The organism is Pseudomonas sp. LS_2, assembly GCF_042709235.1.
Taxonomy (GTDB): Bacteria; Pseudomonadota; Gammaproteobacteria; order Pseudomonadales; family Pseudomonadaceae; genus Aquipseudomonas.
Genome location: NZ_JAVAYC010000031.1, coordinates 1 through 55,038 on the forward strand (window position 1 = coordinate 1; position 55,038 = coordinate 55,038).

At 64.1% G+C, this 55,038-nt stretch carries 44 protein-coding genes and 2 pseudogenes; 25 read left to right on the plus strand and 21 right to left on the minus strand.

Translation table 11 applies throughout. The annotated features are described in order from the left end of the window. Window positions 1–99 precede the first annotated feature (99 nt). From recC to RAC97_RS21260, 6 genes are all read left to right on the plus strand, one after another. Window positions 100–3,582, plus strand: a complete 3,483-nt coding sequence (gene recC, locus RAC97_RS21235; protein ID WP_375101626.1) for an exodeoxyribonuclease V subunit gamma — start codon at window positions 100–102, stop codon at window positions 3,580–3,582. Beyond that, on the plus strand, window positions 3,579–7,250 hold the full coding sequence (gene recB / locus RAC97_RS21240) for an exodeoxyribonuclease V subunit beta (protein WP_375101625.1): 3,672 nt from the start codon (window positions 3,579–3,581) through the stop codon (window positions 7,248–7,250). The genes recC and recB overlap by 4 nt, the downstream gene beginning before the upstream one ends. Continuing rightward, window positions 7,247–9,322 (plus strand): exodeoxyribonuclease V subunit alpha, encoded by a 2,076-nt coding sequence (gene recD, locus RAC97_RS21245; RefSeq protein ID WP_375101624.1) that lies wholly within the window; start codon window positions 7,247–7,249, stop codon window positions 9,320–9,322. Before recB ends, recD begins: the two co-directional genes overlap by 4 nt. Before the next feature lie 76 nt (window positions 9,323–9,398). Then, complete coding sequence (locus RAC97_RS21250) at window positions 9,399–9,974, plus strand: YfiR family protein (RefSeq protein WP_375101623.1); 576 nt, start codon at window positions 9,399–9,401, stop codon at window positions 9,972–9,974. After that, complete coding sequence (locus RAC97_RS21255; protein WP_375101622.1) at window positions 9,971–11,248, plus strand: diguanylate cyclase domain-containing protein; 1,278 nt, start codon at window positions 9,971–9,973, stop codon at window positions 11,246–11,248. Before RAC97_RS21250 ends, RAC97_RS21255 begins: the two co-directional genes overlap by 4 nt. Window positions 11,249–11,298: 50 nt before the next feature. Then, a complete protein-coding gene (locus RAC97_RS21260) occupies window positions 11,299–11,745 on the plus strand; it encodes an OmpA family protein (protein WP_375101632.1) in 447 nt (148 codons plus the stop codon). Between the two features lie 36 nt (window positions 11,746–11,781). Here the strand turns inward: RAC97_RS21260 and RAC97_RS21265 are convergent, their stop codons facing one another. Beyond that, the gene (locus tag RAC97_RS21265) at window positions 11,782–12,732 is read right to left on the minus strand and encodes a LysR family transcriptional regulator (RefSeq protein ID WP_375101621.1); all 951 of its coding nucleotides are present in this window, start codon (window positions 12,730–12,732) and stop codon (window positions 11,782–11,784) included. A 120-nt stretch (window positions 12,733–12,852) separates the two neighbouring features. Here RAC97_RS21265 and RAC97_RS21270 point away from each other — a divergent pair, with 120 nt between their 5' ends. Both RAC97_RS21270 and mmsB read left to right on the plus strand, forming a co-directional pair. After that, window positions 12,853–14,379, plus strand: coding sequence for a CoA-acylating methylmalonate-semialdehyde dehydrogenase (locus RAC97_RS21270; RefSeq protein ID WP_375101620.1), 1,527 nt, complete (start codon window positions 12,853–12,855; stop codon window positions 14,377–14,379). Between the two features lie 10 nt (window positions 14,380–14,389). Continuing rightward, window positions 14,390–15,280, plus strand: a complete 891-nt coding sequence (gene mmsB, locus RAC97_RS21275; RefSeq protein ID WP_375101619.1) for a 3-hydroxyisobutyrate dehydrogenase — start codon at window positions 14,390–14,392, stop codon at window positions 15,278–15,280. A 140-nt stretch (window positions 15,281–15,420) separates the two neighbouring features. Here mmsB and RAC97_RS21280 read toward each other — a convergent pair whose 3' ends face one another. Next, the gene (locus RAC97_RS21280) at window positions 15,421–15,765 is read right to left on the minus strand and encodes a cupin domain-containing protein (protein ID WP_063542660.1); all 345 of its coding nucleotides are present in this window, start codon (window positions 15,763–15,765) and stop codon (window positions 15,421–15,423) included. A gap of 173 nt (window positions 15,766–15,938) precedes the next feature. Between RAC97_RS21280 and RAC97_RS21285 the strand changes: the two genes are divergently transcribed. Further along, window positions 15,939–16,577: a TetR/AcrR family transcriptional regulator gene (locus tag RAC97_RS21285; RefSeq protein WP_375101618.1), complete on the plus strand. Its 639-nt coding sequence runs from the start codon at window positions 15,939–15,941 to the stop codon at window positions 16,575–16,577. Between the two features lie 3 nt (window positions 16,578–16,580). Here RAC97_RS21285 and RAC97_RS21290 read toward each other — a convergent pair whose 3' ends face one another. The 4 genes from RAC97_RS21290 to RAC97_RS21305 form a co-directional block, all read right to left on the minus strand. Then, window positions 16,581–20,138 carry a molybdopterin cofactor-binding domain-containing protein gene (locus tag RAC97_RS21290; RefSeq protein WP_375101617.1) on the minus strand — a complete coding sequence of 1,186 codons (3,558 nt, stop codon included), beginning with the start codon at window positions 20,136–20,138 and terminating at the stop codon, window positions 16,581–16,583. A gap of 15 nt (window positions 20,139–20,153) precedes the next feature. Beyond that, window positions 20,154–20,621: a (2Fe-2S)-binding protein gene (locus tag RAC97_RS21295; protein WP_375101616.1), complete on the minus strand. Its 468-nt coding sequence runs from the start codon at window positions 20,619–20,621 to the stop codon at window positions 20,154–20,156. 324 nt (window positions 20,622–20,945) lie between these two features. After that, window positions 20,946–21,416 (minus strand): MarR family winged helix-turn-helix transcriptional regulator, encoded by a 471-nt coding sequence (locus tag RAC97_RS21300; RefSeq protein WP_375101615.1) that lies wholly within the window; start codon window positions 21,414–21,416, stop codon window positions 20,946–20,948. Window positions 21,417–21,500: 84 nt separating this feature from the next. After that, window positions 21,501–22,553, minus strand: a complete 1,053-nt coding sequence (locus RAC97_RS21305) for a 2,5-dihydroxypyridine 5,6-dioxygenase (protein WP_375101614.1) — start codon at window positions 22,551–22,553, stop codon at window positions 21,501–21,503. 310 nt (window positions 22,554–22,863) lie between these two features. On the opposite strand from RAC97_RS21305, the gene RAC97_RS21310 reads away from it, so the two are divergent. The 6 genes from RAC97_RS21310 to RAC97_RS21335 all read left to right on the plus strand — a co-directional run bounded on the left by RAC97_RS21310 (window position 22,864) and on the right by RAC97_RS21335 (window position 29,191). Then, entirely contained in the window at window positions 22,864–24,012 is a 1,149-nt protein-coding gene (locus RAC97_RS21310) for an FAD-dependent monooxygenase (protein ID WP_375101613.1), read from the plus strand. Then, the gene (nicD, locus tag RAC97_RS21315; RefSeq protein WP_375101612.1) at window positions 24,009–24,815 is read left to right on the plus strand and encodes an N-formylmaleamate deformylase; all 807 of its coding nucleotides are present in this window, start codon (window positions 24,009–24,011) and stop codon (window positions 24,813–24,815) included. The genes RAC97_RS21310 and nicD overlap by 4 nt, the downstream gene beginning before the upstream one ends. A gap of 11 nt (window positions 24,816–24,826) precedes the next feature. After that, window positions 24,827–25,579 (plus strand): Asp/Glu racemase, encoded by a 753-nt coding sequence (locus RAC97_RS21320; RefSeq protein WP_375101611.1) that lies wholly within the window; start codon window positions 24,827–24,829, stop codon window positions 25,577–25,579. Between the two features lie 14 nt (window positions 25,580–25,593). Next, a complete protein-coding gene (locus tag RAC97_RS21325) occupies window positions 25,594–26,235 on the plus strand; it encodes an N-carbamoylsarcosine amidohydrolase (protein WP_375101610.1) in 642 nt (213 codons plus the stop codon). Window positions 26,236–26,446: 211 nt separating this feature from the next. Then, a complete protein-coding gene (locus RAC97_RS21330; RefSeq protein ID WP_375101609.1) occupies window positions 26,447–27,760 on the plus strand; it encodes an MFS transporter in 1,314 nt (437 codons plus the stop codon). Window positions 27,761–27,901: 141 nt separating this feature from the next. Further along, entirely contained in the window at window positions 27,902–29,191 is a 1,290-nt protein-coding gene (locus RAC97_RS21335) for an OprD family porin (protein ID WP_375101608.1), read from the plus strand. A 106-nt stretch (window positions 29,192–29,297) separates the two neighbouring features. Here the strand turns inward: RAC97_RS21335 and RAC97_RS21340 are convergent, their stop codons facing one another. Continuing rightward, on the minus strand, window positions 29,298–30,182 hold the full coding sequence (locus tag RAC97_RS21340) for a LysR family transcriptional regulator (RefSeq protein WP_375101607.1): 885 nt from the start codon (window positions 30,180–30,182) through the stop codon (window positions 29,298–29,300). 77 nt (window positions 30,183–30,259) lie between these two features. Between RAC97_RS21340 and RAC97_RS21345 the strand changes: the two genes are divergently transcribed. The 4 genes from RAC97_RS21345 to ggt all read left to right on the plus strand — a co-directional run bounded on the left by RAC97_RS21345 (window position 30,260) and on the right by ggt (window position 34,500). Beyond that, window positions 30,260–31,024 carry a sulfite exporter TauE/SafE family protein gene (locus RAC97_RS21345; protein WP_375101606.1) on the plus strand — a complete coding sequence of 255 codons (765 nt, stop codon included), beginning with the start codon at window positions 30,260–30,262 and terminating at the stop codon, window positions 31,022–31,024. A 160-nt stretch (window positions 31,025–31,184) separates the two neighbouring features. Further along, window positions 31,185–31,775, plus strand: a complete 591-nt coding sequence (locus RAC97_RS21350) for an NAD(P)H-dependent oxidoreductase (protein WP_375101605.1) — start codon at window positions 31,185–31,187, stop codon at window positions 31,773–31,775. Window positions 31,776–31,818: 43 nt separating this feature from the next. After that, complete coding sequence (locus RAC97_RS21355; protein ID WP_375101604.1) at window positions 31,819–32,715, plus strand: LysR family transcriptional regulator; 897 nt, start codon at window positions 31,819–31,821, stop codon at window positions 32,713–32,715. A 117-nt stretch (window positions 32,716–32,832) separates the two neighbouring features. Beyond that, window positions 32,833–34,500: a gamma-glutamyltransferase gene (gene ggt, locus RAC97_RS21360; RefSeq protein WP_375101603.1), complete on the plus strand. Its 1,668-nt coding sequence runs from the start codon at window positions 32,833–32,835 to the stop codon at window positions 34,498–34,500. 165 nt (window positions 34,501–34,665) lie between these two features. Here the strand turns inward: ggt and RAC97_RS21365 are convergent, their stop codons facing one another. The 9 genes and pseudogenes from RAC97_RS21365 to RAC97_RS21405 all read right to left on the minus strand — a co-directional run bounded on the left by RAC97_RS21365 (window position 34,666) and on the right by RAC97_RS21405 (window position 44,370). Then, window positions 34,666–35,529: a methyl-accepting chemotaxis protein gene (locus tag RAC97_RS21365; protein ID WP_375101631.1), complete on the minus strand. Its 864-nt coding sequence runs from the start codon at window positions 35,527–35,529 to the stop codon at window positions 34,666–34,668. Next, window positions 35,521–36,783, minus strand: a pseudogene (locus RAC97_RS21370) (methyl-accepting chemotaxis protein); the annotation flags it as partial. The pseudogene RAC97_RS21370 and the gene RAC97_RS21365, both read right to left, overlap by 9 nt. Window positions 36,784–36,846: 63 nt before the next feature. After that, complete coding sequence (locus RAC97_RS21375; RefSeq protein ID WP_379671506.1) at window positions 36,847–37,710, minus strand: methyl-accepting chemotaxis protein; 864 nt, start codon at window positions 37,708–37,710, stop codon at window positions 36,847–36,849. Window positions 37,711–37,749: 39 nt separating this feature from the next. Then, window positions 37,750–38,628, minus strand: a pseudogene (locus RAC97_RS21380) (methyl-accepting chemotaxis protein); the annotation flags it as partial. Between the two features lie 389 nt (window positions 38,629–39,017). Then, the gene (locus tag RAC97_RS21385; RefSeq protein ID WP_375101602.1) at window positions 39,018–39,902 is read right to left on the minus strand and encodes a neutral zinc metallopeptidase; all 885 of its coding nucleotides are present in this window, start codon (window positions 39,900–39,902) and stop codon (window positions 39,018–39,020) included. 138 nt (window positions 39,903–40,040) lie between these two features. Beyond that, the gene (locus tag RAC97_RS21390) at window positions 40,041–40,424 is read right to left on the minus strand and encodes a cupin domain-containing protein (RefSeq protein ID WP_375101629.1); all 384 of its coding nucleotides are present in this window, start codon (window positions 40,422–40,424) and stop codon (window positions 40,041–40,043) included. A gap of 187 nt (window positions 40,425–40,611) precedes the next feature. Further along, window positions 40,612–41,697 carry a tRNA (uridine(54)-C5)-methyltransferase TrmA gene (gene trmA, locus RAC97_RS21395; protein ID WP_375101601.1) on the minus strand — a complete coding sequence of 362 codons (1,086 nt, stop codon included), beginning with the start codon at window positions 41,695–41,697 and terminating at the stop codon, window positions 40,612–40,614. Continuing rightward, window positions 41,694–42,989 carry an NCS2 family permease gene (locus RAC97_RS21400; protein ID WP_375101600.1) on the minus strand — a complete coding sequence of 432 codons (1,296 nt, stop codon included), beginning with the start codon at window positions 42,987–42,989 and terminating at the stop codon, window positions 41,694–41,696. Before RAC97_RS21400 ends, trmA begins: the two co-directional genes overlap by 4 nt. Window positions 42,990–43,149: 160 nt before the next feature. Beyond that, window positions 43,150–44,370, minus strand: coding sequence for an MFS transporter (locus RAC97_RS21405; protein WP_375101599.1), 1,221 nt, complete (start codon window positions 44,368–44,370; stop codon window positions 43,150–43,152). 348 nt (window positions 44,371–44,718) lie between these two features. On the opposite strand from RAC97_RS21405, the gene RAC97_RS21410 reads away from it, so the two are divergent. From RAC97_RS21410 to RAC97_RS21420, 3 genes are read left to right on the plus strand one after another with little or no spacing between them, the layout of a single operon-like run. Continuing rightward, window positions 44,719–46,155 (plus strand): cytochrome ubiquinol oxidase subunit I, encoded by a 1,437-nt coding sequence (locus RAC97_RS21410; protein WP_375101598.1) that lies wholly within the window; start codon window positions 44,719–44,721, stop codon window positions 46,153–46,155. Window positions 46,156–46,158: 3 nt separating this feature from the next. Next, complete coding sequence (gene cydB / locus RAC97_RS21415) at window positions 46,159–47,166, plus strand: cytochrome d ubiquinol oxidase subunit II (RefSeq protein WP_375101597.1); 1,008 nt, start codon at window positions 46,159–46,161, stop codon at window positions 47,164–47,166. A gap of 12 nt (window positions 47,167–47,178) precedes the next feature. After that, window positions 47,179–47,319: a DUF2474 domain-containing protein gene (locus tag RAC97_RS21420; protein ID WP_375101596.1), complete on the plus strand. Its 141-nt coding sequence runs from the start codon at window positions 47,179–47,181 to the stop codon at window positions 47,317–47,319. 30 nt (window positions 47,320–47,349) lie between these two features. Here the strand turns inward: RAC97_RS21420 and RAC97_RS21425 are convergent, their stop codons facing one another. Both RAC97_RS21425 and RAC97_RS21430 read right to left on the minus strand, forming a co-directional pair. Then, window positions 47,350–48,474 (minus strand): methyltransferase, encoded by a 1,125-nt coding sequence (locus RAC97_RS21425; protein WP_375101595.1) that lies wholly within the window; start codon window positions 48,472–48,474, stop codon window positions 47,350–47,352. A gap of 95 nt (window positions 48,475–48,569) precedes the next feature. Continuing rightward, window positions 48,570–49,274, minus strand: coding sequence for an autoinducer binding domain-containing protein (locus tag RAC97_RS21430; RefSeq protein ID WP_375101594.1), 705 nt, complete (start codon window positions 49,272–49,274; stop codon window positions 48,570–48,572). Between the two features lie 238 nt (window positions 49,275–49,512). Between RAC97_RS21430 and RAC97_RS21435 the strand changes: the two genes are divergently transcribed. Beyond that, complete coding sequence (locus RAC97_RS21435; protein WP_375101628.1) at window positions 49,513–50,289, plus strand: ferredoxin--NADP reductase; 777 nt, start codon at window positions 49,513–49,515, stop codon at window positions 50,287–50,289. A gap of 36 nt (window positions 50,290–50,325) precedes the next feature. Here RAC97_RS21435 and mscL read toward each other — a convergent pair whose 3' ends face one another. After that, window positions 50,326–50,739, minus strand: a complete 414-nt coding sequence (gene mscL / locus RAC97_RS21440; RefSeq protein ID WP_375101593.1) for a large-conductance mechanosensitive channel protein MscL — start codon at window positions 50,737–50,739, stop codon at window positions 50,326–50,328. Between the two features lie 175 nt (window positions 50,740–50,914). On the opposite strand from mscL, the gene radA reads away from it, so the two are divergent. After that, window positions 50,915–52,282 (plus strand): DNA repair protein RadA, encoded by a 1,368-nt coding sequence (gene radA, locus RAC97_RS21445; protein ID WP_375101592.1) that lies wholly within the window; start codon window positions 50,915–50,917, stop codon window positions 52,280–52,282. 158 nt (window positions 52,283–52,440) lie between these two features. On the opposite strand, the gene RAC97_RS21450 is transcribed toward radA, so the two are convergent. Together RAC97_RS21450 and RAC97_RS21455 are read right to left on the minus strand one after the other, a co-directional pair. Further along, the gene (locus tag RAC97_RS21450) at window positions 52,441–53,958 is read right to left on the minus strand and encodes a nucleobase:cation symporter-2 family protein (protein WP_375101591.1); all 1,518 of its coding nucleotides are present in this window, start codon (window positions 53,956–53,958) and stop codon (window positions 52,441–52,443) included. 261 nt (window positions 53,959–54,219) lie between these two features. Next, complete coding sequence (locus RAC97_RS21455; protein WP_375101590.1) at window positions 54,220–54,588, minus strand: PilZ domain-containing protein; 369 nt, start codon at window positions 54,586–54,588, stop codon at window positions 54,220–54,222. Between the two features lie 300 nt (window positions 54,589–54,888). Between RAC97_RS21455 and RAC97_RS21460 the strand changes: the two genes are divergently transcribed. Next, the coding region (locus RAC97_RS21460) for a hypothetical protein (RefSeq protein WP_375101627.1) at window positions 54,889–55,038 on the plus strand (150 nt) is incomplete at its 3' end.

Below are 55,038 nucleotides of genomic sequence, written 5' to 3' on the forward strand. Positions count from 1 at the left end.
CAGGAGAATGCGCTGGGTCGCACAACACCTGGCCCTGCTGCCACGCAGTCCCCGTGATATGTTTCCCTCTCAGACCCGACCGCCTTCAGAGAGCGCGCAATGGCTTACAGCACTTCACTGCACCCCGGCTTCATGATCGTCCATGGCAACCGCCTGGATGACCTGCGCGGCCTGGTGGTGAGCTGGATGCGACGCTATCCACTGGCGCCTCTGGAAAATGAAATTGCCCTTGTACAGAGCAACGGTATCGCTCAGTGGCTGAAGCTGGCCCTGGCCGAGGACCCGCAGAGTGACGACCAGGGCGGTTGTGGTATCGCTGCCGCCATCGATGTGCAGCTGCCTGGCAGCTTTCTTTGGCAGCTTTACCGACGTGTGCTGGGGCGTGAGGAAATTCCCGAGGTCTCTCTGCTCGACAAGACTCCGCTGACCTGGCGCTTGATGCGACTGTTGCCTGAGCTGATTGATCGACCGCACTTCCAGCCCTTGAAACGTTTCCTCACCGACGACAGTGACCTGCGCAAGCGCTATCAGCTCGCGGAGCGTCTGGCCGACCTGTTCGACCAATATCAGGTTTACCGCGCCGATTGGCTCAAGGACTGGGCGGCTGGTGAACATGTGCTCAACACGGCCCGTGGTGACCGCAAAGCGATGGCGCCTGGTGACTGCTGGCAGGCCGAATTGTGGAAGGCACTGCTCGAAGATGTAGGTGAAGCTGGCATGGCGCAAAGTCGTGCAGGTGTGCACCAGCGCTTCGTCGCACGCATCGCTACCCTCGATCAGGCCCCGCCAGGGCTACCCTCTCGGGTCATCGTTTTCGGCATCTCCTCACTGCCAGCGCAAGCCCTGGAGGCTCTGGCCGGTCTGGCCCGCTTCAGCCAAGTCCTGCTGTGCGTGCACAACCCCTGCCGCCACCACTGGGCAGACATCGTCGCCGACAAGGACCTGCTGCGTCACCAGTACAAACGCCAGCAGCGTAAACACGGCATGCCTTTGCAGCTGGACGACGAAGCGCTGCACCAGCACGCCCATCCATTGCTTGCGGCCTGGGGTAAGCAGGGTCGCGACTATATCAACCTGCTCGACAGCTACGACGACCCGGGCAGCTACAGTGGCGTTTTCAGTGACGGTCGCATCGATTATTTCAACGCCGAAACCCCGGGGACCCTGCTCGGCCAATTACAGGATGACATCCTCGAGCTGCGTCCTCTGGCTGAAACCCGCGAACAATGGCCGCCGGTCGATCCGACCAAGGACCGTTCCGTACGCTTCCACATCGCCCACAGCCCTCAGCGCGAGGTGGAGATTCTCCACGACCAGTTGTTGGCTCGCTTCAGCGCCGATCCGACCCTGCGTCCAAGGGATGTCATCGTCATGCTCCCGGCGATCGACGACTACGCCCCCCATATCCGTGCAGTGTTTGGGCAACTGGAGCGCAGTGACCCGCGCTACATCCCCTTCACCCTTACCGACCAGGGCCAGCGCGGCCGCGACCCGCTGCTGATCGCTCTGGAACATCTGCTCAAGCTGCCTGATAGCCGCTTTGCTGTCAGTGAAGTGCTCGACTTGCTCGACGTTCCCGCCATACGCGCCCGCTTCGCGATTCAGGAAAGCGACCTGCCAACCCTGCATCGCTGGATCGAGGGGGCAGGCATTCGCTGGGGGCTCAGTGCCGAGCAGCGCGCCAGCCTGGGCTTGCCCGAGGGGCTTGAGCAGAACAGTTGGCGCTTCGGTGTGCGACGCATGCTGCTCGGCTATGCCGTGGGCGTTGGGGAGGGTTACGACGGTATAGAGCCCTACGACGAAATCGGCGGTCTTGATGCTGCCCTGATCGGCCCGCTGGTTGCGCTGCTCGACGCGTTGGACGTCGCCTGCCAGACGCTTGTACAACCGGCCAGCGCCGTAGAGTGGGGCGCACGCTTGCACGCGTTGCTACAGGTATTTTTCCTGGCCGAAAGCGAGCACGACGAACTCATCCTGGTGCAGTTGCAGGACCTGCGTGACACCTGGCTCGAAACCTGTGACACCGTTGGCCTGCATGAGCCGTTGCCGCTCACCGTGGTACGCGAGGCTTGGCTTTCGGGGCTGGACCAGGGCTCGTTGTCCCAACGCTTCCTGGCAGGTTCGGTCAACTTCTGTACCCTGATGCCCATGCGTGCCATTCCCTTCCGCGTGGTATGTCTGCTAGGCATGAACGATGGCGATTACCCGCGCGCGCAGCCACCGCTGGACTTCGACCTGATGGCCAGCGACTACCGTCCCGGCGATCGATCACGACGCGAGGACGACCGCTACCTGTTGCTTGAAGCCCTGCTGTCGGCCCGCGACCAGCTTTATGTGAGCTGGGTTGGGCGGAGCATTCGCGATAACAGCGAAAGACCGGCCTCAGTGCTGATCGGCCAGTTGCGTGATCATCTGGCGAGTGGCTGGAAACTGCTGGAAGCCAAGGAAGGGCAACGCGAGGAGGCAGGCCTGCAACTGCTCCATGCATTGACCCAGGAGCACCCCCTGCAACCGTTCAGTCCGCGGTACTTCAAAAAGGGGAGCGCGTTGTTCAGTTACGCCCACGAATGGCAGGTGCTGCACATGCCCACCGAGACAGCGCATGCTGCTGTGGAAAGCCTGGGGCCGTATAGCAGCGATGAGCCCCTGAGCCTGACCCAGTTGCAGGACTTCCTGCGTAACCCGGTAAGGCATTTCTTCACCCACCGCTTGAAGGTGTTTTTCGAAGCCCTGGAGGCTCCCACGCCCGACGAAGAACCCTTCGTGCTCGATGCGCTGCAACGCTACAGCCTGAGCGAGCATCTGCTCAGCGCCGCCCTGGCCGAACCGGACAACGCCGAGCAAGCCTTGGTAGGACAGGCTCGCCGACTCCAGGCAAGTGGCCTGCTGCCGCTGGCAGGTTTTGGCGAGAGCCTGCAGGTTGAACTGATCCAGCCTCTGCCCGACCTTGTGCAACGCCATCGCCAATTGCTGGCCTGCTGGCCCGACGTTGTCGAAGGGGCTTTGCCGATACATTTCGAGCGCGGCACCTTGTGCCTCGATGGCTGGCTGGGCCGGGTCCACCAAGGCGAAGGCCAGGGGCTGTTGAGTGTAACCACGGTGCCTAACAGCCTTGGCGTCGGGCGCAATGGCATCAAGTGGCACCGCCTGATCCCGGCATGGGTGGTGCATCTGGCGGGCTGTGCCGCAGGTTATCCACTGCACAGCGCATTGGTAGCAAGCGACCTGACGTTGCTGCTCGAGCCACTGCCTCAAGGCCACGCGCAAGAGTTGTTGGGCGATCTGCTGGTGGCCCGCCAGGCCGCCATGCACTCGCCATTATCGGTAGCCCCCAAGACAGCGTTTGCCTGGCTGGCACAGCAAGATTCGGAAAAGGCGCAGGCGGCGGCCCAGCGCGCCTACGAAGGCGACGGGCAGAACAGTTTCGGTGAGCGCAGCGAAAGCCAGGCCCTGGCTCGACAATTTGCCGACTTCGCCGCCCTGGTGGCCGACGAAACCTTCGAAGGCTGGTGTGAAACCCTGTACCGCCCGTTATTCGCCGCACCGTGGCGAACGCTCGGCAACCCGGAGAGTGCCCAATGACCCAGGCCCGCCCCTTGGCGTTGAGCTTTCCCCTGCGTGGCAGTCAGCTGATCGAGGCCAGTGCCGGTACTGGCAAGACCTTCACCATCTCCGCCCTGTACCTGCGCCTGGTTCTTGGCCATGGCGGTGAGCAAGGCTTTGCCCGCGAACTGTTGCCGCCACAGATATTGGTGGTGACCTTCACCGATGCGGCCACCAAGGAGTTGCGCGAGCGCATCCGTGCACGTCTCGCCGAAGCTGCTCGGTTCTTCCGTGGCGAACTGGACGGGGCCGATCCACTGTTGCACCAGCTGCGCGACGATTACCCGGCCGACCAGTGGGGGCGATGTGCAAGCCGCCTGGAAGTTGCGGTGCAGTGGATGGACGAGGCCGCAGTGTCGACCATCCACGGCTGGTGCCAGCGCATGCTGCGCGAGCACGCTTTCGACAGCGGCAGCTTGTTCACCCAGACCCTGGAGACGGACCACAGCGAATTGCTGGGTCAGGTCATGCGCGACTACTGGCGGCGCTTTTGCTACAGCATGCATGGCGAGGCCTTGGCTTGGGTGCGTAGCCACTGGGTAAGCCCCAGCGCATTGTTGCCGAGGATCCGGCCGTTGTTTGGTCGTGCAGATGCCGCTCAGGAGGTTTCGCCCCATGCCCTGATCGATGAGGCTTTGCAGCAGCGTGCTGCGAAGCTTGTGGAGCTCAAGGCGCCATGGAGCCGGTGGGCCGAAGAGCTGCAGGACATCTGCCACACTGCCGTGGCCGCGAAACAGGCTGATGGCCGCAAGCTGCAGGCCCGCTATTTCGAGCCATGGTTCGACAAGTTGCGCGCATGGGCTGGCGATGAGCAGGCCGTGGAACTGGACCTGGGCACGGGCTTCACGCGGCTGACGCCCACGGGTCTGGCCGAGGCCTGGAAGGTCGGGGAACCACCGGATCACCCCGCCTTGCACGCCATGCAAATGTTGCCGACGCAACTGAAAAACCTGCCAGGGCCCGATGCGCAAGTGCTCGAACACGCCGCCGCCTGGGTGTCGGCGCGCTTCGAGGTGGAGAAGCGCCGGCGTGCCGAGATGGGCTTCGATGACATGCTGCTGCGGTTGGAATACGCATTGTCTGGCGAGGCAGGCGAGCGACTGGCGGGGCTGATACGTGAGCAGTTCCCGGTGGCCTTGATCGACGAGTTTCAGGATACCGACCCCGTCCAGTACGGGATCTTCCAGCGCATCTACAAGATCAACGAAAACAACCCGGAAACCGGGCTATTCATGATTGGCGACCCCAAGCAGGCGATCTACGCCTTCCGCGGCGCCGATATCTTCACCTATCTGGCGGCACGCCGTGCTACCGCCGGGCGCTTGCACAGCCTGGACACCAACTATCGTTCCAGCCAAGCCATGGTCGAGGCCGTCAACCGGGTGTTCCTGCAAGCCGAGGCGCGTGCCGAAGGCCGGGGGGCTTTCCTGTTTCGGGAGGCCGATGACAACCCGTTGCCTTTCGTCGACGTGCGGGCCAAGGGGCGAAGCGAGCAACTGCTGATCGACGGCCAGCCATGCGTGGCCTTGCAGTGCTGGCAGTTGCATAGCGACGAACCGGTTTCCAGTGCCCACTACCGCCAGCAGATGGCCGCCAGTTGCGCCAGCCATATCGTGGCCTTGCTCAATGGCGGGCAGCGCCAGGTCACGGGTTTCAGTCGCGATGGCGTGATCACCCCGTGCCTGCCTTCGGACATTGCCATTCTCGTGCGCGATGGTCGCGAAGCCCAACTGGTTCGTGCCGAACTCGCCATGCGCAGTGTGCGTAGCGTCTACCTGTCGGATAAGGACTCGGTATTCGCCGCCCAGGAAGCCCACGACCTGCTGGCCTGGCTCAAGGCCTGCGCCGAGCCCGACAGTGAGCGCTTGCTCAAGGCTGCGCTGGCCAGCTTGACTCTCGACCTGCCTTTGCTTGAACTGGAGCGGCTGAACCAGGACGAACGGGTCTGGGAGGCTTGGGTCATGCGGTTCCGTCTGTACCGTGAGACCTGGCAGCGCCAGGGCGTGCTGCCGATGCTGCGGCGCCTGCTGCACGACTTCCAGCTACCGCGTACGTTGATAGGCCGCAGCGATGGCGAGCGGGTACTGACCAACCTGCTGCACTTGGCCGAGCTGTTGCAGCAAGCTGCCGGTGAGCTGGATGGCGAGCAGGCGTTGATCCGCCACCTGGCCGAACAGCTGGCTGGCTCGGGGCACGCGGGGGAGGAGCAGATCCTGCGTCTGGAAAGTGACGAGCAGTTGGTCAAGGTGGTGACCATCCACAAGTCCAAGGGCCTGGAGTATCCGCTGGTCTACCTGCCATTCATCTGTACCAGCAAACCGGTGGATGGTCAGCGCCTGCCGCTCGCCTGGCATGACAGCGAAGGCAATGCGCATTTGACCCTTACTCCGGGTGATGAGGAAATCGCTCGTGCCGACGACGAGCGTCTGGCCGAAGACCTGCGTTTGCTCTACGTCGCCCTGACTCGTGCCCAGCATGCCTGCTGGCTGGGTGTTGCCGACCTCAAGCGCGGAAGTCAGAAAGTATCGCAACTTCACCGCAGCGCGCTGGGCTACCTGCTCGGTGGCGGTGAGTCGCTGGCGACATCCGGGCAACTGACACTGTGGTTGCAACGCTTGTGTGGTGACTACGCCAGCATTGCGCACATGGCTCCGCCGGAGGCCAATACGCAGCGCTACATCGCCCGCGATGACGGCGCCGAGCTACTGCCTGCGCGAAAGCCCCGCCGGGCGGCTTCGGAACAATGGTGGATCGCCTCATACAGCGCCCTGCGTATCGGCGACCAGACCTTGGGTGCCGACAGCTCTCAGGCCCAGCAACTGCTGGACGACGAAGGCCTGGATGCACAGCGTGCACGCGAGGTGGCAGCAGAGAGTGGCGATATCCACCGCTTCCCTCGTGGCCCCAACCCCGGCACCTTCCTTCATGGGCTGCTGGAGTGGGCAGGGCGCGAAGGTTTCGCCGAGGTGAGCGCACAACCGGCATTGATCGAGCGGATGGTGGGTCAGCGCTGCAATCGCCGTGACTGGACCGGCTGGATTCCCGCTTTGAACCAATGGTTGCAGCAGTTGCTGGACCAGCCCCTGGCATTGACTGCCGAAGGGCCGGAGCTGAGGCTCTCGCAGCTACGGCAGTACCAGATCGAAATGGAGTTCTGGTTCGCCAGCCACAAAGTGGATGCCGTGCGCCTCGATCAACTGGTCACCCGAGCGACACATGGCGGCGCCGCACGGCCGGCGGCCTTGGCAACCCAGCTCAATGGCATGTTCAAGGGTTTCATCGACCTGGCCTTCGAACTGGATGGCCGCTACTACGTGGCGGACTACAAGTCCAACTGGCTCGGCCCCGACGACCAGGCCTATAGCGCCCTGGCCATGGAGCAGGCGATCCTCGAGCACCGCTACGACCTGCAGTACGTACTCTACCTGCTGGCACTGCATCGCCAGTTGCGTGCACGCCTGCCCGATTACGACTACGACCACCATATCGGCGGTGCCCTGTTCATCTTCCTGCGGGGTATTGGCAGCTCAGGCCATGGCCTGACTTTCACGAAGCCGCCCCGTGCCTTGATCGAGCAGCTCGATGCGCTGTTCAGTGGCGCGGCCGAGCCCGCCCAGCAAGACCTGTTCGCCGGAGCCGCACCATGACCCGAAGCCTCGATGACCTGTTGCCCACCCCTTTGCAGGCCGTGCACCTGGCAACCCTGGCTCCGCTGCGTAACAGCCAGGACCTTTTGGTACTGCTCGACCGCTGGGTCGAGCGTGGCTGGCTACGGGCGCTTGACCGTGCCTTCGTAAGTTTCCTCGAGGAGCGCGTACCTGGCAGCGACCCCCTGTTGCTGCTGGCTGCTGCCTTGGCCAGCCACCAACTGGGCCATGGCCATGTCTGCCTGGACCTCGAGCAGGCCCTGGCCGAGCCGGACTTCGCCTTGTCGCTGCCGCCGGAGGGCGATGCCTTGGTTGGCCCGTTGCTGTTGCCTTCGCAACTGCTCCTGGGCCTAGATCTCGAAACCTGGCGCCAACGCATCGTTGGCAGCGAGCTGGTAGCCCTTGGCGATACGCCAGGGCAGGGCGCGCGTCCGCTGGTACTCAGCGGCTTGCGCCTCTACCTGCGCCGTTACTGGCGCTACGAGCGCAGCATCGACGCCACATTGCACCAACGCCTGCAAACGCACCAGGCGGTCAGCGCCGACCTGCCCACACGCCTGGCGCAGTTGTTCGAAGAGGGAGCCCCAGGCGACCAGGTCGATTGGCAAAAGCTCGCCTGCGCCTTGGCCACCCGTGCAGCATTCAGCATCGTCACGGGGGGGCCCGGCACCGGCAAGACCACCACGGTGGTGCGTCTGCTGGCACTGTTGCAGGCACCTGCGGTGGAGCAGGGCCGCCCCTTGCGCATTCGCCTGGCGGCACCCACCGGCAAGGCGGCAGCACGCTTGACCGAGTCCATCGGCCAGCAGGTCGAGCGGCTGCAGGTGGGGGACGAGGTGCGCGCGCAGATTCCAACCGAGGTCAGTACTGTCCACCGCTTGCTGGGCAGCCGTCCGGGCTCCCGGCATTTCCGCCATCACGCAGGCAACCCGTTGCCGCTGGATGTACTGGTGGTGGACGAAGCCTCGATGATCGACCTGGAAATGATGGCCAACCTGCTCGACGCAATGCCACCGCTCGCCCGCCTGGTCTTGTTGGGTGACAAGGACCAACTGGCATCGGTCGAGGCCGGTGCGGTGCTCGGTGACCTGTGCCGCGATGCCGAGGACGGCTGCTACTCGCCGGCGACCCAGGCGTGGCTCGAGCAGGTGGGTGGGCAATCACTGGCCAACAGTGGCTTGAAGCCCGGCGACGAGCAGCTCAACCCCCTGGCCCAGCAGGTGGTGATGCTGCGTCATTCGCGACGCTTCGGCGAAGGCAGTGGCATCGGCCAGCTGGCACGTCTGGTCAATCGCCAGCAGGCCCAGGCTGCCCGTGACCTGCTCAGCCTGCCGCCGGACGATGTGTTCGGCCTGTCGCTGCGTGGCGAGCAGGACCGGGCCTTCGATCGCTTCCTGCTCGATGGCCTCAACCGAGGCGCTGACGGCCCGCAAGGCTATCGACATTACTTGCGCAGCATCGGTCGACTGCGTCCGGCTCCTGGTACTGCGGCCGATGACCCGCGTTGGGAGCACTGGGCTGGCGAAGTGCTGCGCAGCTTTGAGGACTTCCAGTTGCTGTGCGCGGTGCGCAAGGGGCCGTGGGGCGTGGTGGGGCTGAACGAGCGGGTGGCGCGCGTGCTCGGTGCTGCTGGGCTGATCGACAACCAGCAAATGTGGTACGAAGGGCGACCGGTGCTGGTCACCCGCAACGACTATGGCCTGGGCTTGATGAACGGCGACATCGGGATTGCCCTGCGCTTGCCTGACGAACAAGGTGAGCCGTTGCTGCGGGTCGCTTTCCCGCGCAACGATGGCGCCGGCGGTGTGCGGTTCGTTCTGCCGAGCCGGCTGAACGAGGTGGAGACAGTGTTCGCCATGACCGTGCACAAGTCCCAGGGCTCGGAGTTCAGCCACACCGCTCTGGTACTGCCGGACGCGCTGAACCCGGTTCTGACCAAGGAGTTGGTCTATACCGGCATTACCCGCGCCAAGCACTGTTTCAGCCTGATCGAGCCGCGGGTTGGAGTATTCGAGGAAGCGGTTGCCCGCAAGGTGCGACGGATTTCCGGCCTTATGCTGGAGCATGGCTGACAAACGTCAATACCTTGGCGGTAAGGCGTTGTGCTATCGTGCGAAATATCTGAGCGTAAGTTGAGAGATTTCCCACATGACGGTGGCTGCCTCGGCTAAGCGGCGTAAGACGGGCTGCATGCTCGCCCTGTGGCTGGCAGCCCTTTTCCCCATCGCTGGTCCCTCCTGGGCGCAAGACCCGGTGAGTGCCGCCCAGGCGCAGGAGCGCGCCAAGGCCGTGACCCAGGTCGTGCTGGGCATCTTCAGCTACGCCCGCTGGCCGGTAGCGCCGGTGCCTTTGCGCCTATGCCTGGTTGGCCCTACCGAATATGCCGATGACCTGATCAAGGGCAATGTGCAGAACTCAGGGCAGCCATTGCAGGTGCGGCGGTTGTTGGCCGACGATGAGCAACTGGTCGGCGCCTGCGATGCCGTCTATATCGGCAAGCTCGACCAGGGCCAGCGCGAGCACCTGTTCCAGGTGCTCAACGGTCACCCAGTACTGAGCATCAGCGAATCCGACGATCCCTGTACGGTTGGCAGCCTGTTCTGCCTGCGGGTTGCCGACCAGCAGGTGACATTCGACGTGAACCTCGACTCTGTGGCACGCAGCGGCGTGCGTATCCACCCCAGTGTGCTGCAGTTGTCGCGGCGCAGGGCGGTGCAGCCGTGAGACTCACTGGCAAGCGCGTGGTACGTCCGACCCTGCGCAGCGTGCTTGGCAGCGGCCACTTGAGCGTGGCGTTGCTGGCGGCAGGCCTGGTCGGTATCTCCCTTACTCTGCTTGGCGTTCTGGCGTTGCGGGCTTACGCCAACCAGAACCTGGACCTGATCGCCCGCTCCATCACCTACACCGTCGAAGCGGCAGTGGTCTTCGATGACAGCCCGGCAGCCAACGAGGCATTGGCGGTGATCGCCGCCAGGGAAGAGGTCGCCGACGCCAAAGTGTTCAATAACCAAGGCGAGCAGCTGGCGCACTGGCAGCGTAACGACTCCAGCCTGTTCGCACCCTTGCAGGCGCGCCTGGCCAGTGCCCTGTTGGCCGAGCCGATCAAGCTGCCGATCATCCATCAGCAGCAACAGGTCGGCCATATCGAACTGGTAGGCCAGGGCGGCAGCCTGCTGCGGTTCTTGCTCAGTGGCGTGGCAGGCGTGCTGCTGTGCACCTTGCTCAGCGCCACAGTGGCGCTGTACCTGTCGCGGCGACTGTTCGGCGACATCGTGCGCCCCTTGCGCAGCCTGGCCAGCGTCGCCCATGCCGCGCGTCGCGAGCGCAGCTTCGAGCGGCGCGTGCCGGAAGCTCGTATCGCCGAGCTCAACGAACTGGGCAACGACTTCAATGCCTTGCTCGATGAACTGGAAGTGTGGCAAAGCCACTTGGAGAGCGAGAATGCGACCCTGGCCCACCAGGCCAGCCACGACAGCCTCACCGGCCTGCCCAACCGCGCGTTTTTCGAAGGTCGGCTCAACCGCAGCCTGCGCAACGCCGCCCGGCAACAGGATCAGCTGGCCTTGCTGTTCCTCGACAGCGACCACTTCAAGCAAGTCAACGACACCTATGGCCATGCCGTGGGGGACGAGGTGCTGATCAACGTCGCCAGCCGTATTCGTGCGCAACTGCGCGAGCACGACCTGGTGGCGCGGCTGGGTGGCGATGAGTTCGCCGTGCTGCTCACCCCCTTGCATGCGCGTGAGGACGCCCAGCGCATTGCCGAGAAGATCGTCGCCAGCATGGCGCTGCCGATCACGCTGGACGATGGCAGCACCCTCAAGACCTCGCTGAGTGTTGGGGTCGCCTACTACCCGGACGATGGCCATGACTCGGCCAGTCTGTTCAATGCCGCCGACGCGGCGATGTACCAGGCCAAGCGCAAGCGCCGTGGCCAATGGCAAATGGCACAGCCGGAACGCTTTGCCACCCATAAAAGCGAAGGAGCCGAACCGTGATACAGCTTTTCCCCCGCCTGCGTTTTTCCCTGCTGACCCTGCTACTGGTTATGTTGACCTTGGGGGGCTGCCAGAGCGTGCCGCCCAAGGGGCTGAGCGCCGAGCAGATCGCCGTCCTCAAGCGTGAGGGTTTCACCCCAAACGATGAAGGCTGGGCGTTCGACCTGTCTGGCAAGGTGCTGTTCGGCAGCGACCTGGACAGCCTCAACGGCGAGAGCCAAGCCATCGTCGAACGTATCGGCAAGGCTTTGTTGTCGGTGGATATCCAGCGGGTACGCGTCGATGGCCACACCGATGCCTCGGGCAAGGCGAGCTACAACCAGCAGCTCTCCGAGCGCCGGGCGCAGAGCGTGGCCAAGGCCTTGATCGGCGTCGGCATGCAGCCGCAGAACATTCACACCCGCGGACTGGGCAGTAGCCAGCCGGTGGCGGACAACCGCACCAGCGCCGGGCGCACCGAAAACCGCCGGGTATCCATCGTGGTGGCCTCGAGTTGAAAGCGCCGGTGTCGGCACGCCTAGAACAGCTGCCGCTCACCCTTGCGAAAAGCGCATCTCGCGGCTCTGCCCCATCAACAGCGGCGCATTCGCCTCGGTCACGTCGCGAATGTAGTCCCACAGCAGGGTAATGCGCTTGAGCTTGCGCAAATCCTCGCGGCAGTACATCCAGAACTGCCGCGTCACCTCTACGTGCTCGGGCAGCACCGTCACCAAACGCTCATCCTGCGCCGCCAGGAAGCACGGCAGTATCGCCAACCCACGCCCTTGCAAGGCCGCCGTGTACTGGGCGATCACGCTGGTACTGCGCAGGTGAGCGTTGGCGTTGGGAATGAGGTTGGCCAGGTACAACAGTTCGGAACTGAAGGCCAGGTCGTCGACATAGCTGATGAACGGGTGGCGCACCAGGTCGGCCACCTCGCGGATCGGCTCGTGACTGTCGAGGTAGTCCTGGGTCGCATACAGCCGCAGGCGGTAGTCGCACAGCTTGCAGCACACATAAGGCCCATGCTCGGGGCGCTCCAGGGCGATGACGATGTCCGCCTCGCGCTTGGACAGGCTGATGAAGTGCGGCAGCGGCAGGATGTCGACGGAAATCGCCGGGTAGGCATCGACGAAGTGGCTCAGTTGCGGGGTGATGAAGAAACTGCCGAACCCCTCAGTGCAACCCATGCGCACATGCCCTGACAGTGCCACGCCAGAGCCTGAAACCTGCTCGCAGGCCATGTGCAGGGTGCTCTCGATCGATTCGGCATAACCCAGCAGGCGCTGCCCTTCGGCGGTCAGTACGAAACCGTTGGTCCGGGATTTTTCGAACAGTAATGTGCCCAGCGCGCTTTCCAGCGAGCTGATGCGCCGCGATACCGTGGTGTAGTCCACCGCCAGGCGCTTGGCCGCGCTGCTGGCCTTGCGGGTGCGGGCGACTTCGAGGAAGAACTTCAGGTCGTCCCAGTTCAGCGAGCCGAGGGAGGGCAGGTCTTTTTGCATGTTGATCCGGTTTTTTTGTGCGTTCTTGTTGGATGTTTGCATATCTATACTCGAAGCAAGCCCCAAGGCGCCAGCCATGGCGCCGTTCGCGTCCCGACAATAATTCCAAGGAGAACGCAGATGAACGCACCCCACACCCCCGACCAGGCAAAGGTCGAGCAGGTCAAGCTGCTGATCGACGGCCAGTGGGTCGAGTCCACCACCCGCGAATGGCGCGACATCGTCAACCCGGCCACTCAGCAGGTGCTGGCGCGGGTGCCTTTCGCCACCGTTGAGGAAGTGGATGCCGCCGTAGCCGCCGCCCAGCGCGCCTTCAAGACCTGGCGCGACACGCCGATCGGCGCGCGCATGCGCATCATGCTCAAGCTCCAGGCGTTGATCCGCGAAAACACCAAGCGCATTGCCCAGACCCTCAGCGCCGAACAGGGCAAGACCCTGGCCGATGCCGAAGGCGACATTTTCCGTGGCCTGGAAGTGGTCGAGCACGCGGCGTCCATCGGCACCCTGCAGATGGGTGAGTTCGCCGAAAACGTCGCCGGTGGCGTGGACACCTACACCCTACGCCAGCCGATCGGCGTGTGCGCTGGTATCACCCCGTTCAACTTTCCGGCGATGATCCCGCTGTGGATGTTCCCGATGGCCATCGTCACCGGAAACACCTTCGTGCTGAAACCCTCGGAACAAGACCCGCTGTCGACCATGATGCTGGTAGAGCTGGCCCTGGAAGCGGGTGTTCCGGCCGGCGTGCTCAACGTGGTGCATGGTGGTAAGCAGGTGGTCGACGCCATCTGCACGCACCAGGACATCAAGGCAATTTCCTTCGTCGGCTCCACCGAGGTCGGCACCCACGTGTACAACCTGGCCAGCCAGCACGGCAAGCGCGTGCAGTCGATGATGGGCGCGAAGAACCACGCCGTGGTGCTGCCCGACGCCAACCGCACGCAAACCGTCAATGCCCTGGTCGGTGCCGCCTTCGGCGCGGCCGGCCAGCGCTGCATGGCCACCTCGGTAGCGGTACTGGTGGGCAAGGCCCGCGAATGGCTGCCCGATATCAAGGAAGCGGCCAGCAAGCTCAAGGTGAACGCTGGCAACGAGCCGGGCACCGATGTTGGTCCGGTGGTCTCCAAGCGCGCCAAGGAGCGTGTTCTGGGGTTGATCGAAAGCGGTATCAAGGAAGGCGCCAAGCTCGAGCTGGACGGGCGCGACGTCAAGGTGCCGGGCTACGAGCAAGGCAACTTCGTCGGCCCGACCCTGTTCTCGGGCGTGACCACCGACATGCAGGTGTACACCCAGGAAATCTTCGGCCCGGTGCTGGTGACCCTGGAAGTCGACACCCTTGATGAGGCCATCGCCCTGGTCAACGCCAACCCATTCGGCAACGGCACCGGCCTGTTCACCCAAAGTGGCGCGGCGGCGCGCAAGTTCCAGAGCGAAATCGATATCGGCCAGGTGGGTATCAACATCCCGATCCCGGTGCCGGTGCCGTTCTTTAGCTTCACCGGCTCGCGCGGTTCCAAGCTCGGCGACCTGGGGCCGTACGGCAAGCAGGTGGTGCAGTTCTACACCCAGACCAAGACCGTCACCGCCCGCTGGTTCGATGACGAGAGCGTGAACGATGGCGTGAACACCACCATCAGCCTGCGCTAAGGAGACCGCCATGCGAATCGCATTCATCGGCCTGGGCAACATGGGCGCGCCCATGGCCCGCAACCTGATCAAGGCCGGTCACCAGTTGAACCTGTTCGACCTGAACAAAACCGTGCTGGCCGAGCTCGCGGAACTGGGCGGGCACGTCAGCACCTCGCCCCGGGACGCGGCGGCCAACAGCGAGCTGGTCATCACCATGCTGCCGGCGGCGGCCCATGTGCGTGGCGTGTACCTGGACGAAGACAGCGGCGTGCTGGCAGGTATCCGCCCCGGCACCCCGACCGTGGATTGCAGCACCATCGACCCGCAGACTGCCCGGGAGGTGTCCAAGGCCGCAGCGGCCAAGGGCGTCGACATGGGGGATGCACCGGTGTCCGGTGGCACTGGCGGCGCGGCGGCGGGCACCCTGACCTTCATGGTCGGTGCCAGCGCCGAGCTGTTCGCGGCCTTGAAGCCGGTGCTCGAGCAGATGGGCCGCAACATTGTGCATTGCGGCGAGGTGGGTACCGGCCAGATCGCCAAGATCTGCAACAACCTGCTGCTGGGTATCTCGATGATCGGCGTGTCCGAGGCCATGGCCCTGGGCAATGCGCTGGGCATCGACACCCAGGTGCTGGCGGGGATCATCAACAGCTCCACAGGCCGTTGCTGGAGCTCGGACACCTACAACCCCTGGCCGGGCATCATCGAGACCGCCCCGGCGTCACGCGGCTACACCGGCGGTTTCGGGGCCGAGCTGATGCTCAAGGACCTGGGACTGGCCACCGAGGCGGCGCGCCAGGCGCACCAGCCGGTGATCCTCGGCGCCGTGGCGCAGCAGTTGTACCAGGCCATGAGCCTTCGGGGTGATGGCGGCAAGGATTTCTCGGCGATCGTCGAGGGGTATCGCAAGCAGGATTGAAGCGCGATGGGCTTGATCGCGGGCCGGTAGGCCCCCCCCCTGTAACTGCGCACCTGGGGGAGGGTGGACCGAACCCGCGATTTTTTTTGCCTGTGCCGGCCTGTTCGCGGGCGCAGCCCGTGCCGTTCAATCGCGCAGTATCAGGCAAACACGAAATACTTACGCACCGTCTCGACCACCTCCCAAGTGCCTTTCATCCCCGGCTCGATCACGAACACATCGCCGCCTTTCAAATGCTTCGGCTCTTCGCCTTCCGGGGTGATGATGCAGTAGCCCTCGAGGAAGTGGCAGAACTCCCACTTCTCGTAGTTCACCTCGAACTTGCCCGGCGTGCAGATCCAGGTGCCCATGATCTTGCTGCCGTCAGCGGACAGGTAGGCATTGAGGTTGACCGTGTGCGGGTCGCCGCCGATGCGCTTCCACTTGGTGGCGTCGACCACCGGGGTCGGGCAGGTCTCGCGCAGGACGGTGATGAAATCGGACATGGCAGGGCTCCAGGTAATTTGGCTGTTTGACGGATCACCTTAGGGCCTGCAAGCGTACGGCAGTTGCCTGGGCTCGACGTTCATCTGTCTGGGCGCGCTATGGGAGGTCCAGCCCAATCACATCGCCAATGCGTCTTCGCTGTGGCAGTGTTGCGCTATCAAGGGGGACCACCATGCAGACTCGCAAAACCGGCGTGCGCGCCCAGCAGGCCGACCGCACCAAGGACAACATCCTCAAGGCTGCGGTGAAGATCTTCGCCAAGCACGGCTTCAGCGGTGGGCGGGTGGAGCAGATCTCCAAGCTGGCCAAGTCCAACGACCGGATGATCTATTACTACTTTGGCAGCAAGGAAAAGCTGTTCATCAGCGTGCTGGAGCACATCTACGCCAGCTTCAACCAAGCCGAAAGCAAGCTGCGCCTGGACCTCGCCGACCCTGAGGCAGCGCTGCGCCAGCTGGTGGCGTTCATCTGGGATTACTACGTGCGCCACCCGGAATTCGTCACCCTGCTGTCCACCGAAAACCTGCACCAGGGCCAGCACGCCAAGAAGTCGCTGAACCTGCAGGCGCTGTCGGGCGAGGCGGTCGGCGTGCTGCGGCCGATCATCGAGGCAGGCCAGGCTCAGGGCCTGTTCCGCGACGACATCGATATCAAGCACGCCTATCTGATGATTGCCTCACTCTGCTACTTCTATAACTCCAACCGCTACACCCTGAGTTCGTTCCTTGCCGAGGACCTGGGCAACCAGCGTGCCAAGGACGACTGGCTGCACTTCATCAGCGACCTGGCGCTGCGCGGCCTGCGCCGCTGACGGTCAATGGCTGCCGGGGTTGGCCCGTACCTGGGCGGCCTTGGCCTGTAACCCTTGCCAGGCCGGCTGGTCGCTGGCGAAGCGTTGGCGCAGGTAGGCGGCAAGGTCCGCGACCTGGCGGTCCGACAGGCTGTCCTTGAAGCCGGGCATGTAGCCCAGGTCGCGGGTCGCCGGGGTCGGGATGCCGTGCAGCACCACCCGCAGCAGGTTGTCCGGCAGCTCGCTGTGCACGTTGCTGTTCACCGCCATCGAGGGGCTTACGCCAAACAGCTTTGGCCCCTGGCCATCGCTGTGACAGGCCTGGCAGGCGCCCTTGAATACCCGTTCGCCATTGCTGATGGACACCTGGGTATCCACCTGCGGCGCAGGTTTGGTGGCGAGGGTTTGTGGCTGGCCGTCGAGGGATGTCAGGTAATGGGCGATGGCGCGCACGTCGCTTTCCGGCAGCGTGGCCAGCTCGCTCACCACCGGGCCCATGGGGCCAGCTGCAACGCCGTGCTTGTCGGAGAAACCGGTGCTCAGATAGGTGAACAGTTCGCTTTCGCTCCAGGGCGTGGCGGATTTACCCAGCGCATTGAGCGCTGGCGCTTCCCAACCATCGACCATGCCCCCGGCCAGGTAGCTTTTGCCGGCCTTCTCGGCGCCCATCAAATTGCGCGGCGAGTGGCAGGCGGTGCAGTGGCCGAGGCCATCGACCAAATAGGCGCCGCGGTTCCACTGGTCGCTGCGTTGTGGGTTGGGCTGGTACTCGCCCTGCTTGAGAAACAGCGCGTTCCAGCCCGCCATTAGCGGGCGCTGGTTGAACGGGAAGCTCATCTGGTTGGCCGGCGCCTCTTGGCGCACTGGGGGTTGCGACATCAGGTAGGCGTACAGCGCCTGCATGTCGCCATCGTTGATGTTGCGAAACGAGGTGTAGGGAAACGCCGGGTACAGGTGCTTGCCATCGCGGCTGATGCCTTGGCGCATGGCGCGCTCGAAGGCGGCGAACGACCAGCGGCCGATGCCGGTTTCCGGGTCGGGGGTGATGTTGGTGCTGTACAGCGTGCCAAACGGGGTCTCCATCGCCAGGCCGCCCGCGTTGACCTTGCCGCCGCTGACCGTGTGGCACACCGCGCAGTCGCCCGCTGCCGCCACTTGCCGCCCGCGCTCTAGCATCGCCGCAGACCAGCTGCCCGCGCCGGGCGGAGTGACCGGGGCGATTTCGGCGCGCCAAGGCAGGGCGGTGGCGGCCATGCCCAATGCTGCGCCGAACACCCCGGCCAGCGAGCCGAACCACCATTTCGAGCGCTTGGGCTTGGCGTCTTGCGGTGGCGTTGTGCCGTCGTTCGAACCGTTGCCGCCGAGTGCCTCGCGTACCCGCTCGGCAGTAATCGGTAGCTCGCGAAAGCGAATGCCGGTGGCGTCGAAGATGGCGTTGGCGATGGCCGCGGCGCTCGGCACCGAGGCCGACTCGCCACTGCCCATCGGCGGTTCGTGCTGGCGCGGCAGCATCATTACGTCGATGTCTGGCACTTCGGGGAAGGTGAGGATCGGGTAGCCGCCCCATTCCTGGCTGGCCACCTTGGATTCCTCGAAGCTCACCTGCTCTTTGAGCACGCGGCTGGTGGACTGGATCACGTTGCCGTGGATCTGGTGGCGCACGCCTTCGGGGTTGACCATCATGCCCGCGTCGTGGCCGATCACCACGCGGGTAACGGCCACCTCGCCGGTGCGCCGGTCCACCGCCACGTCGGCGACCCACGCGGCCCAGGCCGCGCCGAAGCCGGGGAACTTGCTGTGGATATAGCGCGCGTAGGCGAAGCCCCGGCCACGCAGCACGTCGCCTTCGGCGGGGGCCTGCATGGGTTCGCTGTGGGGCTGCCAGCCGGCGCGTTCGGCAGTGGCTTTCACCAGGTCGATGGCACGTGGGTCGCTGAGGTGCCTGAGGCGGTATTCCACCGGGTCGATGCCTGCGGCGAAGGCCAGTTCGTCGATGTACGACTCATGGGCGAAGCTGTTGGGCAGGGCCGATACGCCACGCATCCACGAAGCCCGCACCAACGGGGTCATGTCGTTGATGGTGACGCGCATGTGTTCGTAGTCGTACGGCGGAATCGAGGTACGGTCGCCCATCTCGAACAGGGCGGGCACGGGTTCCACCGCGCCGGTCAGCAGCAGCGCCAGGGTGGGGGCGCCGTTGGAGGGGTAGCTGGTCTGGAAGTCATAGGCGGCCACGGTGCCGTCGGCGTTCAGCCCGCCGTCGATCTCCATCAATTGCGCAGTGCCCTTGGGCTCCCATACGTGCTCTTGCTCGCGGGTCAGTTGCACGCGCACCGGGCGCTGCACGGCGCGCGACAGCAGCAACGCGTCGGCGCACACGTCGTCGGCGCAGTTGCGGCCGTAGCAGCCGGCGGCCTCCATGCGGATGATCTCGATGCGCTCTTCCGGGCATTCGAGCAGCCAGGCGAGGTCGGCGCGCAGCAGGTGCGGGTTCTGCGTACCGGACCAGACACGGATCGGCCCATCGGTGTAGTCGGCCAGTGCACACGAAGGGCCGATGGAGGCGTGCAGCTGGTAAGGCCACAGGTAGCTGCGGCTCAGGCGCTGGCTGGCGTTGGCGATACCGGCGTCGACGTCGCCCTGGTCCAGCACGGTGCGCGGGATGCGTGGGTTGTCGCGAATGGCCTGGGCCACGTCGGTGAGGTCGGGGAGCTTGGCGGTCCAGGGTTTCCAGGTGATCTTGAGTTCATGGGCGGCGCGAATGGCCTGCTCCTCGCGCTGGGCCACCACGCCAACGAAGTCGCGGATCACCACTACCGCGACCACACCAGGAATGTGCGCAATAGACGACTCGTCCACGGCCAGCAAGCTGTTGCCGACGAACTCGCCGCTGTCGTGCCCGGCGTAGGGCGGGCGGATCACCCGGCCATGCAGCATGTCGGGCAGGCGCATGTCGTGCACGTAGGTGAGCTCGCCGGTGGCCTTGCCGGGAATGTCTACCCGTGCGGCGCTGCGGCCAACCAGGCGGTAGTCTTCGATGGCCTTGAGCGGGGCATCGCCGCTGATGCGCAGTTGATGGCGCGCGCCGCTCAGCAGTTCGGCGAAGGACAAGGCGCGGCCATCCTTGCTGTGAACCACCCCTTCCTCCATATGCAGCTCATCGCTGCCCAGGCGTTGCGCCGCCAGTTGCAGGAGGAAGCGGCGCGCTTCGGCGGCCGCATTGCGCAGGGGCACGGCGGAAATCTGCAAGGTGGCGCTGGCAATGGTGGCGCCCTGGTTTGGGGCGCGCTCGGTATCGCCCAGTACCATGTGCACCTGGTCCATGCGCAAGTCCAGTTCTTCCGCAACGATCTGTGCGAGCGAGGTACGGATACCGGTGCCGAGGTCGACGTGGCCGTTGAAGGCATACACCTGGCCGTCATCGCTGATGGCCAGGAACAGCGCCAGCTCCTTGTCCCTCACCACTGGGGTGACGCCTTTGGCCACCGGGCCGGAGGGCGGGGTGATGTCGTCGACGATAAGCAGTACGCCGGTCTTGGCCAGCAACTGGTCGCGGGTGGGAACCTGCTGAGAGTGGTTCATGCTTGTCTCCGGTACTCAGGCCTGGCGGCCAGCGGCGCGACGTACGGCGCGCAAGATTTCGACGTGGGTGCCGCAGCGGCACAGGTTGCCCGACAATTCGTTGCGGATCTGTTCGTCGCTGGGGTGGGGAATGCGGTCGAGCAGGGCCTTGGCGGTCATGATCATGCCGTTCATGCAGTAGCCGCACTGCGCCGCCTGCTCGTCGATGAAGGCCTGCTGCACCGGGTGCGGCGCGGCCTTGCAGCCGAGGCCTTCGAGGGTGGTCACCTTGCGGCCCAGGGCACCCGCCAGGGGGATCACGCAGGAGCGGGCGGCCACGCCGTCGATGATGACCGTGCAGGCGCCGCATTCGCCCAGGCCGCAGCCGTATTTCGGGCCGTTCAGGCACAGGTCGTTGCGCAACACCAGCAACAGCGGAGTGTCGGGTTCGGCATCGACCTTGACGGTCTGTCCGTTGATTCGCAGGGCGAGGTCTTCTTGCATGGCTTGCTCGTCTCCGGCGGCGCTACCAAAGGACTCAATCGGTGCGCCTTTTTCGGTAAGTGCTCACTACATGAAATGAGTAGGCAAGAAGCAGGCCATGCAGGTTTTTGGGGAGGTTGAGAGGCAAGCGTGCTCAAGGGTAATGCCCTGCCCGTGAGAGCAGCGCAGTCCCTGCGGGAGCGGGTTTACCCGCGAAAAGAACACCGCGGTGTATGGCCAGGGCTTTGCCCTGGTTCGCGGGTAAACCCGCTCCCACAAGTGTTTCATCGTTCTTGAGAGCGGTGGCGTGTCATTGGGAGAGGTGTTGTGTCGCGAAAGAGTCGATTAGCCGGCAGTTTCGTCGCTGTCGATCATCTTGCGCAGCAAGAACAGGATCGCCACCCGCTCCCCGGCATTCAGGCTGCCCATGCTCAGCTCGCTGATCTGCCGGGCACAGGGAATCATCGCATCGAGCAGTTCACTGCCTTGCGCGGTGAGCTCGACGATCACCTTGCGTCGGTCATCCGGGTCGGGCGACAACTGGATCAAGCCGCGGGCCTTGAGACGTTCGACGATTCCACGAATGGTCGCCTGGTCCACTGCGGTGGCCTTGATGAGCTCGGCCTGGGAGCTCGGCCCATGGTCGCGCAAGGCGCACAGGGTAACGAACTGGATGGAGGTGAGCTGCGGGTCGCAGGCTTGTTGCTGGAAGATCGCCGTGTGCCGCTGGTAGGCCTTGCGCAGCAGGTGGCCGATCTGTTCGGTAACGTCGTAAGGCGTGGCATCGAGTGGGGCGGGGGAAGGTTTTTTCGGCATGGGAAGGCTTGGGCTGTGTGGGTTGGGCTGGCCGGCCCCCGGTTGCGGAGCGCCCGGCCAGTATAACCAAGCCACGTTTCAGGGCTAGCGGGCTTTGGAGGCCTCGGGGAAGACCACGTCGCCGGCCATTACCACGGCCTGGTCGTCGAGATAGATGTCGCAGTTGCGCAGCGGGATATCCAGGTGGCAGGGAGTCTTGCGCTTGCCGCCGACCTCGGTATTCGGGCCGGTGGAGAACAGGAAGTTGCCGTAGAACGCGCGGGCGTCCATGCACATGCCGTCGTTGCGGTCGTGCAGGCCCATGGCGGTCCACTGCGCCCGCGGTTGCAGGCCCCAGCCGATGTGCGAGATGCCGTACACCTCGGGGTCGTTGAAATACTTCATGTAGTCGCGCAGGTACTCGGCCTCGAAGCCGCCGTGGATGCCGGTGATGAAGCCTTTCTCGATCTCCAGGGTGATGCGCTCGCGGCAGTAGCTCTTGAACGGCAGCACGATATCGCCCACATCCAGCACCAGCGTGCCCTCGGCGCTGTCCTCGTTCGGCCAGGTGAACAGAAAGCCGCTGGGCCAGTGGTCCCAGCGTCCCGGCTCGTCGGCGTAGCCGTACTCGGTCACCGCGGGGTACTGGCCCAGCGGGGCGTGGAAGTCGCTGCCGGCCTTGGAGCGCACGTGCATGCTGCGGGCCTGCTTGAGCAGCACTTCGCTTGCCAGCACGCGGCGCTTGTCGTCCTCGGTCGGCAGCATGCGCGCCAGCACTTCCGGGGGCTCTACCGCCAGCAGGATGCGCGTGCCGGTCTTGAGGATCTGCTCCTGCTCGGGGGAGTGCAGCAGCATCATGGTGTCGACGACCAGGTCGGCTGCCTCCAATGCACGCTGGGCGGCGAGGTTGCCGGTGAGCGCGGTGTCGCCGCAATAGGCGGTCATGTCGTTGCCCATGGCGGTGGGGTGGTTGAACGACGGCAGCTCCACGGCATAAACCTTGGCCTTCAGGCGCTGCGCGGCTTCCATCGCGGCGTTCACCGTGCGCGGGTCGGAATAGTGGCTCTTGAGCACGGCCACGCTCTGGGTCTCGTCCACACGGGACAGTGTGAGCACGTGCTCGAACATCTGGGTCAGTTCTGCGTTGCTAACCGGCATCGGGTCTCTCCTGGGCGCTGCACCATGGCGGTGCCCTGCGCTTCGTCTTGGTGCGAAATAATAGTGTGTACACCCTATTTGCAAAATAAAAGCGCATCTTTTGAGGAAGCGCAAGCACCGTCTGTAAACGTTACCTATCCACACATTTCCTAGTTATTACGGTAACGATAAGCCGTTCGTCGACTTCAATCAGTTGTTTGAAAATATCTTGCTCGGGGATCTTCACTTTAAAAAAATACAGTGCATACACTAGAAAAACGTCGAGCGGGATCCCCGCTTGCGATCTTTCAGAACAACAGGAGACACACCCATGCGGGGTAGGCAGAAAATCGCGATCGTCGGTGCAGGGCTGGGTGGCGCGGCCGCCGCTACGTTGTTGCAGCAGGCAGGCTTCGAGGTCGAAGTGTTCGAACAGGCGCCGGAGTTCACCCGGCTGGGTGCTGGCATTCACATCGGCCCGAACGTGATGAAGATCTTCCGGCGCATGGGCCTGGAGCAGAAGCTTGAGCTGATGAGCTCGCACCCGGACTTCTGGTTCAGCCGCGACGGCAAGACGGGCGACTACCTGTCGCGCATCCCACTGGGCGAGTTCGCCCGCCGCGAGTACGGTGCCTCGTACATCACCATCCACCGGGGCGACCTGCACGCCTTGCAGATCGAAGCGATCAAGCCGGGCACCGTGCACTTCGGCAAGCGCCTGGAAAAAATCGTCGACGAGGGCGACCAGGTGCGCCTGGACTTCGCCGACGGCACCCACACCGTGGCTGATATCGTCATCGGCGCCGATGGCATCCATTCGAAGATCCGCGAAGAGCTGCTGGGCGTCGAAGCGCCGATCTACAGTGGTTGGGTCGCCCACCGAGCACTGATTCGCGGCGAGCAGCTCAGGCAGCATGCCGACGTGTTCGAGGACTGCGTGAAGTGGTGGACCGACGATCGCCACATGATGGTCTACTACACCACTGGCAAGCGCGACGAGTACTACTTCGTCACCGGCGTGCCCCATGAGGCCTGGGACTTCCAGGGCCCCTACGTGGACAGCAACCAGGAAGAAATGCTGGCAGCCTTCGAGGGCTACCACCCCACTGTGCAGAAGCTGATCCGCGCCACCGAGTCCATCACCAAGTGGCCGCTGCGCAACCGCAACCCGCTGCCGCTGTGGAGCCGTGGCCGCCTGGTGCTGCTGGGCGACGCCTGCCACCCGATGAAGCCACACATGGCCCAGGGCGCATGCATGGCCATCGAAGATGCCGCCATGCTCACCCGCTGCCTGCAGGAAGTCGGGCTGTCCGACCACCGCACCGCCTTCGCGCTCTATGAGGCCAACCGCAAGGAACGCGCTTCGCGGGTGCAGGCGGTATCCAACGCCAACACCTTCCTCTACACCCAGGAAGACCCGGCCTGGGTCTACGGTTACGACCTGTACGGCCAGGAACTGAAAAGCGGGGAGGCGGCATGAGCACCTTCGTCGAGGGTGGCAACGTCAACGCCAACGGCATTCGCCAGCACTACCTGCGCTATGGCGGCAAAGGCACGGCGTTGATCCTGGTGCCGGGCATCACCAGCCCGGCGATCACCTGGGGCTTCGTCGCCGAGCGCCTGGGCCGCCACTTCGACACCTATGTGCTGGACGTCCGTGGCCGTGGCCTGTCGTCCAGCGGCCCTGAGCTGGACTACGGCACAGATGCCTGCGCCGCAGACCTCCCGGCGTTCGCCCAGGCCCTAGGCCTGGAGAGCTATCACCTGGTCGGCCACTCGATGGGGGCGCGCTTCGCCATTCGCGCTGCCGCCCAAGGCGCTCCGGGCCTGAAACGCCTGGTGCTGGTCGACCCGCCGGTATCCGGTCCGGGCCGACGCGAGTACCCGAGCAAGCTGCCGTGGTACGTCGACTCGATCCGCCAGGCCACCCTCGGCATGACTGGCGACGACATGCGCGCCTTCTGCGCGACCTGGAGCGACGAGCAGCTGCAACTGCGCGCCGAGTGGCTGCACACCTGCTACGAGCCAGCGATCGTGCGGGCCTTCGAGGACTTCCACACGGTGGACATCCACCAGTACCTGCCTGCCGTAAGCCAGCCGGCATTGCTGATGGTGGCCGGGCGCGGAGGGGTGATCCAGGCCCAGGACGTGGCCGAGATCCGCGAACTGAAGCCGGATATCCAGGTGGTCCCTGTCGACGCCGCTGGCCACATGATTCCCTGGGATGACCTTGAAGGGTTCTTCGCCGCGTTCGGTGATTTCCTCGGCCAACCCATCGTTTGAAGGAGCGCAACATGACCAAGCTGTACCGTATCGGCCAGATCGTGCCGAGCTCGAACACCACCATGGAAACCGAGATCCCGGCGATGCTCACCGCACGCCAGGCCATTCGCCCCGAGCGCTTCACCTTCCACTCTGCGCGCATGCGCATGAAGCAAGTGAAGAAGGAAGAGCTGGCGGCGATGGACGCCGAGTCCGACCGTTGCGCGGTGGAGCTGTCCGACGCCAAGGTCGACGTGCTCGGCTACGCCTGCCTGGTGGCGATCATGGCCATGGGGCTGGGCTACCACCGCCAGTCGGAGAAGCGCCTGCAGAAGGCCACCGCCGACAATGACGCCCTGGCCCCAGTGATCACCAGCGCCGGTGCCCTGGTCCAAGCGCTGCACGTGATGAAGGCCAAGCGCATCGCCATCGTCGCGCCGTACATGAAGCCGCTGACCGAGCTTGTGGTCAACTACATCCGCGAGGAAGGCTTCGAGGTGCAGGACTGGCGCGCCCTGGAAATTCCCGACAACCTCGCCGTGGCCCGCCACGACCCGGCCAACCTGCCCGGTATCGTCGCCGGCATGAACCTCGAAGGTGTCGATGTGATCGTGCTGTCGGCCTGCGTACAGATGCAGTCGCTGCCAGCGGTCGCCAAGGTAGAGGCACTGACCGGCAAGCCCGTCGTCACCGCTGCCATCGCCACCACCTACGCCATGCTCAAGGCACTGGACCTGGAACCGGTAGTCCCCGGTGCCGGTGCCCTGCTGTCGGGCGCGTACTGAAAGCGGAGGCGAACATGAGCGACGCACAGAGCGCCAGCGACAACTACCAGGGCGTATGGGGCCAGCGCATCGGCTTCGGCAACAAGCCCGCCTTGCTGATGATCGACTTCATGCAGGGCTACACCACCCCCGGTGCGCCGTTGTACGCCGAGGGCGTGGTGACGGCCGTCGAACAGGCTGCCGGCCTGCTGGCACAAGCCCGCGAAAGCGGTACCCTGGTGGTGCACACCAACATTCGCTACCAGCCCGGGCATTTCGCCGATGGCGGCGTATGGGTACGCAAGGCGCCGGTCATGAAGGACATGGTCGAAGGCAACCCGCTGGCGGCGTTCTGTGCCGAAGTGGCGCCACGTGCCGAGGAGACGGTCATCAGCAAGCAGTACGCCAGTGCGTTCTTCGGCACCAGCCTGGCCTCGCTGCTGCATGCCCAGGGTGTGGATACCGTGGTGCTGGCCGGCTGTTCCACCAGCGGCTGCATTCGTGCCAGCGCGGTGGATGCCGTGCAGCATGGGTTCCGGACCATCGTAGTGCGTGAGTGCGTGGGCGACCGACACCCGGCCCCGCACGAAGCCAATCTGTTCGACATCGACAGCAAGTATGGCGATGTCGTCAGCCGGCAGGAAGCCATGCAACACCTGGTGCGCCTGGCCGACTGAGCCTGCCACCTGTCGTACCCATAACTATCGAGGAACGGCGCGGGAAGCCCGTTCCCAATACCGCCCGCGGTTCGGGGCGGAACCACCCCGCAGGAGCACTCGGGGTCTTGTGACGCTGCCCTGGAAAGCCGCCTGTAGTTCATGGCGCTCCCGGAGCGTCGGAAACTGCTGGCCTAAAAACAACCACAAAGTCGCCGCCAGGAGACACACAATGCCAATTGCGAATGCAACCACGGTCCACAGCGATACCGACCATGGCACTCAAGCGCTTTACCGCAAGGTCACATGGAGGCTCATCCCCTTCCTGTGCTTCTGCTACCTCGCCGCTTATCTGGACCGCATCAACGTCGGCTTCGCCAAGTTGCAGATGCTCGAGGACTTGCAGTTCAGTACCGCCGCCTACGGCCTGGGGGCCGGGCTGTTCTTCGTCGGCTACATCATCTTCGAGGTGCCGAGCAACCTGATCCTGGAGCGCGTCGGTGCGAAGATCTGGATCGCCCGCATCATGATCACCTGGGGCCTGCTGTCGGCCTGCACCATGTTCGTCACCAGCACGACTCAGTTCTACATCCTGCGCTTCTTGCTGGGCGCCGCCGAGGCGGGCTTCCTGCCGGGCGTGCTGTACTACCTGACCATGTGGTACCCCACCTACCGACGGGGGCGCATCATTGCCCTGTTCATGATCGGGCTGCCGCTGTCGAGCGTGATCGGCGGGCCGATCTCCGGCTGGATCATGAGCCACTTCGACCAGGTCAGCGGCCTGCACGGCTGGCAGTGGCTGTTCCTGCTGGAGGCCATCCCCAGCGTGCTGCTGGGCATCCTGACCTTCTGGGCATTGCCCAACCGTTTCCAGGAAGCCAAGTGGCTGTACGATGGCGAGAAGGCGCAGTTGGCCAGCGACCTGGCCGCCGATGACGCCGAGGGCAAGGGTAGCAAGCACAGCTTCCGCGATGGCTTCTTCAACCTGAAGGTGTGGATGCTCGGTGGCATCGACTTCTCGATCCTGCTCAGCGCCTACGCCATGGGCTTCTGGATGCCGACCTTCATTCGCGACGCGGGGGTCAGCGACACCTTCCATATTGGCTTGCTCACCGCCGTTCCGAGCCTGGCCGCGCTGGCCGGCATGCTGATGATCGGCGCCAGTTCCGACCGTCACCGCGAGCGCCGCTGGCACATCATCGTGCCGTTTATCATCGGCGCCATCGCCATGGCCTCGAGCACCTTGTTCAGCCAGAACCTGGTGATGACCGTGACCCTGTTCGCCATCGCCTCGGCGGCCATCATCGGCGCGGTGCCGGTGTTCTTCAGCCTGCCGGCGACCTTTCTCAAAGGCACCGCCGCGGCCACTGGTTTCGCCCTGGCCTGCTCGCTGGCCAACATCGCGGGCCTGGTGAGCAACTCGCTGATGGGTATCGTCACCGACCTGACCGGCACCTCCCATGCGGCGCTCTGGGCGTTCGCAGGCTGCCTGATTCTCAGCTGCTTCCTGGTGATTGCATTGCCGGCCAAGCTGGTCAACCGCTAAGCGCGCGACCGGCTTTTCGCAACGGCAGCTTTGGCGGGCCCTGAGCCCGCTTTGCGATCACTCTTCAACTGCAATCCGCCCCGTGGATGGCCCAAGGCCCCCGCGACGGATCGCTGTTGCCCGAATTTCAGGAGCAGTGTCATGAATGTGCAGACTCAACAGCGTTTCAACTCGGTCGCGTGCCTGGCCAGCGGCTGTGTCGCCGCCTTGTGCGGCGAGGCCAAGGCCGAGGAGGCGGGTTTCATCGAAGGTGCCCGCGCTACCTTGCAGGCGCGTAACTACTACTTCAGCCGCGATTATTCGGACATCCGTGGCGGCAGTACCCAGTCCCGGACCGAGGAGTGGGCCCAGGGCTTCATCCTCAATGCCAGCTCCGGCTACACCCAAGGCCCGGTCGGCGTGGGGGTGGATGTCATCGGCCTGCTCGGCATCAAGCTCGACAGCAGCCGAGACCGCGCCAGGTCTGGGCTGTTGCCGACCCACGCCGATGGCGAGTCGGCAGACGAGTACAGCCGCTTGGGCGGTGCGGTCAAGTTCAAGGTGTCGAAGACCGAACTGAAGGTGGGCGAGCTGATGCCCAATCTGCCGGTGCTGACCTTCAGCGACCTGCGCCTGCTGCCGCCCACCTACCAGGGCGCGATGATCGAGTCTCGCGAACTGCCAGGGTTGACGCTGAACGCCGGTCAGTTCCGCTCCACGCGGTTGCGTGACTCGTCGAACGGCCAGGACATGTACGCGCTGGTCAACGACCCGATCAACCCGAATCGCCTGGCGCGTTTCACCAGCGACCGCTTCAATTACGCGGGCGCCGAGTATGCGTTCAACAGCAACCGCACCAGCGTGGCGGTGTGGCAGGCGCAGCTGGAGGACATCTACCAGCAGCGCTTCTACAACCTCAAGCACGCCGAGCCTGTGGGCAAGTGGACGCTAGGGGTGAATACCGGCTACTTCGATGCCAAGGAGGATGGCCGCAAGATTGCCGGTGACTACGACAACAATGCCTTCTACAGCCTGTTCTCGGCCAAGCATGGCGGGCATACGTTCTACGTGGGCTACCAGCAGATCGGTGGCGACGATGGCTTCATCCAGGTCGGCGCCAACACCAACCCGATGGGCAACACACTGCCGACCTACGAGTTCGCTGCACCCGGCGAACGCTCGTGGCAGGTGCGCCATGACTACAACTTCGTGGTGCTGGGCATTCCCGGGCTGACCTCGACCGTGCGCTATGTGAAGGGGCGTGACGTGGACACCGGTCTTGGCTTCGAGGGGCGTGACTGGGAGCGTGACCTGGACCTGGCCTACGTGGTGCAAAGCGGGCCGTTGGAGGGGGTTGGGGTGCGCATCCGCAACGTTATCGCGCGGTCCAACTACCGGACCGATATCGATGAGAACCGGTTGATCCTGAGCTATACGATCAAGCTGTTCTGATAGGGCGGCAGCCCCGGCCTCTTCGCGGGCAAGCCCGCTCCCGCAGGGGGCGATAGGATCCCTGTAGAGCGGGCTTGCGCGCGAAGAGGCCGGTACTGCCTGCGCGCTAGTCCGAGCCCAGCCACTCGACCAACGCCGCCGCATACCCCGGCAACGCTGCAAAATCCCTGGCGCACACGTGCAGCCTGCGCCGCGCCCAATCTTCCTCCAGCGCCACCCAGCGCAACGCCAGCACTCCCTCCCAGCGCCGCACCGAGGCCAGCGGCACCACGCCCACCCCCGCACCACCGGCCACCATGCGAATCACCCCATCGAACCCCTCGGCCCGCACCCGCACCTGCATCCGGCGCCCCAGGCGCAGCGCCTGCTCCTCGAGGTGCAAGGCCAGCGCGCTATCGGCGCCAAGGCCGACATAGCCATGGCCAAGGCTGTCGCCGAAGCTCGGCGCCGGCTGCGTGGCCAGCGCATGATTGGCGGGCATCACCAGCACCAGCGGGTCGTTGCGAAACGGCCGTACCTGCAGATGCTCGCTAGGCGCCGCGCTGGAAATGATGCCCAGGTCGGCCATGCCCTGGGTCACCGACTGCACGATGCGCAAGCTCGGCAGTTCCTGCACGTCAACGCTGACCGCCGGGTGCGCGGACAGGTAGCCGGCCAGCAGCTCCGGCAGGTATTCGGTAAGCGCGGCGGTATTGCACAGCAGGCGCACCTGGCCGTGCTGGCCTTGGGCATATTGCGCAAGGTCGAATTGCAGGCGCTCGACCTGCTGACCAATCAGCCGTGCGTGTTGCAGCAGGGCCTGCCCGGCAGGTGTGGCTTGTACCCCGCGGCGGTTGCGCTCCAGCAGTGCGATGCCCAGCGAGGCTTCCATTGCTCGGATACGTGCGCTGGCAGCAGGCAGCGACAGGTGGCTGCGGCGCGCGCCTGCCGTGATGTTGCCGCACTCGAGGGTGTGGCGGAACAAGGTCAGGTCGGTCAGGTCGAAATGCATCAGCCTCTGTCCTGGCAAGAGTCTGGGTGAGTATATGGCAGATTTTCATCGCGTCGCGCCTGGCGCAGGATGACGCCATGGATACCTTTGTCGCGATGTATCAGAACCTCGGGCCGGCCCTTTCATTGCTGGTTGTCTTTACCTTCTTGCTGGCGGGTGCGGTAAAGGGCGTGATCGGCCTGGGCTTGCCGACCATTGCCATGGGCTTGCTGGGCCTGGCTCTACCTCCGGCGCAGGCTGCGGCCCTGCTGATCATTCCTTCAACCCTGACCAACCTCTGGCAATTGTCTGCGGGCGGGCACCTGCGGGCGCTGCTGCGGCGCCTGGTGGGCATGCTGGCGATGATCTTCATGGGTACGTTGCTGGGTAGCGTCTGGCTGGGTATCGACAGCGGCCCCTGGGCCGTTCATGCGCTGGGTGGCGCGCTGTTGGTGTATGCCCTGTATGGCCTGGCCGGGCCCGCTCTGCGCGTGGCAGCTCGCCGGGAATGGTGGCTTGGCCCGCTTTGCGGGTTGCTGACCGGCCTGGTCACGGCGGCCACCGGGGTGTTCGTGATGCCCGCCGTGCCTTACTTGCAAAGCCTGGGGTTGAGCCGCGACGAGATGGTCCAGGCGTTGGGCTTGTCGTTCACCGTCTCGACGCTCGCCTTGGCGCTAGGCCTGGCAGGGCAGGGGGCACTCGGCGGGCAGTCCCTGGGCGCCTCGCTGTTGATGCTGGCGCCTGCGCTGCTTGGCATGTTCTTCGGCCAGTGGCTGCGCCAGCGCATCAGCGCGGTGGTGTTCAAGCGCTGCTTCTTTGTTGGCCTGGCGCTGCTTGGCGGGCATCTGCTGCTCGCCGGTTAGGTTGCAGTAATCCCTTTGCAATAATTGCCGTCATATTCGTGCTTAAAGCGCAAAGGTCATTTGCTTGTCCCATGCTTTTTCAATCGCTCACCAGTGCTTAACCTGCCGCCATTCCCTTTGGCTTGGTCTACGGACCGGCAGCTCACTTATGAGGCTTCCCATGAAAAAGATTCTCCTGATCAACGGTGGTAAACAGTTCGCTCACTCCGACGGCCGCCTGAACGCCACCCTGCATGACGCCGCTGTCGCGCACCTTGACCGCGCCGGTTTCGATGTAAAGCAAACCTTTATCGATGGCGGCTACGACGTGCAGGAAGAAGTGCAGAAATACCTGTGGGCAGACGTGGTGATCTACCAGATGCCCGGCTGGTGGATGGGTGCTCCCTACACCGTCAAGCAGTACCTGGACGAAGTGTTCACCGCCGGCCACGGCAGCCTCTACGCCAACGATGGCCGTACCCGCTCGGACGCTTCGCAGAAGTACGGCAGCGGGGGCTTGATCCATGGCAAGCAGTACATGATCTCGGCCACCTGGAATGCGCCGCAGCAGGCGTTCGACGACCCCACCGACTTCTTCGAAGGCAAGGGCGTGGACGCGGTGTACTTCCCGTTCCACAAGGCCAACCAGTTCCTCGGCATGACTGGCCTGCCGACCTTCCTGGCCGTGGATGTAATGAAGCGCCCGGACGTGCCGGCCACCGTGGCCGCCTATGAAGCGCACCTGAGCGAAGTGTTCGGCAAGGCCGAGTGATCCGGCTACCATCAGCAAACCCGACCCGCCAAGGCCACCCCGCGTGAAAACCCGATCCGAGGAACTCCAGGTATTCGTCGCCGTGATCGATTGCGGCTCGATCTCCGCCGCTGCCGAGCAGATGGGCCAGACCCCATCTGCCGTCAGCCGCACGCTGTCACGCCTGGAGGGCAAGCTGGGGACCACGCTGGTCAACCGCACCACGCGGCGCATGGACCTCACCGAGGAAGGCCGTTTCTTCCTCGAGCGCGCCCGGGCGGTGCTCGAACAGATGGACGACATGGAAGAGCGCCTGTCGATGAACCGCCAGACCCCTTCCGGGCGCCTGCGCATCAACGCTGCTGCGCCGTTCATGCTGCATGCCATCCTGCCATGGATCGGTGAATTCCGTGAGCAGTACCCGCAGATCGAGCTGGAGCTGAACACCGACGATCTGATCATCGACCTGCTCGAACAAAGCACCGACGTGGCCATCCGCATCGGCGAGCTGGCCGATTCCAGCCTGCACGCCCGCCACCTGGGGTGCAGCCCGGTGCAGGTGCTGGCAAGCCCCGAGTACCTGGCGCGTCACGGCGTGCCGGAAAGAGTAGAGGCGCTTGCCGAACATACGCTGCTTGGCTTCAGCGCGGTGGAGTCGCTCAACCAATGGCCGTTGCGCCACGCCCATGGCGACCGCTGGACGATTCGTCCGGCCTTGACCGCGTCCAGTGGCGAAACCCTGCGCCAGCTCGCCCTGGCAGGGGAGGGCATCGTCAGCCTGTCGCACTTCATGACCCACGAAGATATCCGCACCGGACGTCTGCAGGTCGTGCTGGGTGATGCCCACAATGGCTATCGCCAGCCGATTCACGCGGTGTACTACCGCAACACGCAGTTGGCGTTGCGCATCCAGTGCTTCCTCGACTTCATCCAGCGCAAGCTGTCGATGTACGCCTATTGAGTTGTCTGTGTGCGACAGGACCTACAAATTACGTCGTAACTTCTTCGCTTGGTTTGCGTTGTCGTAACCCATCGTCCTTAATGGGTGCTCAACAAAAACAACACCAAGGAAGTGTCCATGCGTATCGTCATGTTCCAGTCTGCGGCCCTGGCGGCCTCTATCCTGAGCGCTTCGCAGGCAGTGGCCGTCACCCTTGAAGGTGGCGCAGTGGCTGCGCCCGATCAATATGGCGCACAGGTCGCCGCCGAAATCCTGAAGAAGGGGGGCAATGCGGTGGACGCCGCAGTCGCCACCGCCTTCACCTTGGCAGTGACCTACCCCGAGGCCGGCAATATCGGCGGTGGCGGTTTCATGACCCTGTTCGTCGACGGCAAGCCGTATTTCCTCGACTACCGCGAAGTGGCGCCGAAAGCGGCGACCAAGACCATGTACCTGGACGACAAGGGCGAGGTGATCGAGAACCTCAGCCTGGTCGGCGCCCGCGCGGCCGGGGTGCCGGGCACGGTGATGGGGCTGTGGGAGGCGCACCAGAAGTTCGGCAAGCTCAAGTGGAGCGAGCTGCTGACCCCGGCCATCGGCTATGCGCACAACGGCTTCAAGGTGGCGCAGAAGCAGTACCAGTACCGCGACGACGCCCAGGGCCTGTTCAAGACCGCCACCAACTTCAACGACTATTTCGGCGCCATGAAAGTCGGCGAGCTGTTCAAGCAGCCGGAGCTGGCGCAGACCCTGGAACGCATCGCCGACAAGGGCGTGAGCGAGTTCTATCAAGGCAAGACCGCCGACCTGCTGGTGGCGCAGATGCAGGCCGACAAGGGCCTGATCAGCAAGGAAGATCTCAAGGACTACAAGGCCGTGTGGCGCGACCCGATCGCCATCGACTGGCGCGGCAACGTGGTCTACACCGCACCGCCGCCCAGCTCTGGCGGGGTGGCCCTGACCCAGCTGCTGGGCATCAAGGAAAACCGCGCGGACGACTTCAAGGGCGTGACGCACAACTCTGCCAAGTACATCCACCTGCTGGCCGAAATCGAGAAGCGTGTGTTCGCCGACCGTGCCGACTACCTGGGTGACCCCGCCTTCACCCAGGTGCCGGTCGACAAGCTGGTAGCCCAGGATTACCTGGCCATGCGCGCCGCCCAGGTCAACCCAAACGCCATTTCCGAAACCGACAAGGTCAGGCCGGGGCTGGAGCCGCACCAGACCACGCACTTCTCGATCATCGACAAGCAAGGCAACGCGGTGAGCAACACCTACACCCTCAACCTTGACTACGGCAGTGGCGTGGTGGTCAAGGGCGCAGGCTTCTTGCTCAACGACGAAATGGACGACTTCAGCGCCAAGCCGGGTGCGGCCAATGCCTTTGGTGTGGTCGGTGGCGATGCCAACGCCATCGCGCCGGGCAAGCGCATGCTGTCGTCGATGAGCCCGAGCCTGATGACCCGCGATGGCAAGGTGGTGCTGGTGGTGGGGACGCCGGGCGGCTCACGGATCTTCACCTCGATCTTCCAGGTCATCAACAACCTGTACGACTTCGGCATGCCGCTGGACAAAGCCGTGGCGGCGCAGCGTGTGCATCATCAGTTGCTGCCCAAGGACACGATCTATTACGACAGCTACGCGCCATTGACCGGGCCTGTGGCCGATGAGCTGAAGAAGATGGGCTATGTGCTGGAGGACCAGGGCTGGGAGATGGGCGATATCCAGGCGATTCGCGTGACCGGTGAGAAGGTGGAGACGGCGTCCGACCCGCGTGGGCGTGGGGTGGGGATGGTCGTTAAGTAATCACTGGTAGTTCTGCTGGGTATGGCACCGGCTTTGCCGGTGTTCGCGGGTAAACCCGCTCCCACAGGTACCCCACTGTTCTTGAATTCAGTGGGGTACCTGTGGGAGCGGGTTTACCCGCGAACCAGGGCGAAGCCCTGGCCATACACCGCAATATTTTCAGGCTCAGACGCGGAACCGGCTGACCAGCGCCTGCAACTGTCCGCCCAGGCGCGCCAACTCCCCGCTTGACGCTGCGGTCTGGTCGCTGGCCGCGGCGGTCTGCTCGGAAATATCGCGCACATTGATCACCCCGCGGCTGATCTCCTCGGCCACCGCGCTCTGCTGCTCGGCGGCGGCAGCGATCTGCTGGTTCATCGACTGAATGTTCGACACCGTGCGGGTGATGCTGCCCAGTGACTCACCGGCCTTGCGTGCCAAGGCCACGCTGCTGTCGGTCAGGCCCTGGCTGCCTAGCATCACGCTGGCCACCTGCTGGGTGCCGCTTTGCAGGCGTGCCACCAGTTCTTCGATTTCCTCGGTGGACTTCTGCGTACGCTGGGCCAGCCCGCGTACCTCGTCGGCGACCACCGCAAAGCCGCGGCCCGCTTCACCGGCACGGGCCGCCTCGATGGCGGCGTTCAACGCCAGCAGGTTGGTCTGCTCGGCCACCGACTTGATCACGTCCATGACGCTGCCGATCTTCTGGCTTTCCTGTTGCAACAGGGTCATCGCCTCGGTGGAGCGGTGCACTTCGCCTGCCAGGCGCTCGATCTGGCCGATCGCCTCGCCCACCACGCGGTCGCCGGCGCGAGCCTCGCCGTCGGCGACAGTGGCCGCGTGCGATGCTTGCTCGGCATTGCGCGCCACTTCCTGCACGGTGGCGGCCATTTCATGCATGGCGGTAGCCACCTGATCGGTCTCGACTTTCTGGGTATTGGCGCCGGCGCTGGTCTTCTCGGTCACGCTGGACAGTTCTTCGGCAGCGCTGGCGATCTGCGAGACGCCGTCGCGGATACCGCTGATGAGCTCACGCAGGGTGGTGCCCATGTGGGCGATACCTTGCTGCAAGGTGCCCATTTCGTCGCGGCGGGTAACGCGCAGGCCCTGGGTGAGGTCGCCGCTGGCGATCTTCTCCACCACCTCGAGGGTTTCGCGCAGTGGGCGGGTGATCTGGCGGGTGATGAGCAAGGCCGCCAACACACCGAACAGCAAAGCCAGGATGGTGGCGATGATTTGCAGTGAGCGAGCCTGAGCGCTCTCGCTGTCACGTTCGGCAAGCTGGAACTGGTACAGCTGGTCGTTGCGCTGGGTGATCTCGGTCTGTTCGTCGATCATTTCCTGGCGGGCCACGGCGACCAAGGCGCGGGCCTCGCGCAGGTTGGCCAGCGATTGGCGGAAGTTCTGCATGGCGCTCTCGAACGCCTGGGTGCGCGCCGACTGTTCAGGTAACTGGCGTTTCAGGGCCTCGATGCGTGGCGTGATGCGGTCGAGCTGCTGCATGGCGGCCTGCTCGGTGGCGCTGGTCAGTTCGACGGTGTAGCGCTGCACGTCCAGGCGTGCCTGGGCCAGCTGGCGCAGGGGCCTGACCACCAGTTGGTACTGTTCCAGCCGGTTGCTGTCGCGCATTGCGCTGCCCAGCACGTGGTTGGCGATGTTGTCGAGTTCATCGGTGGCGGTGTTGGCGGCAGCGTTCATTGCCGCGTAGGCCGCGAAAGTGGCCTGGTAGCCTTGGCGCATCTTGTTCAGCGAGGCCTGGTAAAGCTCGGTGTAGCGCATCTGCTCGCGCAGCACCGCGAGGTTCTCGGGTTGCGTGAGGATCGTCAGCAACGCTTTCTGCTCACCGCTGAAGGCGTCCAGCTTGGCCTGTACGTTGCTGGCGGCGGCTTCGTCACCGTCGGTGAGCATGTATTGCAGGCGTGCGGTGGTGAGGTCGTTGAGGTGGTCGTTGAACTGGGTGATCGCAGCCATGTGGTTGCTGCGGTTGATCAGGCTGCCGACGCTGTTCCAGCCGGTCAGGGCCAGCATGCCGGTCAACAGCAGGACCAGGCCGAAGCCCAGGGTGAGTTTTCGTTTGACGCTGATGTTGGCGAACCAGTTGCTCATGAAAGTACTCCCGCCGGTGTTTTTGTCGTGGGGCCTTCCATTGCCTGCAAGGGGTATCGGCAGGGTTCGCGCCAGCTGAAACGAATCGAGCAGGGATTTTGTTACTAAAGTTGCAGGGCGTGTGGTTTGGGCAGTTGCCTTTGGGGTGTCAATCAGGGCCTGGTCGCAGGCAAGCCCGCTCCTACAGATGCAGCGCATTTTCCGTAGGAGCGGGCTTGCCCGCGAACACCGGCAGAGCCGGTGCCATTCTCCGCAACAGGGTCAGACGCGGAAGTGGCTGACCAAGGTCTGCAAATGCCCACCCAGACGTGCCAGCTCAACACTGGAGGCCGCGGTCTCATCGCTGGCCGCAGCGGTCTGCTCGGACACATCGCGCACGCTGAGGATGCTGCGGCTGATTTCCTCGGCCACGGCGCTCTGCTGCTCGGCGGCAGCGGCGATCTGCTGGTTCATCGACTGGATGTTCGACACCGTGCTGGTGATGCTGCCCAACGACTCGCCGGCCTTGCGCGCCAAGGCCACGCTGCTGTCGGTCAGGCTCTGGCTGCCGAGCATGGCGTTGGCCACCTGCTGGGTACCGCTTTGCAGGCTGGCCACAAGGCCTTCGATTTCCTCGGTGGACTTTTGCGTACGCTGGGCCAGCCCGCGGACTTCGTCGGCGACTACCGCGAAGCCGCGCCCGGCCTCGCCGGCGCGGGCCGCTTCGATGGCGGCGTTCAGCGCCAGCAGGTTGGTCTGCTCGGCCACCGACTTGATCACATCCATGACGCTGCCGATCTTCTGGCTTTCCTGCTGCAGCAGGTTCATCGCCTCGGTCGAACGCTGCACTTCGGCGGCCAGGCGTTCGATCTGGCCGATCGCTTCGCCCACGACGCGGTCGCCTTCGCGGGCCTGGCCGTCGGCGGTGTTGGCGGCATGCGAGGCATGCTCGGCATTGCGTGCCACTTCCTGCACGGTGGCGGCCATTTCATGCATGGCGGTGGCCACCTGGTCGGTCTCGGCCTTCTGGCTGTTGGCGCCGGAACTGGTCTGTTGGGTGACCGCCGAGAGCTCCTCGGCAGCGCTGGCGATCTGCGTGACGCCGTCGCGGATGCCGCTGATCAGGTCGCGCAGGGTTGTACCCATGCGTGCGATGCCTTGCTGCAACACGCCCAGTTCATCGCGGCGGGTGACGCGCAGGTCCTGGGTGAGGTCGCCGCCAGCGATCTTCTCCACCACATCGAGGGTTTCACGCAGTGGGCGGGTGATCTGGCGGGTGATGACCCAGGCTGCCAGTACGCCGAACAGCAGCGCCAGGGCGGTGGCAAAGAGTTGCAGGCTGCGGGCCTGGGCACTTTCCGCATCACGGCGTTCAAGCTGGATCTTGTAGAGATCGTCGCTGATCTTGACGATGGTGTTGCCTTGCACGGTCATTTCCTGGCGGGCCACGGCGATGGTGCTGGTAGCGTCGCGGAACTGGCCCAGGGCACTGCGATAGCTCAGCAGCGCGGTGTCGAGCTGCTGCAGGCGCGCGGCGTCATCGGGCAGTTGGCGTTTGAGCGTTTCGACCTCGGCCAGTGCCGCGTCGAACTGGCGCATGGCAGCCTGTTCGGCGTTGGTGTTCTGCTCGGCGATGTAGCCGCGCACGTCCACACGTACCTGGGCCAGTTGCTGCTTGACCTTGCTGATGACCAGGTACTGCGCCAGGCGGCTGTCCGCATCGCCACGGGCGAGCACGTCGGCCGAGATGGCGTCGATCGCCTCGCTGGCTTTCTGCGCGGTAACGTTCATTGCCTCACGGGCTGCCAGGCTGGTCTTGTAGCCTTGGCGCATCTTGTCCAGCGACACCCGGTATTGGTCGATGATGGTACTCAATTCGCCCAGCAGCTTGACGTTTTCCGGGCTCTTGAAGGTGGTCAGCAGGTGTTTCTGCTGGGCGCTGAAGGCCTCGAGCTTGGTCAGCGTGTTGGCCGCCGCGGTGTCGTCACCGTTGGCCAGCATGTATTGCAGGCGTGCCACCCGCAGGTTGGTCAGTTCGAGGTTGAGCTGGGTGATGTCACTCATCCAGTTGCTGCGGTTGATAAGGCTGCCCAGGCTGTTCCAGCCGGTCAGGGCCAGCAGGCCGGTCAGAAGCAGTACCAGGCCGAATCCCAGCCCGAGTTTAAGGTTGACGCTGATGTTGGCGAACCAGCTGTTCATGCACGCTCTCCAGAAAAATGACTTCGCTCGCTTGATCTCACATCGCTGGGCGTTGTTCTTGTGGGTCCCGCAGACAAATGCACCGGGTTATCGGCAGTTATTGTCGGAGCTGAAACGTGTCGGGTTGTTTTCTGACGAGTTGCAAGGTTAGTGACCGAGCGGTCTTGTTTCGAACTGGGCTGTAAAAAAATGCCAGCACGACGATCCTGCAGCAGTGAAGCAGGCTCGCCGCTCGGCGATTTTCTGTACAAACCCTAGAGGCTGCTCGCAGCGAAGGTATCGCAACGGTTCACATCACCGTTGGCAAAGCCGGTCTTGAACCAGCGCACCCGTTGGGCCGAGGTGCCGTGGGTGAAGGAGTCCGGCACCACGCGGCCCTGGGCCTTCTGTTGCAGGCGGTCGTCGCCGATGGCGTTGGCCGCGGTCAGAGCCTCCTCCACATCGCCCGGCTCCAACCAGTTCAGGCGTTTCTGTGCCTGGTAGGCCCAGACCCCGGCGAGGCAATCGGCTTGCAGCTCCTGGCGCACCAGCAGGCCGTTGTCGCCTTCCAGGCGTTGGCCATTGCGCCTGGCGGCGTCGACCTTTGCCGAGACGCCGAGCAGGGTCTGCACGTGATGGCCGATCTCATGAGCGATCACGTAGGCCTGGGCGAAGTCGCCAGCGGCGGCGAAGCGGGTTTCCATCTCGCGGAAGAACGACATGTCCAGGTACACCCGTTGGTCACCTGGGCAGTAGAAGGGGCCGACGGCAGAAGAGGCGAAGCCGCAGGCGGAACTGACCTGGCCGCTGAACAGCACCAGCTTGGGCTCGCGGTACTGCCGCCCGGCCTGGGCGAACAGGGCGCTCCAGGTATCTTCGGTGTCGCCGAGGATCGAGGCGACGAACGCGGCCTGTTCGTCATTGGCCGGTGGCGCCTTGCCGCCCGCGCCGCTCGGTACTTGCTGTTGCTGCTCCATCTGGCCGGCGAGCTGGCCGAGGATCTGCAATGGGTCCTGGCCGGTAAGCCAGCCGATACCGACGATCAGCAGGATGGCGCCGAGGCCCAGGCCCTTGCCGCCACCGAAACGCATGCCGCCGCCTCCGCCTCCACCGCGGGCGTCGACCACGTTGTCGCTGCGTCGGCCTTTTCGCCAGTCCATATGGGAACTCCGATTGTGGGGGGGGCGAGCAGACAGAAGCGTAGCTCACCCTGGTCACAATCGCTTACATGGCCCTCTTGTTTCGCCCATGGCGGACACGTTTGCGATCCTTTCGCGAAGTGGCCCGGCGCGTACCGGTCAGCCTTTGGTCGGCACCAGGTCGAAGGCGTCGGCCTGGTATTGGAACAGCAGGCAATCTGCCGCTGCCGTGCAGCCGCTTTCATGCACGAGGTTGGCCGGCAATTGGTAGTAGGAACCCGCCGGGTACTCGACACGCTTGCCGTCGATCACTGCATAGAAGGTGCCCCTGAGCACCACGGTAGGCAGCGCCTGACTGTGGCTGTGCAGGCCATTGTCGGTGCCTTTGGCGAACTTCACGAACGCAGAGTAAGGGCCTTTGCCGAACAGGTCGCCCTCGACATTGGCATAGCTGACCGCACCCTGGGTGCCTTCGACCTCTTGCCATTTCGATTCACTGACGTCAGGAATGGAGATCAAGGCATCAGCCCCTGCGTGGGCCATGCCCGCAGCGGCGCTGAGGGTGAGGGCGGTTGCGATCGCAGACAGTCGTTTCATGGTGTGGCTCCTTCGCCAGGCAAGTGAGTGACGAAGGCTAGGCAACCTCTCCATGGGTTACATGTAGGACTATTCTGTGCGGAATGTGGGATGTCGCTGATTGCGGGACCATTGCGGCCCCGCCAGGGCTGGTTCAGCGCCGTACCAGTAGTACACCGCTTTCCATGTGGTGGGTGTAGGGGAACTGGTCGAACAGCGCGCAGCGCTCGATACGGTGGGTGTCGTGCAGCTGGGCGATATTCTGCGCCAGGGTTTGCGGGTTGCAGGAGATGTACAGGATGCGCTCGAAGCGCCGGGCGAGTTCGCAGGTGTCCGGGTCCATGCCGGCGCGTGGCGGGTCGACGAACACGGTGCCGAAGTCATAGCGCTTCAGGTCGATGCCTTCCAGACGGCGGAACGGGCGTACTTCGTTCAGCGCCTGGGTCAGTTCCTCGGCCGACAGGCGCACCAGGCGCACGTTGTCGATGCCGTTTTCATCCAGGTTATGCAGTGCGGCGTTGACCGAGGTCTTGCTGATTTCCGTAGCCAACACCTGGCGCGCGCGGGTGGCCAGCGGCAGGGTGAAGTTGCCGTTGCCACAGTACAGCTCCAGCAGGTCGTCGCTGCGCTCGCCCATGGCCTCCAATGCCCAGCCGAGCATCTTTTGGTTAACCGCGCCGTTGGGCTGGGTGAAGGCGCCTTCCGGTTGGCGGTAGCTGAAGGTACGCCCAGCGAGGGTGAGCTGCTCTACGGCGTAGTCGCGGCCAACCACCAGGCGCTTGCCTTTGGAGCGGCCGATCACACTGACGTCGAGGTCCGCCGCCAATTGTTGTGCGGCGGCTTCCCAGGCTTCGTCCAGCGGGCGGTGATAGCACAGGGTAACCATCGCATCACCGGCCAGGGTGGTGAGGAACTCCACCTGGAACAGGCGGTTGCCCAGCTCCTCACTGGCTTGCCAGGCGGCCTTCAGGCGCGGCATCAGGGCATTGATGCGCTGGCTGGCGATGGGGAAGTCGTCGATCAGGATCGCCTTGTGCTTCTCGCCCGGCGCGAACATCGCGTAGTGACGCTGGCCGTCCTCGCGCCACAGGCGGAACTCCGCGCGCAGACGGTAGTGCTCGCGCGGCGAGTCGAACACGGCAGGTTCCGGCGCCCCGAAAGGCGCCAGCAGCTCGCGCAGGCGCGCGGCCTTGGCGTCGAGCTGGGCGGTGTAGGTGGAGGGGTCGAAGACAGCACTCATGCGTTTAACCAGCCCAGCTTGATGACGAACAGGATGGAGAGGATGACCAGCGCCGGGTTCAGCTCGTGGCGACGGCCCGAGATCAGTTTCACGGCGGTCCAGGCAATGAAGCCGAAGGCGATGCCGTTGGCGATCGAGTAGGTCAGCGGCATGGCCAGGGCGGTCACTACTACCGGTGCCGCTTCGGTGACGTCGTCCCAGTTTATTTCTGCCAGGCCCGAGGCCATCAGCACGGCGACGAACAGCAGCGCCGGCGCGGTGGCGAAGGCCGGTACGCTACCGGCCAGCGGCGCGAAGAACAGCGCCAGCAGGAACAGGATGGCCACCACGATGGCGGTCAGGCCGGTGCGGCCACCGGCACTCACGCCGGCAGCCGACTCGATGTAGCTGGTGGTGGTCGAGGTGCCCAGCAGCGAGCCGGCCATGGCGGCGGTACTGTCGGCGATCAGCGCGCGGCCCATCTTCGGCATGTGGCCGTCCTTGCGCATCAGCCCGGCACGCTTGGCCACGGCGATCAGGGTGCCGGAGTTGTCGAACAGGTCGACGAACAGGAAGGCGAAGATCACGCTGACCAGGCCCACATCCAGGGCTCCGGCGATGTCCAGCTGGAGGAAGGTTGGGGCCAGCGACGGCGGCATGGAGACGATGCCGCCGAACGGTGTGACGCCGAGCAGGATCGAGGCCAGGGTCACCAGCAGGATGCCGATCAGCACCGCGCCGCGAACCTTCAGGGCTTCAAGGCCGACGATCAGGAAAAAGCCCAGGGTCGCGAGTATCGGCGCCGGTTGCTTGAGGTCGCCCAGGCCCACCAGGGTGGCCGGGTTGTCCACCACGATGCCGGCATTGTTCAAGGCGATCAGTGCCAGGAACAGGCCGATGCCTGCGGCGATGGCCGAGCGCAGCGGCAGCGGGATGCTGTTCACGATCCACTCGCGGATACGGAAGATCGACAGCAGGAAGAACAGCACCGCCGACAGGAACACCGCGCCCAGCGCGACCTGCCACGTATGGCCCATGTGCAGCACCACGGTGTAGGTGAAGAAGGCGTTCAGGCCCATGCCTGGCGCCAGGGCGATCGGGTAGTTGGCGATCAGGCCCATGGTCACCGAGCCGATGGCGGCGGCCAGGCAGGTGGCGACGAAGATCGCCCCCTTGTCCATGCCGGTCTCGCCGAGGATGCTCGGGTTGACGAACAGAATGTAGGCCATGGCCAGGAAGGTGGTGACGCCCGCGAGAATCTCGGTGCGCACGTTGGTGTTGTGTGCTTTTAGTTGAAACAGCCTTTCCAGCATGCCTGCTCCCTGGGGCGCCCCCGGCGCCGTGAATGTATTCGACCCCAACAGCAAAGCACAGACCGTACCGGATGCCGTGGTTTTCGCTGGGGCAGAAAAAAGCCGCGCATCATACCAGCATGGTTGGCGGGGGAATATGGCCGTTGGGGGCGCAGCGCCGCTAGCCGCCGTGCATGCGGTCGCGATTGGCCAAGGTCGGGAACAGCTTTATCCACACCCCGGTCACCACCAGCGTGCCCACACCGCCCATCACCACCGCCGGCACCGTCCCAAACCAGTGCGCGGTCACCCCGGATTCGAACTCGCCGAGCTGGTTCGAGGCACCGATGAACAGGCCGTTCACTGCGCTCACCCTGCCGCGCATCTCATCCGGTGTCTCCAGCTGCACGAAGGCGCCGCGGATGACCATGCTGATCATGTCCGCCGCGCCCAGTACCACCAGCACCGCCAGCGAGAACCAGAATGAGGTGGACAGGCCGAAGGCGATGGTCGCCACGCCGAACACCCCGACCGCCGTGAACATGGTGCGCCCGACCTTGCGCTCCACCGGGAAGCGCGCCAGCCAAAGGGACATCAGCAAGGCCCCCACCGCCGGTGCCGAGCGCAGCAGACCCAGGCCCCAGGCGCCGGTGAGCAGGATGTCCTTGGCGAACACCGGCAGCAGCGCGGTGGCGCCGCCAAGCAGCACGGCAAACAGGTCCAGGGAAATGGCGCCGAGGATGTCCGGGCGGCTGCGGATGAAGCGGATACCGGCCAGCAGCGACTCCAGGCTGGCGCGGCCCGTCTGCGGCGCCTGTGGCCGGGCATCGAGGGTCAGCATCAGGATGCAGGCGGTGGCATACAGCAACACCGTCGGGCCATAAACCCAAATGCTGCCGAAGGCGTAAAGAAAACCGCCGACCGCCGGGGCGACGATGGTCGCGGCCTGCGTCGCCGAGGCGGATGCCGCCACCGCCCGTGGGAACAGCCCTGGCGGCACCACGTTGGGCAACAAGGCCTGGGTGGCGGGCATTTCGAACGAACGGGTGGAGCCGAGCAGGAAGGCCAGGATAAAGATCAGCTCGCGGCTGACGTTGTCGGTGGCGCTGCCCAAGGCCAGCACCAGTGCGATCGCCCCTTGCAGGCTCTGGCACAGGGCAGCGACGCGGCGCCGGTCATAGCGGTCGGCGACATGGCCGGTATGCAGCATGAACAGCACCCGTGGCGCGAACTCCACCAGGCCCACCAGGCCGAGGTCAAGGACATCGCCGGTCAGCTGGTAGAGGTGCCAGCCGATGGCCACGGTGAGCATCTGGAAACCGCTGGCGGTAAATACCCGGGCCAGCCAGAAGGCCAGGAAGGGGCGGTGATGACGCAATAACTGCGGGGCGGACTCGGACATCGACAAACCTGGAGCCTCAGCATGAAACGAGGGGGATGCAGAGTATCACCTGTTTGTAACAAAGAGTTGCTGCTTGCCCACCCGGGCATTTTTTTCATGCGCCGTTAAGGGGGGTGAGGCAACCGGTCACGCGTGGCAATCAACCACATAACCTGCCCGTTTATTCAGGACTATGCTTCCCAGCATGCGTTGACCTGGATCAATAGTTCCAGATGCAACGATTGGCCGATGAGCCGAATTCCCTGCGATCGAATAGAACAATTCCAGCACGCCGCACTCGATGACTGTGGGGGCAGTGGGCGCCAAGGCCACAAGCCTGAACGCCGGTTCACCTGAAGAGGAAGCATCATGTTCGGTTTGGAAGCCCTGGAGCTCGCCCGAATCCAGTTTGCCTTTACCATCTCGTTCCACATCATTTTCCCGGCCATCACCATTGGCCTGGCCAGCTACCTGGCGGTGCTCGAAGGCCTTTGGCTGCGCACCGGCCACAACGTCTACCGTGACCTCTACCACTTCTGGTCGAAGATCTTCGCCGTGAACTTCGGCATGGGCGTGGTCTCCGGCCTGGTCATGGCCTACCAGTTCGGCACCAACTGGAGCCGCTTCTCCGATTTCGCCGGCGCCGTGACCGGCCCGCTGCTGACCTACGAGGTGCTGACGGCATTCTTCCTCGAGGCGGGCTTCCTGGGCGTCATGCTGTTCGGCTGGAACCGCGTAGGCCGTGGCCTGCACTTCTTCTCGACGGTGATGGTGGCGATCGGCACGCTGGTCTCGACCTTCTGGATCCTCTCCTCCAACAGCTGGATGCACACCCCGCAAGGCCACGAGATCATCGATGGCCGGGTGATTCCGGTGGACTGGCTGGCGGTGATCTTCAACCCGTCCTTCCCCTTCCGCCTGGCCCATATGGCGACAGCGGCGTTCGTCGCCACGGCGTTCTTCGTCGGCGCCTCGGCGGCCTGGCACCTGTTGCGCGGGCGCGATAATCCGGCGGTGCGCAAGATGCTGTCGATGGCCATGTGGATGGCGTTGATCGTTGCGCCGATCCAGGCGGTGATCGGCGACTTCCACGGCCTCAACACGCTCAAGCACCAGCCGGCGAAGATCGCCGCCATCGAAGGCCACTGGGAGAACGTACCGGGCGAGCCAACGCCGCTGATCCTGTTCGGTTGGCCCGACATGCAGGCCGAGACCACTCGCTTCAAGGTTGAGATTCCCGCGCTGGGCAGCCTGATCCTGACCCACAGCCTGGACAAGCAGGTGCCGGCGCTCAAGGCGTTTCCGCCCGAGGACCGACCCAATTCGACCATCGTGTTCTGGACGTTCCGCATCATGGTCGGGCTGGGCATGCTGATGATCTTCACCGGACTGTGGAGCCTGTGGCTGCGCAAGCGCGGCACCTTGTACAGCTCACGGCCATTCCTGCACCTGGCCCTGTGGATGGGGCCGTCCGGGGTGATCGCGATTCTCGCCGGTTGGTTCACCACCGAGATCGGGCGCCAGCCATGGATCGTGTACGGGCTGATGCGCACCTCCGAAGGGGTGTCCAACCACAGCTACACGCAACTGGGGCTGACCCTGGTGATGTTCGTGGTGGTGTACTTCGCGCTGTTCGGTGCGGGACTCGGCTACATGATGCGCCTTGTGCGCAAGGGGCCGAAGACTGGCGAGGGCGACGAGCACAACCCCGGTGGCCCTGGGCAGAAACGCACACCGGCACGGCCGTTGTCCGCCGCTGACGAGCAGCCTGAAACCGACACCAGCCACCCGGCCGAGGGGAACTGAACCATGGGTATCGACCTTCCGCTGATCTGGGCCGTGATCATCATCTTCGGGGTGATGATGTACGTGGTGATGGACGGCTTCGACCTGGGCATCGGCATGCTCTTTCCCTTCGTCAAGGGCGAGCGTGACCGAGATGTGATGATGAACACCGTCGCCCCGGTGTGGGACGGCAACGAGACCTGGCTGGTGCTGGGGGGCGCAGGGTTGTTCGGCGCCTTCCCGCTCGCCTACGCGGTGGTACTCGAAGCGCTGTACCTGCCGCTGATCCTGATGCTGATCGGGCTGATCTTCCGCGGCGTGGCCTTCGAGTTCCGCTTCAAGGCCACTGCCGAAAAACGTCACCTCTGGGACAAGGCGTTCATCTGGGGCTCGTTGGTGGCGACCTTCTTCCAGGGGGTGGCGCTGGGCACCTTTATCGAAGGCTTCAAGGTGGTCGACCGCAAGTTCGCGGGTGGCTCACTGGATTGGCTGACGCCGTTCGCCCTGTTCTGCGGGCTGGGGCTGATCGTCGCCTACACCTTGCTCGGTTGCACCTGGCTGATCATGAAGACCGAAGGGCCGTTGCAAAAGCAGATGCACGACATCGCCCGGCCCCTTGCGCTGGTGCTGCTGGCGGTGATCGGCGTCGTCAGCCTGTGGACCCCGTTGGCCTACCCGCAGATCGCCGATCGCTGGTTCAGCATGCCCAACCTGGTGTGGTTCATGCCGGTGCCGATCCTGGTGCTGGTGACGTTCTACGGCCTGCTGCGCGCGGTGGCGCGTAATGCCCACTACACGCCGTTCCTGTTGACCCTGGTACTGATCTTCCTCGGCTACAGCGGCCTGGGCATCAGCCTGTGGCCGAACATCATTCCGCCGTCGATCTCCCTCTGGGAAGCTGCCGCGCCGCCGCAGAGCCAGGGCTTCATGCTGGTGGGGACGCTGTTCATCCTGCCGTTCATCCTGGGGTACACGTTCTGGAGCTACTACGTGTTCCGCGGCAAGGTCACCCATGACGACGGCTATCACTAGGAGGCTTGCAGCATGAATGCAGAAGAGAAGAAGCCGTTGTTGCAACGCCTGGGCTGGCTGGTGCTGATCTGGCTGCTGAGCGTAGCCGCGCTGGGGGCCGCGGCCTGGGTGATGCGCATGTTCATGGCGGCGGCGGGGTTGACCACCCACTAGTTGCGCGAGTGGCGTTGCCGATGCCCAGGTCTACTTGCGTGCCTTGAGCACCACGAACTTGGGCGTCGCCGCCACCTGTTCCACACCTCGGAACAGGCGCGACAGCTTGCTGTGATAACCCAGGTGGCGGTTGCCGACGATGTACAAGGCGCCCCCCACCACCAGTGCTTCGCGGGCCTGCTGGAACATGCGCCAGGCGAGGAAGTCGCCCACCACCTGTTGCTGGTGGAACGGCGGGTTGCACAGCACCACGTCCAGCGACTGTTTCTCGTGGTCGGCCAGCCCATCGCCCGGCTGTATCACCGCGCTACGCTCGCCCAGCGCCGCCTGCCAGTTCTCCTGGGCCGACTGCACGGCCATGTACGACTCGTCCACCAACGTGTAGTGCGCCTCGGGGTTGGCCAGTGCGCTGGCGATCGCCAGTACGCCGTTGCCGCAGCCCAGGTCCGCCACCCGCGCGCGGCCCAGGCCCTGGGGCAGGTGCGGGAGGAAGGCACGGGTGCCGATGTCCAGGCCTTCACGGCAAAACACGTTGGCGTGGTTGATCAGCTCCAGTGCCGGGCTGTCGAGGCGGTAGCGGGTGGGGTAGGGCGAGACCACGACCGGGCGCGGTTGGTAACGGGCGGTCAGCAAGCGTGCTTTTTTCTGCGCAAGCGAGGCCTGCACCGGGCCGATGTATTTCTCCAGCAGGTCACCTGCCGCACGCGGCAGGTGCTTGATCATTGCCCCGGCAATCACCTCGGCGCCTTCGGCCAGGTGGCCTTGCAGGCGTATCAACTGTTCTTCGAGCAGTGCCAGGGTCTTGGGCACCCGCAGCAGTACACGTTCGAACGGGCCTTGCCATGAGGCGCTGGCCGGCACGAACGGCACGCTGTCGTAGGGTTTGCCGTTGCGCGCCAGGTTTTTCTCCAAGGCCAGGTGCGCCAGGTGCGAGTCGCCGCTGCTGACTGCTTGCACGTGCCCGGCCAGGCTGGCGGCCAAGGCACCGAAGCTGTCGTTGAGCACCAGTACCCGGCAGTCGGCCCGCAGTGCCTGGCCGGCCAGGTGCTCGAGCAGGTACTGGTCGGCGGCGTCGAAGGCCTGCAACGGGTCGTTGTGCTGTTCCGGCTGGCGGATCAGGTCGAGGTCGGCGAAAGGGCTGTTCAGCAGGGGCATGAGGTCTGGCTCGAATACAAGGCTGCCCGCCGAGGTTCACGGCAAGCTTGAAGAGGGCAATTCTACAGGGGTTTGCCCGGGCGCGGGCCTCGCTGTCAGATCAACCCCTGGCTGACAGCGATGGCCACCGCGCCGACCTTGTTGGCGGCGTTGGTCTTGGCGATCACGCTACGGATATGGAAATTCACCGTGCTGATCGACAGCGAAAGGATCTCGGCGATGTCGGAGGCGGTCTTGCCGATCGCGGACCACTTGATCACCTCCAGCTCGCGCTTGCTCAGCTTCAGGGTCAGCGTGAGATCGGCCTGGTAATGTTCGCTGAGCAAGGCGTGCAAGGTGTTGCACAGCCACAGGACCTGCGCCCCCTTGAGCAGCAGTTCATCGGTATCGACGCTGCGCCGGGGCCTGCTCACGCTCAATTGCGTTTCGTTATGCCGCACATCATGCACCGGCTGTGTCCAGCCATAACGCAAGCCATGGTTCCAGGTGACCTCACGAAAATACGGGGCGCACTCGAACAGCTCTTCCCGCCAGATCACGGCGCTTGTGCGAAAGTGGCACTGTTGCGTGATCGGGTCCAGATCGACAAAGGCGAGGTCCCGGAAATACGTGTTCAGGCAGGAGGAGTAGTTGTTGTAGAGGATGACTCGCGGGGAATGGCCGGCATTGTACATGTACAGGGCCAGGCCAACGTTGACGAAGTCCAGGTCCTCCAGCAGTCGTACTGCGTAGTCGAACATGCTTTGAGGGTCTTGCTTCTCGCTCAGCGTGTGCAAATGCTGCGTTTTCCATTGGTCCATGAGCTTCACCCGCTCGGAATCCGTGCCATTGGATCCAGTCTAGGCGCTTGGGGCTTCACGGTTGTGAATTTTGCGCCGTTATGAGCCCTGATTATTTTCACGCGTGTGAATTTTCTGGCAGTGCAGCTATGGCATTCGGCAGCTCCCGCCCGTCGACGGGATGAGTCCCTACAAAACCTCGGTGTTCATCCTGGGTACTTTGCGCGAAACTTGGCGCATCAAGCCTTTGGAGCCCGTCATGACCGCCAGTGCCGACAAGTTCACCCGCCAGACTCTGCTCGATGTTCAGCCTCTGACGCCGAACCTATTCAGCCTGCGCGTCACCCGCGACCCTGGGTTTCGCTTTCGTGCCGGGCAGTTCGCCCGCCTTGGGGTGACCAAGGCCGATGGCAGCGTGGTGTGGCGCGCCTACTCGATGGCCAGTGCCCCGCATGACGAGTTTCTCGACTTCTTCTCGATCATGGTGCCAGGCGGCGAGTTCACCAGCGAGCTGAGCCGCCTGGTCGAGGGCGATACGTTGCTGATCGAGCGCCTGCCGTTCGGCTACCTGACCCTCGACCGCTTCGTCGGTGGCCGCGACCTGTGGCTGCTGGCCACCGGCACCGGCATCGCGCCATTCGTGTCGATCCTGCAGGACTTCGAGGCCTGGGAGCGGTTCGACCACATCAAGCTGGTGTATTCGGTACGCGAGGCGAAGGAGCTGGCCTACGTCGACCTGATCCAGGGGCTGGAGCAGCGCGACTACCTGGCCGAGTTCGCGGGCAAGTTGCAGTTCATTCCAGTGGTCACCCGCGAGTCCCACCCAGGGGCGCTGAATGCGCGCATTACCACGCTGATCGAGAACGGCGAACTGGAGAAGGCGGCGGGGCTCGAGCTGTCGCCAGAGCACTCACGGGTCATGCTGTGCGGCAACCCCGAGATGATCGACGAGACCCGCAAGGTGCTCAAGGCACGCGACCTGCAACTGAGCCTGAGCAAGCGCCCGGGGCAGGTCGCCGTGGAAAACTACTGGTAACCGGCGCCGGTCTCTTCGGCGCTGGCTCAGGCGCCTTCAGGGCTGGCGATTCTGCGTCTTGAGCAGGTCGCGAATCTCGGTCAGCAGGGTTTCCTGGGGCGTCGGCGCAGGCGGTACGCTGGGCGCCACGGCCTCTTCGCGCTTGAGGCGGTTGATCACCTTCACGCCCATGAAGATGGCGAAGGCCACGATCAGGAAGTCGATCACGGTCTGGATGAACTTGCCGTAGGCCAGCACCACCGCCGGAATATCGCCCTCGGCCGCCTTGAGGGTGATGGCCAGGTCACTGAAGTCCACGCCGCCGATCAGCAGCCCCAGCGGCGGCATCACCACGTCGCCCACGAAGGACGACACGATCTTGCCGAAGGCCGCGCCGATGATGATACCGACCGCCATGTCGACGACGTTGCCCTTGACCGCGAAGGCCTTGAATTCACTGATCATGCCCATGGTTTATTCCCTGTAACAAATGGATAAGTAGTCGCAGTGTAAGCCAGCAATGGGCTTAATGCCTTGCACAGCAGTTACTGACTGCACCCGCTGCGAATAGTTTTGTCGCCGCACGGCGCGGTCAAGACACACCTGCCTCGGCTATCATGGCGAATTTTCCCCAGGAGACCGACCCATGGCCAAGGCCAAGCGCTTGTATGGCTGCACCGAGTGCGGCGCGACCTTCCCCAAATGGGCCGGCCAGTGCGGCGAGTGCGGCGCCTGGAACACCCTGGTGGAGACCATGATCGAAAGCGCCGGTGCCGCCGCCCCCAGCGGGCGTGCCGGCTGGACCGGGCAACAGGCGCAGCTCAAGACCCTGGCCGAGGTCAGCGTCGAGGAAATTCCACGTTTCACCACCAGCAGCACCGAGCTCGACCGCGTGCTCGGCGGCGGCCTGGTGGACGGCTCGGTGGTGTTGATCGGCGGCGATCCGGGTATCGGCAAATCGACCATCCTGCTGCAAACCCTGTGCAACATCGCCACGCAGATGCCCGCGCTGTACGTCACGGGCGAGGAGTCGCAGCAGCAGGTGGCCATGCGTTCGCGGCGCCTGGGCTTGCCCCAGGACCAGCTCAAGGTGATGACCGAAACCTGCATCGAGACCATCATCGCCACCGCGCGCCTGGAAAAGCCTCGGGTAATGGTGATCGACTCGATCCAGACGATTTTCACCGAGCAGTTGCAGTCAGCCCCTGGCGGCGTGGCCCAGGTACGCGAGAGCACGGCGCTGCTGGTGCGCTACGCCAAGCAGAGCGGCACGGCGATCTTCCTGGTTGGCCACGTCACCAAGGAAGGCTCGCTGGCTGGCCCACGCGTGCTGGAGCACATGGTCGACACCGTGCTGTATTTCGAAGGCGAGTCCGATGGCCGCCTGCGTCTGTTGCGAGCAGTGAAGAACCGCTTCGGTGCGGTCAACGAGCTGGGTGTGTTCGGCATGACCGACCGTGGCTTGAAGGAGGTTTCCAACCCCTCGGCGATCTTTCTCAACCGCACCCAGGAAGAAGTGCCCGGCAGCGTGGTGATGGCCACCTGGGAAGGTACTCGGCCGATGCTGGTGGAGGTGCAGGCGCTGGTGGACGACAGCCACCTGGCCAACCCGCGCCGGGTGACCCTGGGCCTGGACCAGAACCGCCTGGCCATGCTGCTGGCGGTGCTGCACCGGCACGGTGGCATTCCCACCCACGACCAGGATGTGTTCCTCAACGTGGTTGGCGGGGTCAAGGTGCTGGAGACCGCCTCGGACCTGGCATTGTTGGCCGCCGTGATGTCGAGCCTGCGCAACCGCCCGCTGGCCCATGGCCTGCTGGTGTTCGGCGAAATCGGTTTGTCTGGCGAGGTGCGCCCGGTGCCCAGTGGCCAGGAGCGCTTGAAGGAAGCGGCCAAGCATGGCTTCAAACGTGCCATCGTGCCCAAGGGCAACGCCCCGAAGGAGGCGCCGCCAGGCTTGCAGGTGATCGCCGTGACCCGCCTGGAACAGGCCTTGGATGCATTGTTCGAGTGACCCGTACTCTCGCAGGTGACGCTCCGCAGCCGTAGCATGTCGCCACCAGGCGAGCGCCCCTGGCGCGTTTGTGCATCGCATGCCTGAAATATCCGCACAGTAAAAAGGGGAGCCGACGATGCGCGTCGGCTCCCCCGCATGACCCCATCACGTTGTGGTCAATGCTCGGCGACCGCTTTGCGCCGGGGCGCCTCGCTGCCATGCTCGTCGCGCTCCATCACCGGCACCTCGACGCCCTCGGCGTCGAACAGCTTGCCGTCCTTGAAGTAGTCGCCATCACGCAGCGCCGAAATGTCCGAGTACTGAATGGTGCGCTCGTAGCCTGCGGCGAATACCGACTGCTGGTCCGAGTTGCCTTTGGTGAAGTGGTTGAAGATCAGGTTGAGGAGAATTGCCATGATCGCCGCCGAGCTGATGCCCGAATGGAAGATGGTTTCGAACCAGTTGGGGAAGTGGTGGTAGAAGTTCGGCGCGGCAATCGGGATCATGCCAAAGCCCAGGGAAGCGGCGACGATGATCAGGTTGACGTTGTTCTTGTAACTGACCTTGGACAGGGTACGGATACCGCTGGCGGCCACGGTGCCGAACAGCACGATGCCCGCACCACCCAGCACAGGCGTTGGCACGGCGGCGATCACCCGGCCCATGATCGGCAGCAGCCCCAGTACCACCAGGATCATCCCGCCGGTAGCCACCACGTAGCGGCTCTTGACCCCGGTGACGGCTACCAGGCCGACGTTCTGGGCGAAGGCGCTCTGGGTGAACGAGCCGAAGATCGGCGCCAGGATGCTCGACGCCATGTCGGCGCGCAGGCCGTCGCCCAGGCGCTTGGAGTCGACCTTGGTGTCGATGATCTCACCGACTGCCAGGATATCCGCCGAGGTCTCAACCAAGGTCACCATGATGACGATGCACATCGACAGGATCGCGGCGATGTGGAAGGTCGGCATGCCGAAGTGGAACGGGGAGGGCAGGGCGAACATCGGGCCTTCGCCGACCTGACTGAAGTCCGCCATGCCCAGCGCCCAGGCGATCAGGGTACCGACCACCATCGCCAGGAGAATCGACAGGCGCGAGATGCTCGCACTGCCCAGCTTGCTCAGCAACAGCACGATGGCGAAGGTCAGCGCTGCCAGGCCGATGTTGGCCATGCTGCCGAACTCCGGCGAGGCGCTGTTGCCGCCCATCACCCAGCGTGCGGCCACTGGCATCAGGGTCAGGCCGATGGTGGTGATGACGATGCCGGTGACCAACGGCGGGAAGAACTTGGTGATGCGCGAGAACACCGGCGTGATGAGAAAGCCGATGAACGATGCCGCCATGACCGCGCCCAGCACGCCCGGCAGGCCGCCGCCACCTTCGCTGCTGAGAATCGCGCCCATGGTCGCCACGCCGGCGAACGACACGCCCTGCACCAGTGGCAACTGGCAGCCGAAGAACGGCAGGCCGAGGGTCTGCAGCAACGTGGCCAGACCTCCTGCGAACAGCGACGCGGCGATCAGCAGGCCGATCTCTGCAGGGTTCAGGCCTGCCGCCTGGCCAAGAATCAAGGGTACCGCGACGATCCCACCGTACATGGTCAGGACATGCTGCAGCCCGTAGGCCAGGTTGGCACCCAGGCCGAGGTTTTCATCCTCGGGCCGCGGGGCAGGAGACGTGCTGGTGGACGTAGTCATTGGAGCAGGCTCTCTGTTTATTTTTGTGACGCTACTGTAGACAGGTCGTACAAATCATTGCCACAAAAATTGTATACAATTTTTTGATCGGAGCGCCTCAACGCACCGCATAAAGGCGCTTATGACCTCGATGCAGGTTGCGTTCCAGATTGGTAGGAGCGGGCCTAAAAGGGTGTGTACAAAAATACGCAAGCCAGCATTAAAGCTGTCTAGGTGGACAAGAAAGGCGGGGCGGGACGGTCGTTAGTTGGCTAAAAGATTTTAATCTTCGATAAGTTCGCGCAGCTCGCGCATCATTTCGGTGCTGTCGGCCACGTTCAGTTCCACAAGACGGTGCAGGTGGCTCATCGAGTCGAGGTCGATGTAGAGGCAGACGAAGCCCAGCCGGGTGGGCTCTTCATGGCGCAGTTCCACCTGCATTTGCACGCGGGTGTCTTGGGCGAGGTGGATGATTGCGTCGAAATCCTGGGTCAGGTCCGCGTCCCAGGGGGCGGGGCGCTCGATCAACAAGCCCTTGAGCGACAGGTCGAGCAGTTTCACCGACCAGCGCTTGTCGCCCTGGCGCAGTTCGGTCGGGGCATCGAAGTCGATGCGCTGGAAGCGCCGGCGGTCGTCGGGGGAAGTGTTCATAGCCAGTCCTCGTCAGTAGTTCTGAACTATAGACCAGCTATGAACGGCGTGGCCCGCAGGCGCATGGCGTGATTATTGGCGACAAGGTCGAGATCGCCCCAAGCAGGGGCTTTTTCCGCACGCTTGAGGGCAGGGTTAGTGATGTAGTTCTCCCACGGGCCAGGCAACGGACAAAAGTGTCAGTTCGCTTGTGGCGCGCCTGCCGGTTCCCGAGTGGTATCAATTCGATATGGTAAAGCGCCTAACCACGCCCTAGACTCAAGACGCTGTCTATTCCAACCCTCTAGCTGGAAGCACGCCATGAATAACAATAACAGCCTGCTACGCCACATACCGTGGCTGGCGCTGGCAGTCCTGGGAGCCTGCGCGTTGGGTGTCGTCGCCCTGCGTCGTGGCGAGGCGATCAACGCCTTGTGGATCGTGGTCGCGGCGGTGGCCATCTATCTGGTC

Excerpts from the sequence above, each read along its gene's own strand:
- recC (WP_375101626.1), top strand. The coding sequence starts at position 100 with ATGGCTTACAGCACTTCACTGCACCCCGGCTTCATGATCGTCCATGGC.
- recB (WP_375101625.1), top strand. The coding sequence starts at position 3,579 with ATGACCCAGGCCCGCCCCTTGGCGTTGAGCTTTCCCCTGCGTGGCAGT.
- recD (WP_375101624.1), top strand. The coding sequence starts at position 7,247 with ATGACCCGAAGCCTCGATGACCTGTTGCCCACCCCTTTGCAGGCCGTG.
- RAC97_RS21250 (WP_375101623.1), top strand. The coding sequence starts at position 9,399 with ATGACGGTGGCTGCCTCGGCTAAGCGGCGTAAGACGGGCTGCATGCTC.
- RAC97_RS21260 (WP_375101632.1), top strand. The coding sequence starts at position 11,299 with ATGTTGACCTTGGGGGGCTGCCAGAGCGTGCCGCCCAAGGGGCTGAGC.
- RAC97_RS21265 (WP_375101621.1), bottom strand. The coding sequence starts at position 12,732 with ATGCAAAAAGACCTGCCCTCCCTCGGCTCGCTGAACTGGGACGACCTG.
- RAC97_RS21270 (WP_375101620.1), top strand. The coding sequence starts at position 12,853 with ATGAACGCACCCCACACCCCCGACCAGGCAAAGGTCGAGCAGGTCAAG.
- mmsB (WP_375101619.1), top strand. The coding sequence starts at position 14,390 with ATGCGAATCGCATTCATCGGCCTGGGCAACATGGGCGCGCCCATGGCC.
- RAC97_RS21280 (WP_063542660.1), bottom strand. The coding sequence starts at position 15,765 with ATGTCCGATTTCATCACCGTCCTGCGCGAGACCTGCCCGACCCCGGTG.
- RAC97_RS21285 (WP_375101618.1), top strand. The coding sequence starts at position 15,939 with ATGCAGACTCGCAAAACCGGCGTGCGCGCCCAGCAGGCCGACCGCACC.
- RAC97_RS21290 (WP_375101617.1), bottom strand. The coding sequence starts at position 20,138 with ATGAACCACTCTCAGCAGGTTCCCACCCGCGACCAGTTGCTGGCCAAG.
- RAC97_RS21295 (WP_375101616.1), bottom strand. The coding sequence starts at position 20,621 with ATGCAAGAAGACCTCGCCCTGCGAATCAACGGACAGACCGTCAAGGTC.
- RAC97_RS21300 (WP_375101615.1), bottom strand. The coding sequence starts at position 21,416 with ATGCCGAAAAAACCTTCCCCCGCCCCACTCGATGCCACGCCTTACGAC.
- RAC97_RS21305 (WP_375101614.1), bottom strand. The coding sequence starts at position 22,553 with ATGCCGGTTAGCAACGCAGAACTGACCCAGATGTTCGAGCACGTGCTC.
- RAC97_RS21310 (WP_375101613.1), top strand. The coding sequence starts at position 22,864 with ATGCGGGGTAGGCAGAAAATCGCGATCGTCGGTGCAGGGCTGGGTGGC.
- nicD (WP_375101612.1), top strand. The coding sequence starts at position 24,009 with ATGAGCACCTTCGTCGAGGGTGGCAACGTCAACGCCAACGGCATTCGC.
- RAC97_RS21320 (WP_375101611.1), top strand. The coding sequence starts at position 24,827 with ATGACCAAGCTGTACCGTATCGGCCAGATCGTGCCGAGCTCGAACACC.
- RAC97_RS21325 (WP_375101610.1), top strand. The coding sequence starts at position 25,594 with ATGAGCGACGCACAGAGCGCCAGCGACAACTACCAGGGCGTATGGGGC.
- RAC97_RS21330 (WP_375101609.1), top strand. The coding sequence starts at position 26,447 with ATGCCAATTGCGAATGCAACCACGGTCCACAGCGATACCGACCATGGC.
- RAC97_RS21335 (WP_375101608.1), top strand. The coding sequence starts at position 27,902 with ATGAATGTGCAGACTCAACAGCGTTTCAACTCGGTCGCGTGCCTGGCC.
- RAC97_RS21340 (WP_375101607.1), bottom strand. The coding sequence starts at position 30,182 with ATGCATTTCGACCTGACCGACCTGACCTTGTTCCGCCACACCCTCGAG.
- RAC97_RS21345 (WP_375101606.1), top strand. The coding sequence starts at position 30,260 with ATGGATACCTTTGTCGCGATGTATCAGAACCTCGGGCCGGCCCTTTCA.
- RAC97_RS21350 (WP_375101605.1), top strand. The coding sequence starts at position 31,185 with ATGAAAAAGATTCTCCTGATCAACGGTGGTAAACAGTTCGCTCACTCC.
- ggt (WP_375101603.1), top strand. The coding sequence starts at position 32,833 with ATGCGTATCGTCATGTTCCAGTCTGCGGCCCTGGCGGCCTCTATCCTG.
- RAC97_RS21365 (WP_375101631.1), bottom strand. The coding sequence starts at position 35,529 with ATGGGCACCACCCTGCGTGAGCTCATCAGCGGTATCCGCGACGGCGTC.
- RAC97_RS21375 (WP_379671506.1), bottom strand. The coding sequence starts at position 37,710 with ATGGGTACAACCCTGCGCGACCTGATCAGCGGCATCCGCGACGGCGTC.
- RAC97_RS21385 (WP_375101602.1), bottom strand. The coding sequence starts at position 39,902 with ATGGACTGGCGAAAAGGCCGACGCAGCGACAACGTGGTCGACGCCCGC.
- RAC97_RS21390 (WP_375101629.1), bottom strand. The coding sequence starts at position 40,424 with ATGGCCCACGCAGGGGCTGATGCCTTGATCTCCATTCCTGACGTCAGT.
- trmA (WP_375101601.1), bottom strand. The coding sequence starts at position 41,697 with ATGAGTGCTGTCTTCGACCCCTCCACCTACACCGCCCAGCTCGACGCC.
- RAC97_RS21400 (WP_375101600.1), bottom strand. The coding sequence starts at position 42,989 with ATGCTGGAAAGGCTGTTTCAACTAAAAGCACACAACACCAACGTGCGC.
- RAC97_RS21405 (WP_375101599.1), bottom strand. The coding sequence starts at position 44,370 with ATGTCCGAGTCCGCCCCGCAGTTATTGCGTCATCACCGCCCCTTCCTG.
- RAC97_RS21410 (WP_375101598.1), top strand. The coding sequence starts at position 44,719 with ATGTTCGGTTTGGAAGCCCTGGAGCTCGCCCGAATCCAGTTTGCCTTT.
- cydB (WP_375101597.1), top strand. The coding sequence starts at position 46,159 with ATGGGTATCGACCTTCCGCTGATCTGGGCCGTGATCATCATCTTCGGG.
- RAC97_RS21420 (WP_375101596.1), top strand. The coding sequence starts at position 47,179 with ATGAATGCAGAAGAGAAGAAGCCGTTGTTGCAACGCCTGGGCTGGCTG.
- RAC97_RS21425 (WP_375101595.1), bottom strand. The coding sequence starts at position 48,474 with ATGCCCCTGCTGAACAGCCCTTTCGCCGACCTCGACCTGATCCGCCAG.
- RAC97_RS21430 (WP_375101594.1), bottom strand. The coding sequence starts at position 49,274 with ATGGACCAATGGAAAACGCAGCATTTGCACACGCTGAGCGAGAAGCAA.
- RAC97_RS21435 (WP_375101628.1), top strand. The coding sequence starts at position 49,513 with ATGACCGCCAGTGCCGACAAGTTCACCCGCCAGACTCTGCTCGATGTT.
- mscL (WP_375101593.1), bottom strand. The coding sequence starts at position 50,739 with ATGGGCATGATCAGTGAATTCAAGGCCTTCGCGGTCAAGGGCAACGTC.
- radA (WP_375101592.1), top strand. The coding sequence starts at position 50,915 with ATGGCCAAGGCCAAGCGCTTGTATGGCTGCACCGAGTGCGGCGCGACC.
- RAC97_RS21450 (WP_375101591.1), bottom strand. The coding sequence starts at position 53,958 with ATGACTACGTCCACCAGCACGTCTCCTGCCCCGCGGCCCGAGGATGAA.
- RAC97_RS21455 (WP_375101590.1), bottom strand. The coding sequence starts at position 54,588 with ATGAACACTTCCCCCGACGACCGCCGGCGCTTCCAGCGCATCGACTTC.